The 57,671-nt window shown below is 42.8% G+C and carries 48 protein-coding genes (1 of these 48 only partly in view); 15 read left to right on the top strand and 33 right to left on the bottom strand.

Annotation, left to right across the window (positions count from 1 at the left end; all coding sequences use genetic code 11):
* Positions 1 to 93 precede the first annotated feature (93 nt).
* The 3 genes from F9817_RS06235 (at position 94) to F9817_RS06245 (ending at position 4,987) form a co-directional block, all read left to right on the top strand.
* The gene (locus F9817_RS06235; protein ID WP_161154090.1) at positions 94 to 2,028 is read left to right on the top strand and encodes a PrkA family serine protein kinase; all 1,935 of its coding nucleotides are present in this window, start codon (positions 94 to 96) and stop codon (positions 2,026 to 2,028) included.
* 118 nt (positions 2,029 to 2,146) lie between these two features.
* Positions 2,147 to 3,418, top strand: coding sequence for a YeaH/YhbH family protein (locus tag F9817_RS06240; RefSeq protein ID WP_161154091.1), 1,272 nt, complete (start codon positions 2,147 to 2,149; stop codon positions 3,416 to 3,418).
* Between the two features lie 12 nt (positions 3,419 to 3,430).
* Complete coding sequence (locus F9817_RS06245) at positions 3,431 to 4,987, top strand: SpoVR family protein (RefSeq protein WP_161154092.1); 1,557 nt, start codon at positions 3,431 to 3,433, stop codon at positions 4,985 to 4,987.
* A gap of 101 nt (positions 4,988 to 5,088) precedes the next feature.
* Here F9817_RS06245 and kdsB read toward each other — a convergent pair whose 3' ends face one another.
* The 5 genes from kdsB to F9817_RS06270 are packed head-to-tail and all read right to left on the bottom strand — an operon-like array spanning position 5,089 to position 11,032.
* Positions 5,089 to 5,841: a 3-deoxy-manno-octulosonate cytidylyltransferase gene (gene kdsB / locus F9817_RS06250; RefSeq protein ID WP_161154093.1), complete on the bottom strand. Its 753-nt coding sequence runs from the start codon at positions 5,839 to 5,841 to the stop codon at positions 5,089 to 5,091.
* Position 5,842: 1 nt separating this feature from the next.
* Positions 5,843 to 6,022: a Trm112 family protein gene (locus tag F9817_RS06255; RefSeq protein WP_161154094.1), complete on the bottom strand. Its 180-nt coding sequence runs from the start codon at positions 6,020 to 6,022 to the stop codon at positions 5,843 to 5,845.
* Entirely contained in the window at positions 6,012 to 7,010 is a 999-nt protein-coding gene (lpxK, locus tag F9817_RS06260; protein ID WP_161154095.1) for a tetraacyldisaccharide 4'-kinase, read from the bottom strand. Before lpxK ends, F9817_RS06255 begins: the two co-directional genes overlap by 11 nt.
* Positions 7,007 to 8,761 carry a lipid A ABC transporter ATP-binding protein/permease MsbA gene (gene msbA, locus F9817_RS06265; protein ID WP_161154096.1) on the bottom strand — a complete coding sequence of 585 codons (1,755 nt, stop codon included), beginning with the start codon at positions 8,759 to 8,761 and terminating at the stop codon, positions 7,007 to 7,009. Before msbA ends, lpxK begins: the two co-directional genes overlap by 4 nt.
* A 30-nt stretch (positions 8,762 to 8,791) precedes the next feature.
* Positions 8,792 to 11,032: a DNA internalization-related competence protein ComEC/Rec2 gene (locus F9817_RS06270; RefSeq protein WP_161154097.1), complete on the bottom strand. Its 2,241-nt coding sequence runs from the start codon at positions 11,030 to 11,032 to the stop codon at positions 8,792 to 8,794.
* An 8-nt stretch (positions 11,033 to 11,040) separates the two neighbouring features.
* On the opposite strand from F9817_RS06270, the gene F9817_RS06275 reads away from it, so the two are divergent.
* Positions 11,041 to 11,586 (top strand): DUF2062 domain-containing protein, encoded by a 546-nt coding sequence (locus tag F9817_RS06275; protein WP_161154098.1) that lies wholly within the window; start codon positions 11,041 to 11,043, stop codon positions 11,584 to 11,586.
* Positions 11,587 to 11,743: 157 nt separating this feature from the next.
* Here F9817_RS06275 and lolE read toward each other — a convergent pair whose 3' ends face one another.
* Genes lolE through lolC form a run of 3 tightly spaced genes read right to left on the bottom strand, consistent with a single transcriptional unit; the run spans position 11,744 to position 14,876 of the window.
* Positions 11,744 to 12,988: a lipoprotein-releasing ABC transporter permease subunit LolE gene (gene lolE, locus F9817_RS06280; protein WP_161154099.1), complete on the bottom strand. Its 1,245-nt coding sequence runs from the start codon at positions 12,986 to 12,988 to the stop codon at positions 11,744 to 11,746.
* Positions 12,989 to 13,675: a lipoprotein-releasing ABC transporter ATP-binding protein LolD gene (gene lolD / locus F9817_RS06285; RefSeq protein WP_161154100.1), complete on the bottom strand. Its 687-nt coding sequence runs from the start codon at positions 13,673 to 13,675 to the stop codon at positions 12,989 to 12,991.
* On the bottom strand, positions 13,668 to 14,876 hold the full coding sequence (gene lolC, locus F9817_RS06290; protein WP_161154101.1) for a lipoprotein-releasing ABC transporter permease subunit LolC: 1,209 nt from the start codon (positions 14,874 to 14,876) through the stop codon (positions 13,668 to 13,670). Before lolC ends, lolD begins: the two co-directional genes overlap by 8 nt.
* Positions 14,877 to 15,074: 198 nt before the next feature.
* On the opposite strand from lolC, the gene F9817_RS06295 reads away from it, so the two are divergent.
* The 4 genes from F9817_RS06295 (at position 15,075) to F9817_RS06310 (ending at position 20,606) form a co-directional block, all read left to right on the top strand.
* On the top strand, positions 15,075 to 15,644 hold the full coding sequence (locus tag F9817_RS06295; protein WP_161154102.1) for a PilZ domain-containing protein: 570 nt from the start codon (positions 15,075 to 15,077) through the stop codon (positions 15,642 to 15,644).
* Between the two features lie 10 nt (positions 15,645 to 15,654).
* Entirely contained in the window at positions 15,655 to 19,119 is a 3,465-nt protein-coding gene (gene mfd / locus F9817_RS06300; RefSeq protein ID WP_161154103.1) for a transcription-repair coupling factor, read from the top strand.
* An 84-nt stretch (positions 19,120 to 19,203) separates the two neighbouring features.
* Positions 19,204 to 20,001, top strand: coding sequence for a peptidoglycan binding protein CsiV (locus tag F9817_RS06305; RefSeq protein WP_161154104.1), 798 nt, complete (start codon positions 19,204 to 19,206; stop codon positions 19,999 to 20,001).
* Positions 20,002 to 20,066: 65 nt separating this feature from the next.
* Positions 20,067 to 20,606, top strand: coding sequence for a GNAT family N-acetyltransferase (locus F9817_RS06310; protein WP_161154105.1), 540 nt, complete (start codon positions 20,067 to 20,069; stop codon positions 20,604 to 20,606).
* Positions 20,607 to 20,670: 64 nt separating this feature from the next.
* On the opposite strand, the gene F9817_RS06315 is transcribed toward F9817_RS06310, so the two are convergent.
* From F9817_RS06315 to hinT, 7 genes are all read right to left on the bottom strand, one after another.
* The gene (locus F9817_RS06315) at positions 20,671 to 21,960 is read right to left on the bottom strand and encodes an FAD-dependent oxidoreductase (RefSeq protein WP_161154106.1); all 1,290 of its coding nucleotides are present in this window, start codon (positions 21,958 to 21,960) and stop codon (positions 20,671 to 20,673) included.
* Between the two features lie 486 nt (positions 21,961 to 22,446).
* Positions 22,447 to 22,989, bottom strand: a complete 543-nt coding sequence (gene ycfP, locus F9817_RS06320) for an alpha/beta hydrolase YcfP (protein ID WP_161154107.1) — start codon at positions 22,987 to 22,989, stop codon at positions 22,447 to 22,449.
* 97 nt (positions 22,990 to 23,086) lie between these two features.
* On the bottom strand, positions 23,087 to 23,941 hold the full coding sequence (locus F9817_RS06325; protein WP_161154108.1) for a phosphotransferase: 855 nt from the start codon (positions 23,939 to 23,941) through the stop codon (positions 23,087 to 23,089).
* A 30-nt stretch (positions 23,942 to 23,971) separates the two neighbouring features.
* Positions 23,972 to 24,562: a penicillin-binding protein activator LpoB gene (gene lpoB, locus F9817_RS06330; protein WP_161154109.1), complete on the bottom strand. Its 591-nt coding sequence runs from the start codon at positions 24,560 to 24,562 to the stop codon at positions 23,972 to 23,974.
* A gap of 24 nt (positions 24,563 to 24,586) precedes the next feature.
* Positions 24,587 to 24,976, bottom strand: coding sequence for a YcfL family putative periplasmic lipoprotein (locus tag F9817_RS06335; RefSeq protein WP_161154163.1), 390 nt, complete (start codon positions 24,974 to 24,976; stop codon positions 24,587 to 24,589).
* On the bottom strand, positions 24,976 to 26,367 hold the full coding sequence (locus F9817_RS06340) for a COG3014 family protein (RefSeq protein WP_161154110.1): 1,392 nt from the start codon (positions 26,365 to 26,367) through the stop codon (positions 24,976 to 24,978). The genes F9817_RS06335 and F9817_RS06340 overlap by 1 nt, the downstream gene beginning before the upstream one ends.
* Before the next feature lie 58 nt (positions 26,368 to 26,425).
* Entirely contained in the window at positions 26,426 to 26,776 is a 351-nt protein-coding gene (gene hinT / locus F9817_RS06345; protein ID WP_161154111.1) for a purine nucleoside phosphoramidase, read from the bottom strand.
* A 378-nt stretch (positions 26,777 to 27,154) separates the two neighbouring features.
* On the opposite strand from hinT, the gene F9817_RS06350 reads away from it, so the two are divergent.
* Positions 27,155 to 28,315, top strand: coding sequence for a DUF1887 family protein (locus tag F9817_RS06350; RefSeq protein WP_161154112.1), 1,161 nt, complete (start codon positions 27,155 to 27,157; stop codon positions 28,313 to 28,315).
* A gap of 80 nt (positions 28,316 to 28,395) precedes the next feature.
* On the opposite strand, the gene fadR is transcribed toward F9817_RS06350, so the two are convergent.
* Positions 28,396 to 29,235 (bottom strand): fatty acid metabolism transcriptional regulator FadR, encoded by an 840-nt coding sequence (gene fadR / locus F9817_RS06355; protein WP_161154113.1) that lies wholly within the window; start codon positions 29,233 to 29,235, stop codon positions 28,396 to 28,398.
* Between the two features lie 801 nt (positions 29,236 to 30,036).
* On the opposite strand from fadR, the gene nhaB reads away from it, so the two are divergent.
* Both nhaB and dsbB read left to right on the top strand, forming a co-directional pair.
* Positions 30,037 to 31,629 (top strand): Na(+)/H(+) antiporter NhaB, encoded by a 1,593-nt coding sequence (gene nhaB, locus F9817_RS06360; protein WP_161154114.1) that lies wholly within the window; start codon positions 30,037 to 30,039, stop codon positions 31,627 to 31,629.
* A 78-nt stretch (positions 31,630 to 31,707) separates the two neighbouring features.
* A complete protein-coding gene (dsbB, locus tag F9817_RS06365; RefSeq protein WP_161154115.1) occupies positions 31,708 to 32,238 on the top strand; it encodes a disulfide bond formation protein DsbB in 531 nt (176 codons plus the stop codon).
* Positions 32,239 to 32,332: 94 nt separating this feature from the next.
* Here the strand turns inward: dsbB and F9817_RS06370 are convergent, their stop codons facing one another.
* Both F9817_RS06370 and lrp read right to left on the bottom strand, forming a co-directional pair.
* Positions 32,333 to 35,182 carry a DNA translocase FtsK gene (locus F9817_RS06370; protein ID WP_161154116.1) on the bottom strand — a complete coding sequence of 950 codons (2,850 nt, stop codon included), beginning with the start codon at positions 35,180 to 35,182 and terminating at the stop codon, positions 32,333 to 32,335.
* Between the two features lie 183 nt (positions 35,183 to 35,365).
* A complete protein-coding gene (lrp, locus tag F9817_RS06375) occupies positions 35,366 to 35,860 on the bottom strand; it encodes a leucine-responsive transcriptional regulator Lrp (protein ID WP_068714134.1) in 495 nt (164 codons plus the stop codon).
* A 156-nt stretch (positions 35,861 to 36,016) separates the two neighbouring features.
* Here lrp and ald point away from each other — a divergent pair, with 156 nt between their 5' ends.
* Positions 36,017 to 37,144: an alanine dehydrogenase gene (gene ald / locus F9817_RS06380; protein ID WP_161154117.1), complete on the top strand. Its 1,128-nt coding sequence runs from the start codon at positions 36,017 to 36,019 to the stop codon at positions 37,142 to 37,144.
* A 4-nt stretch (positions 37,145 to 37,148) separates the two neighbouring features.
* Here ald and F9817_RS06385 read toward each other — a convergent pair whose 3' ends face one another.
* Positions 37,149 to 38,363, bottom strand: coding sequence for a methyltransferase (locus tag F9817_RS06385; RefSeq protein WP_161154118.1), 1,215 nt, complete (start codon positions 38,361 to 38,363; stop codon positions 37,149 to 37,151).
* A gap of 74 nt (positions 38,364 to 38,437) precedes the next feature.
* Positions 38,438 to 39,412, bottom strand: a complete 975-nt coding sequence (gene cysB / locus F9817_RS06390; protein ID WP_161154119.1) for an HTH-type transcriptional regulator CysB — start codon at positions 39,410 to 39,412, stop codon at positions 38,438 to 38,440.
* 302 nt (positions 39,413 to 39,714) lie between these two features.
* Here cysB and F9817_RS06395 point away from each other — a divergent pair, with 302 nt between their 5' ends.
* Both F9817_RS06395 and miaE read left to right on the top strand, forming a co-directional pair.
* Entirely contained in the window at positions 39,715 to 40,479 is a 765-nt protein-coding gene (locus F9817_RS06395) for a DNA repair protein (protein ID WP_161154120.1), read from the top strand.
* 97 nt (positions 40,480 to 40,576) lie between these two features.
* Complete coding sequence (gene miaE, locus F9817_RS06400) at positions 40,577 to 41,347, top strand: tRNA isopentenyl-2-thiomethyl-A-37 hydroxylase MiaE (RefSeq protein WP_161154121.1); 771 nt, start codon at positions 40,577 to 40,579, stop codon at positions 41,345 to 41,347.
* An 87-nt stretch (positions 41,348 to 41,434) separates the two neighbouring features.
* Here miaE and pyrF read toward each other — a convergent pair whose 3' ends face one another.
* From pyrF to tig, 13 genes are all read right to left on the bottom strand, one after another.
* The gene (pyrF, locus tag F9817_RS06405; protein WP_161154122.1) at positions 41,435 to 42,130 is read right to left on the bottom strand and encodes an orotidine-5'-phosphate decarboxylase; all 696 of its coding nucleotides are present in this window, start codon (positions 42,128 to 42,130) and stop codon (positions 41,435 to 41,437) included.
* Positions 42,131 to 42,210: 80 nt separating this feature from the next.
* Positions 42,211 to 43,380, bottom strand: coding sequence for a lipopolysaccharide assembly protein LapB (gene lapB / locus F9817_RS06410; RefSeq protein WP_161154123.1), 1,170 nt, complete (start codon positions 43,378 to 43,380; stop codon positions 42,211 to 42,213).
* 24 nt (positions 43,381 to 43,404) lie between these two features.
* Entirely contained in the window at positions 43,405 to 43,677 is a 273-nt protein-coding gene (locus F9817_RS06415; RefSeq protein WP_161154124.1) for a LapA family protein, read from the bottom strand.
* A gap of 138 nt (positions 43,678 to 43,815) precedes the next feature.
* Positions 43,816 to 44,100, bottom strand: a complete 285-nt coding sequence (ihfB, locus tag F9817_RS06420; protein ID WP_161154125.1) for an integration host factor subunit beta — start codon at positions 44,098 to 44,100, stop codon at positions 43,816 to 43,818.
* A gap of 240 nt (positions 44,101 to 44,340) precedes the next feature.
* A complete protein-coding gene (rpsA, locus tag F9817_RS06425; protein ID WP_161154126.1) occupies positions 44,341 to 46,011 on the bottom strand; it encodes a 30S ribosomal protein S1 in 1,671 nt (556 codons plus the stop codon).
* A 106-nt stretch (positions 46,012 to 46,117) separates the two neighbouring features.
* Positions 46,118 to 46,804: a (d)CMP kinase gene (gene cmk, locus F9817_RS06430; protein WP_161154127.1), complete on the bottom strand. Its 687-nt coding sequence runs from the start codon at positions 46,802 to 46,804 to the stop codon at positions 46,118 to 46,120.
* A 179-nt stretch (positions 46,805 to 46,983) separates the two neighbouring features.
* Positions 46,984 to 47,280 carry a ComEA family DNA-binding protein gene (locus F9817_RS06435; RefSeq protein ID WP_161154128.1) on the bottom strand — a complete coding sequence of 99 codons (297 nt, stop codon included), beginning with the start codon at positions 47,278 to 47,280 and terminating at the stop codon, positions 46,984 to 46,986.
* A gap of 142 nt (positions 47,281 to 47,422) precedes the next feature.
* The gene (gene ppiD / locus F9817_RS06440) at positions 47,423 to 49,273 is read right to left on the bottom strand and encodes a peptidylprolyl isomerase (protein WP_161154129.1); all 1,851 of its coding nucleotides are present in this window, start codon (positions 49,271 to 49,273) and stop codon (positions 47,423 to 47,425) included.
* A 148-nt stretch (positions 49,274 to 49,421) separates the two neighbouring features.
* A complete protein-coding gene (locus F9817_RS06445) occupies positions 49,422 to 49,721 on the bottom strand; it encodes an HU family DNA-binding protein (RefSeq protein WP_486679363.1) in 300 nt (99 codons plus the stop codon).
* A gap of 171 nt (positions 49,722 to 49,892) precedes the next feature.
* Positions 49,893 to 52,244 (bottom strand): endopeptidase La, encoded by a 2,352-nt coding sequence (lon, locus tag F9817_RS06450; RefSeq protein ID WP_161154131.1) that lies wholly within the window; start codon positions 52,242 to 52,244, stop codon positions 49,893 to 49,895.
* Between the two features lie 119 nt (positions 52,245 to 52,363).
* Positions 52,364 to 53,644, bottom strand: a complete 1,281-nt coding sequence (clpX, locus tag F9817_RS06455; protein WP_161154132.1) for an ATP-dependent protease ATP-binding subunit ClpX — start codon at positions 53,642 to 53,644, stop codon at positions 52,364 to 52,366.
* A gap of 118 nt (positions 53,645 to 53,762) precedes the next feature.
* Positions 53,763 to 54,389 (bottom strand): ATP-dependent Clp endopeptidase proteolytic subunit ClpP, encoded by a 627-nt coding sequence (gene clpP / locus F9817_RS06460; RefSeq protein ID WP_161154133.1) that lies wholly within the window; start codon positions 54,387 to 54,389, stop codon positions 53,763 to 53,765.
* 105 nt (positions 54,390 to 54,494) lie between these two features.
* On the bottom strand, positions 54,495 to 55,799 hold the full coding sequence (tig, locus tag F9817_RS06465; RefSeq protein WP_161154134.1) for a trigger factor: 1,305 nt from the start codon (positions 55,797 to 55,799) through the stop codon (positions 54,495 to 54,497).
* A 572-nt stretch (positions 55,800 to 56,371) separates the two neighbouring features.
* On the opposite strand from tig, the gene F9817_RS06470 reads away from it, so the two are divergent.
* Positions 56,372 to 57,671, top strand: partial view of a sensor histidine kinase gene (locus F9817_RS06470; RefSeq protein WP_161154135.1) — the 5' portion only. Its footprint extends 527 nt past the window's final position; only the first 1,300 of its 1,827 coding nucleotides appear in the window; the start codon lies at positions 56,372 to 56,374; the stop codon falls past the right edge of the window.

A 57,671-nucleotide genomic window follows, 5' to 3' on the forward strand; every position in this document is an offset into this window, starting at 1 on the left:
AAAATCGTGGTTTAAGAACTAGGCTTTAAGTGTTAGGGATTTGTGTTTTTAAGCGGTTGTATGTCAATAAGACATTTTTAGAGGGGAATCACTATGAGTATTTTTGACCACTTTCAGGCACGCTATGAAGCAGCCAAGGACGAAGAGTTATCAATACAAGAGTTTCTAGCTCTATGTAAAGAAGACAAAAGTGCTTATGTAAACGCTGCAGAGCGTTTATTGTTGGCTATTGGGGAACCAGAGCAAGTCGACACATCTAAGCACCCTCGTCTAAGTCGAATATTTTCGAACCGAGTTATTTCACGTTACGAACCCTTCAAAGAATTCTATGGTATGGAGGAAGCTATAGAACAAATCGTATCGTATCTAAAACATGCTGCTCAAGGCTTGGAAGAACGTAAACAGATTTTATATTTACTTGGCCCAGTTGGGGGCGGTAAATCATCATTGGCTGAAAAATTGAAAGCCTTGATGCAACAATGCCCAATCTACGTATTGTCAGCAAATGGACAACGTAGTCCAGTTAACGACCATCCATTCTGTCTATTTGATGTGAATGAAGATGGCCAACTTCTACACGAAGAATACGGTATTCAAAAACGTTATCTTCGCTCAATCATGTCCCCATGGGCAGCGAAACGACTACACGAATTTGGCGGTGACATAACCAAATTTAAAGTGGTCAAAGTCCGTCCATCAATCCTAGATCAAATTGCAATTGCTAAAACCGAACCAGGGGACGAGAACAACCAAGATATTTCAGCATTGGTTGGTAAAGTCGATATCCGCCAACTTGAACACTTTTCACAAGATGACCCAGATGCTTATAGTTACTCTGGTGCCTTGTGTCGAGCCAACCAAGGTTTGATGGAATTCGTCGAAATGTTTAAAGCGCCAATTAAAGTGCTGCACCCATTGTTGACGGCTACCCAAGAAGGTAACTACAACGGGACCGAAGGTCTATCAGCATTGCCTTTCGACGGTATGATTCTAGCCCACTCAAACGAATCAGAATGGCAAGCATTTAGAAACAACAAGAACAACGAAGCGTTCTTAGACCGTGTATACATTGTCAAAGTGCCTTACTGTTTACGCGTTTCTGAAGAAGTTAAAATTTACCAAAAACTGTTGGATCACAGTGAATTAGCTCATGCACCATGTGCGCCAAGCACCTTAGAGTTACTATCACAATTCAGTGTTCTCTCACGTTTGAAAGCGCCTGAAAACTCCTCCATTTTCTCGAAAATGCGGGTCTATGATGGTGAAACGTTGAAAGATACCGATCCTAAAGCAAAAAGCTATCAAGAGTATCGCGATTACGCCGGCGTCGATGAAGGTATGTCAGGGTTATCAACCCGTTTTGCCTTTAAGATTTTGTCACGCGTATTTAACTTCGATTACTCAGAAGTTGCAGCCAACCCTGTTCACCTGTTCTATGTTATTGAACAACAAATTGAACGTGAGCAGTTCCCACAAGATACGGCTGAGCGTTATCTTGAGTTTGTTAAAGGTTACTTGGTTCCTCGTTATGTGGAATTTATCGGTAAAGAAATTCAGACCGCTTACTTAGAGTCCTACTCTGAATATGGTCAGAACATCTTTGATCGGTATGTCACTTACGCTGATTTCTGGATTCAAGATCAAGAGTATCGTGATCCTGAAACAGGTCAACTATTTGACCGCTCAGCACTAAACAGCGAACTGGAAAAAATCGAAAAAACTGCCGGGATTAGTAATCCAAAAGACTTCCGTAACGAAATCGTTAACTTTGTCTTGCGTGCACGTGCTAATAACAATGGCAAAAATCCGCTTTGGACCAGTTACGAAAAACTACGGACTGTCATCGAGAAGAAAATGTTCTCGAACACCGAAGAGTTGCTGCCAGTTATCTCTTTCAATACCAAAACTTCAAGCGAAGATCAGAAGAAACACGACAACTTTGTCGCTCGTATGATGGAGAAAGGATACACAGAAAAACAAGTTCGCTTGCTTTCTGAATGGTATTTACGTGTACGTAAATCCTCATAACTCTCCAGAGACTTACCTCAACTTGGTCGTGACACTCTAGGTGTCACGACTTAAATACAAAGCTGAGGTTGCCCGAAGCGACACACGGAGTGTATCGCGACGTTAGAAGGGGGAATACATGGCGCAATTTATCGACAGACGATTAAACGGTAAAAACAAAAGCGCAGTCAATAGACAACGCTTTTTACGCCGTTACAAAGAACAGATTAAAGAATCGGTGGCTGATGCAGTTAACCGCCGTTCAATCACAAATACAGAATCAGGCGAAGATGTCTCTATTCCAAATCGGGATATCAAGGAACCCGTTTTCCATCAAGGTAAAGGTGGTGAACGCGAACGCGTCCATCCGGGTAATGACCAATTTATCCGTGGTGACAAAATCGAACGGCCTAAAGGCGGTCAAGGCGGAGGTGGTTCCGGTGAAGGCGACGCGAGTGCTGACGGCGAAGGCGAAGATGATTTTGTATTCCAAATTTCCAAAGATGAATACCTAGATCTTCTATTTGAAGATTTAGAGTTACCTAATTTGGAGAAAAACCAAGTTAACAAAATTACCGAATGGAAGACCCATCGCGCAGGCTATAACACTGCTGGTGTTCCATCGAATATTGCGATTGTTCGTTCGCTGCAACAATCTCTCGCTCGTCGCACAGCAATGACGGCAGGCAAACGCCGCATGATGAACGAACTCGAAGAAGAGCTTGAAAGAATCAAGCATTCAGAACCTGCACAACTCCTTGAAGAAAAACGCTTAAAAGCGGAAATAGACGAGCTTAGGAAAAAAATTCAAGGTGTGCCATTTATTGATACCTTTGATTTAAGGTTCAAAAACTATGAACGTCGCCCTATCCCATCAAGTCAAGCTGTGATGTTTTGTTTGATGGATGTGTCTGGTTCTATGGATCAAGCGACAAAAGACATTGCTAAACGCTTCTATGTATTACTGTATTTATTCCTTACCCGTAAATACGAAAATGTCGAAGTTGTATTTATTCGTCACCATACACAAGCGAAAGAAGTCGATGAACATGAGTTTTTCTATTCGCAAGAGACTGGGGGAACTATCGTATCTAGCGCCTTGAAATTGATGCAAGAAATCATTGAAAAACGCTATCCAGTTAATGAATGGAATATTTATGCAGCACAAGCATCTGACGGGGATAACTGGGCGGATGACTCACCACGTTGTAAAGAATTGTTGAGTGAGAATATTCTGATGTCCTGTCGCTACTATGCATACATAGAAATTACTCGTCGTTCACATCAGACGTTGTGGCATGAGTATGAAAAACTTCAGGAATCTTTTGGGAACTTTGCGATTAAAAACATCCGAGGAGTCGATGATATCTATCCGGTGTTTAGAGAACTGTTCCACAAAGAGACAGCATAAGGAGGCGTGTCTATGGCGACGACAACAAAATCGGCCGAGTCTAAACGGACTCCAAAGAAGAACAGTAAAATGCTGCCGGACGGACCAGATTGGACCTTTGATTTACTTGAAAAATATCATAAAGAAATTAGGCGTGTAGCAGAACACTATCGCTTGGATACTTATACCAACCAAATAGAAGTGATTACATCTGAACAGATGATGGACGCCTACTCAAGTATTGGTATGCCGATCAATTATAACCACTGGTCATTTGGTAAAAAATTCATCCAAACTGAGCAAGGATACAAGCACGGACAGATGGGGCTTGCTTATGAAATCGTCATCAACTCCGACCCATGTATTGCTTACTTAATGGAAGAAAATACCGTCACGATGCAAGCGTTAGTTATGGCGCATGCTTGTTATGGCCATAATTCCTTCTTTAAAGGCAATTATTTATTTCAAACATGGACGGACGCCTCATCGATTATTGATTACTTACTGTTTGCGAAAAATTATATTCGTCGCTGTGAGGAAAAATACGGTGAGCATGAAGTCGAGCAATTATTGGATTCTTGCCATGCATTAATGAACTACGGGGTCGACCGGTATAAACGCCCGGAAAAGATTTCTATTGCTGAGGAAAAAGCTCGTCAAGAAGAGCGTGAAGCGTACTTACAATCACAAGTGAATGCACTGTGGCGTACCGTACCGAAAGAAAACAAACAAGAAGAAGTAGAGCATCGTTTTCCGAGTGAACCACAAGAAAATATTCTTTATTTCATCGAAAAACATGCCCCGCTCCTCGAGTCATGGCAACGGGAAGTAGTACGTATTGTGCGCAAAGTCAGCCAATACTTTTACCCACAAAAGCAAACTCAAGTGATGAACGAAGGGTGGGCAACGTTCTGGCACTACACCATCTTAAACCATCTATACGATGAGGGGTTTGTTTCTGATAAGTTCATTCTAGAGTTTCTACATAGCCATACGAGTGTGGTGGCACAGCCTCCCTATAACAGTCCTTACTACAGTGGTATAAACCCTTATGCATTAGGGTTTGCTATGTTCCAAGATATTAAGCGTATCTGTGAGCACCCAACTGAAGAAGATTATGAATGGTTCCCGAACTTAGCTGGAACCGATTGGTTGGACGCGCTGCATTTTGCAATGCATAACTTTAAAGATGAAAGCTTCATAAGCCAATATTTATCACCTAAGGTGATTCGCGATTTCAAATTATTTGCTATCGATGATGATGATCGGAAAAACTTCATCGAAGTCAGTGCCATTCATGATGACATGGGTTACCGTGCCATTCGTGAAAAGCTCGCTGCCCAATATAATTTGAGCAACATAGAGCCCAATATCCAAATCTACAATGTGGATATACGTGGTGATCGTTCGTTGACACTTCAGTATGTGCCACAAGATCGCATTCCGTTGGACCCTAGCTATGATGAAGTGATGAAACACTTACATCGGCTATGGGGATTTGAAGTGAAATTAGAGGAGGTAAAAGAAACTGGAAGACGTGAAATCCTCACAACCTGCCCTAAGCGTAACGATTACGACACAAGGATCTGATTAGGGCAACTAAAGTAGTACACAATTCTCATAACACTAAAAAGGCTCCGTTCGCGGAGCCTTCCTTGTTATTCAGTGATATTGATAGGTATACCAATTCATTATCTTGCCGCTAATACTGCACGCACCACTTCAAGATCTTCTGCTGTATCCACACCAGCGGGTGGCGCTTCTTTAGCAACATCAACATGAATTTTTTCACCATACCAAAGCACACGGAGTTGCTCTAAGCTTTCAATCTGCTCTAGTTGGCTTGGTTGCCAGTTTACATAAGTGTTGATGAACCCGGCTCTATAGGCATAAATACCAATATGACGTAGTAATGGTCTTACTACCTGACGTGGTGATTGGGCAAAGTTATCACGATCCCAAGGTACAGAAGCCCGTGTGAAGTACAGTGCATACCCATCTTTGTCCGTCACCACTTTGACAGCATTTGGGTTAAACACCTCATCCTCGTCTGTCACTTCAATCGCTAATGTCGCCATAGGTGCATCACAACCAGCTAAATTATCAGCCACTTGTCGAATCACACTAGGCGGAATTAAAGGCTCATCACCTTGTACATTGACTACGATTTGCTCATCGGGAATCTGTTTAAGTTTCACTACTTCAGCTAAGCGTTCAGTACCTGATTGATGATCGGGAGAGGTCATACAAACTTCACCACCAAATCCACGCACCACTTCAGCAATACGCTGATCGTCAGTAGCAACGATCACCTGCTCAGCGCCAGCTTGACATGCTTGTTCATAAACATGCTGAACCATAGGTTTGCCGCAAATGTCAGCTAAAGGTTTACCTGGCAAACGAGACGACTGATAGCGCGACGGAATGACCACAGTAAAAGACATTTTAACGCCCCTCGTCCATAGACATAGTACGAGCCTCTGATTCTAACAAAACAGGAATACCATCTTTAATTGGATAAGCTAGACGGTCTGCTTTACAAATAAGCTCTTGTTTTTCTTTGTCGTATACCAATTTACCTTTGCATACTGGACATGCAACAATTTCAAGTAGTCTATGATCCATAATGTTCCGTTACCTCTTTTATTTTATCCAATATACGTTGTGTCTCGACTGACTCAATGGCGGCCGTTACCGGCAAATACCACCAATTTTCTTGGGCATAATGAGCGCATTTAACCGCATCTTTTTCGGTCATAATGACGTTTTCACCGCGCTCACTCAACGCATAAAGTTCTGACTGAGAAAAATCCTGATGATCCGCAAACGCTGCGGTATGTATAAGCTTTGCCCCTAACTGTTCAAGCGTGGCAAAAAATCTCGGAGGATGGCCGATCCCGGCAAATGCAACTAAGCCATGAAGTTCGTTGGCAGGACGTCGTTCGCCAGTGATTAAGTTTATCGCCATTTGCGGTGCCAATGTCATCGCAATTTCACCTTGCTCCGCGTGCCCACCATTAGTGATGATAAAATCCACTTCAGGTAAACGAGATAAAGGCTCTCGCAGTGGCCCTAAAGGAATCATCTGTTCGTTGCCAAAACGCCTTGCCCCATCGACGACAACAAACTCAATATCTCTTTGTAATGCATAATGCTGCAGGCCATCATCGGTAATGATGATATTCACATCATGCACAAGCAAAGCTTTGACAGCCTCTGAACGAATAGGAGCAACAGCTACAGGGACACCTGTTCTTTGCTGAATCAGCTTAGGCTCATCACCACTATGCGCTGCAGGAGTTTGTGGTGTCAACACCAAGGGATACTGTGGCGCTTTGCCACCATAACCTCGTGAAACAACTCCTGGGCGATAACCTAGCTCAAGTAAGGTTTCCACTAGCCACACCACAACCGGAGTTTTTCCATTACCACCAGCGGTAATATTACCCACGACAACCACTGGAATTGGGGCACGATAACTCTCTTTATTACCTTGCTGATAAGCATGGCGTCGTGACATGCTGATTTGGGCGAATAATTTGCTTAATGGCCACAGTAGTGGCCATAAAACAAAATACCAAACGCTCTTGTGAAACCAAATCTTTTCAATCACGCCCGCTCACCAAACTGGATACTGTGCAGTTGCGCGTATGAACCACCTTTTCCAAGCAATTCACTATGGCTACCACGTTCGATGATTTCACCCTCATCGACAACCAGAATCTCACTTGCATTTTCAATGGTCGATAATCGGTGTGCAATGACAAGGACAGTTTTATTCTTCTGTAACTCTTCCAACGCCGATTGAATGGCTCGCTCTGATTCTGTATCTAGAGCCGAAGTCGCTTCATCAAGAATCAATACAGGTGCATCACGCAGCAGTGCGCGCGCAATGGCAATACGCTGACGTTGTCCACCAGACAAACTCGTGCCGTTTTCACCGATCACTGTATCCAAGCCTTGAGGCATGTTATCGATAAATTCCATCGCATGCGCAAGTCGAGCGGCATTTTCGATCTGTTCGCGACTGAAATCGCCCTCAGCGGCATAAGCAATGTTATTAGCAATTGAATCGTTAAACAGGTGAACATTTTGTGAAACCAGACCAAAATGCTGGCGTAAATTGCTTAACTTAAAGTCACGAATATCATGACCATCAAGCTCGATAGAGCCTGAATCCACATCATAGAAGCGCGTAAATAGATTAGCGATGGTCGATTTACCTGAACCAGAACGCCCCACTAACGCGACAGTTTTACCCGCTGGAATATCGAAGCTAACATTTCTCAGCGCTGGTTTTTCACTGCCTTGATAGGTAAAGGTAATGTCATTGACTTTCACTTCACCCTTAATATCATCCGATTCAAACTTACCGTCATCTTTTTCACGCTCCATATCCATGAAAGCGAATAAGGTTTGACTCGCCGCCATCCCTTTTTGGAACTGAGAAGTTACCCCGGTCAATGCTTTAAGCGGACGCATCAAACCAAACATAGCGGTGAATACCACCGAAAATGTACCAGGTGTCAAGCTTTCACGAATTTCTGGGAAGCTCGCAAGAAACAGAACAGTAACGACTGCAAATGATGCAATAACCTGAATCACTGGGTTAGCAATGGACTGGGCAGACACTAATTTCATGCTTTGTTGGCGCATGCGATTACTGACTTTATCAAAACGTTTTTGTTCTACCTTTTGACCACCATAACTTAACACCACCTTATGACCTTTCAGCATCTGCTCAGCTGATTCGGTCACGTGACCCATTGTGGTCTGCATATTTTTGGAAATTTTTCTAAAACGTTTAGATACGATACTAATCGCAATAGCAACAATTGGCGCAACGACAATCAAAACTAAAGAGAGCTGCCAGCTGTTCCAAAACATCAGCACTAACAAGCCAATAATGCTTGCACCTTCTCGAACGATACTGACCAACGCCTTACTGGTCGCATTAGCGACTTGTTCTGTGTCGTAGGTGATCCGAGATAACAAACTACCAGTGGATTCTTTATCGAAAAAACTCACCGGCATATGCATAAATTGTTTGAAGATCGAACGACGCATTTGCATAACGACGTTACCCGACACCCAACTCAAACAATAAGAAGACACAAACCCACTCGAACCGCGTAATAACATCACCCCCATTACGATAAAAGGCAACGTACGCAGAAATGAGGTATCCGTACTACCAAACCCTTCATCTAGCAAAGGTTTGAGTAGAGACATCATATACGTATCTGAAGCGGCATTAAGAATTAAAGCAATACAGGCAACAACGAGTCCTGCCTTGTAATTACGAATGTAAGTCCAAAGGCGTTTAAAAGTCTGCCAAGTGGTTTCGTCTGTATTTATCGACATAGAGATACATCATCGGTTATAAAATTGCGCTCATTCTACCCCGTTACGTAGCATCTGCCTATACCATGGCTGGTTATCATTCGAGCGTTTCCGCTCGATTCGGGTGTCGTTACCATGAAAAATAACACTAATTTGACCTGAATCACCCGTATCTAACCAATGAGCCCCATGCTGAGTATAGCGTTTAACCACCGCAGATGACGGCAAATGCCAAAGGTTCCCTTTAGCGAGAGAGGCAATTGCCCACGTCGGGCTAACTTTATCAATCAGCTGTGCGGTAGACGATGTACCACTGCCATGATGAGGCACTAACATCACTTCCGCGTTCAAATTGTCTTGCCCTCGTGCAAGTAACCACTCACCGACTGCATTAACGTCTCCCGTCAGCAAGATAGAATGGCGATGATAGATGTCACGAACCATGATCACACATGAATGCTGATTATATGCGCGCTGCACTTGTTTTGGTGGCCATAACACTTCAAAAGAAAGCGATTCCCACCACCAGCTTTCACCGCGAATACAAGGCCGATACCCCGACAAACGCTGACTTGCCCATTGATGCCGGTGAGAGATGATAGGCTCAATATCGTATCGTCCTCCTGCATGATCGTTGTCGGTATGGCTTACTATCATTGCGTCCAGCGTTTCACCGTAATAGGCGACTAACGGTTTAATGACTGAATTAGCCATGCTCCCCGTATCCCATCCGCTGCCAGTATCATAAACAAGCACTTTGTCGTTCTGCCTTATCAGTACAGCTAGGCCATGTCCAACATCTAATACTTCGACACGCCAATCAAAACGAGGCTGACTAGACCATAAATGAGAAAGCACCAACACTGTCATACATGCAGCCCAACGCTTCCTGATCAATAGTGTGCTTATGAAAGCGATTAACACAAAGAGTACGGTCAGTGTCCACTCACGACTAAAATTAATCCAACTCCCTTCACTCCATTGCAACGCATGAAGCAAAGGAGCAAAAGCCCAATCTAAGCATTGCCATACATAATTAGCGCCCCACCCACCGCACACTAACGCCAGTAAAAGCAGAAAACCTAACGGTACAATCACGTAAGAGAACCAAGGGATAAAAACCAAATTAAATAGGACCGAGGTGACACTCACTCCATGGAAGAAGTAGCCGGTAACCGGCACCATAAACAACGTTACACCAATTTGTATTAAGAATAATTTTTGCCAAGTATGGGCATAATGTTGGGTCCAGCTAGCCAAATAAATGACTGCACTAACAGCAAAAAATGACAGCCATAAACTACTGCTATATGCTGCGAATGGGTAAACCAATAGCACCACGGCTAACGTGATATTGAGTCGCCCCAAAGTGCCAACACGCACAGATGTCATTAACAACACCACATTGGTAATACACATGATAACAGCGCGTTGAGTGGGTAAGGTAAACCCAGCTAGCCATGCATAACCGATGGCAACAGCGGCGCCCAATAGCCAAGGAGCCCACAACCATAGCGGCGAAAGACGGCTAAAAACGCTACCAATAAGAAATCCCAAACCAAATGCAATACCAATATGAAGCCCTGAAATTGCAACTAAATGTGACAAACCACTATTGCGTAATTGCTGCCACTGATCTGGTGTTAATCGGCTCCTTTCACCAAATAAAAGCGCGAGAATTAAGCCTTGTTTATCACTTCCTTGCGCTATATGTAGCACCTCTTGATACCACCAATTTCGCAACGTCGTTTTTGTGGTAATAGACCAAGCGCTATCCCTGTAAACACTGGCTTTAGCCACAATTTTTTCGCTTATTGCATAAGTTTCTTTATCAAACCCAACGTCATTCAAATGACCAAACATAGGCTTGACCGAAACATGAAATATTCCACTTTGATTCGGTGTTAATATGATGGGCGAAGTTAGCCTTATTTTGGGCTGAAATAGATAGAATATCGGTTGATGATTAATCTCGGTGACTGTGATATCACCCTGAAAAGCATCGCCAACCGGTTTAAAAAAACTATCGACATGGGCATTTATGGTAATATTCGAACCAAATTGAAAAAGCGTATGTTTTTGTGCACTGAGTAACTGGCTATGTGTTAGTATCAACACAACTGCCAAGGCTATGCCGATGACACTTCGACATCCCAGAATCACCACACAAATCACACCAGTGCCAATCGCAGCCAGAAGAGGCTCCCATCCGGGAATGAAAGGCCAATAAATTGATGAAATGGCTGTTAATGAAAACGAAATTAACACCCAATTATTGAATAAGAGAGTCATGGTTTCCTATGCCAAGAAAATTCATTAAGCGGTTTATGCCTAACCACGATCTGATCAAACGTCAGAAGGCATTAAAAATTTTCGGCAATGTTCTATACAACCCCAATTTATGGTGTCTTAACCGACGTTCTGCTGCAGGTGCTTTTGCTGTCGGCCTTTTTATGGCATTTGTACCTCTGCCTAGTCAGATGATTATGGCAGCCGGTTTGGCCATTTTATTTGGTGTAAACCTGCCTCTATCCATTGCGTTAGTATGGATCACGAATCCGATAACCATGCCTGTCATCTTTTACCTCGCTTATAAGCTAGGTACTGTGGTATTAAATATGCCACCCCAACATTTTCACTTTGAGCTATCGTGGGAATTTCTCCGTGAACAATTTGATACTATTTGCTTACCATTAGTGGTTGGCAGCGGTATCTGTGCTGTCGTTGCTTCTATTATTGGGTACTTTGGTATCTTGGGCTTATGGCGTTATTCTGTCGTGCGCAGTTGGCAAAAACGCCAAGCAAAACTCGCGAAGAATCTCCCCAAAAACGGACACCAAGGGTAAACATTGCCTGCCGCTAAGCTTACGGACTCAATACAAAGAGTGGGAGCTTAGAACAATAAGCGTGCGAGACAAAGGGCAATTATTGGTGTAATACCTGCAATGAAATTCCAACAAAAAAGGACCCGAAGGTCCTTTTTTGTTCATACCAGTACAGTACTTATTTACCACTAAGTACTGTCGCAGGATTTAAGCGACTTGCTCGCTTAGCAGGATACCAAGTGGCGAGTAAGCTCAAAATAATAGCGGTACCTGAGACTAACAGCACATCAAACGATTCAACTTGTGATGGCAGAAAATCAACAAAATAGATATCACCAGACAGGAAATGGTGACCGGTAAGTTTCTCGAGTTGATTGACGATTCCAGTTAAATTCATCGCCACAAGTACTCCAAGAACACTACCTGCAATACTACCAAATACGCCAGAAAACACGCCTTGCCATACAAAAATGCGTTTGACTAATCCATCGGTGGCTCCCATGGTACGCAAAATGGCAATTTCAGCCGCGCGATCTTTCACGGCCATCATTAATGTCGAGACAATATTAAAGCTTGCGACCCCAATCACCAATACCATCACTAAGTACATAATGGTGCGCACCATCTCGATATCTCGATACAAATAACCGTATTTCTGTTTCCAACTACGCAAATAAACGTATTGGTCAAGTTGACTACCCACTTCCCGTACGATCTGAGTTGCCATAAATACATCATTTACTTTAATTGAAACGCCCGTCACTTTATCACCCATGGATGCGTAATTTTGCGCATCTGCCATCGGTAACAAGGCTAAGCTATGATCAATCTGACCATTAAGTACCAATAAGCCCGTCACTTGAACCCGCACCCGTTTAGGGGCTTCAACACGATTCATGTTATTCGACTTTGGTATCATCAACGTGATGTAGTCTCCGACCTTAACATTCAGCTTATCCGCCACCCCTTTGCCTAAAATAACCTGCTTTTGATTAGGCTTAAAATGTTGCCAAGCGGTTTTATCAATAAACTCGGACATCAAAGACACTTGACTTTCTAGCTGCGGATTCACACCCCGGATTTCTAGTGCCTTAAGATGTTTACCCCGTTCTGCCAACGCGGTAAAACGGACATACGGCGCAGCAGCAACAACATTAGGATCACTTTCTGCTTTTTTCACTAAGGCCGGCCAATTCCCCATTGGACCACGAACGCCTTCAAACTCGCCATGTGGTACAACAGATAACACCCGTTCTTTCAACTCTCGCTCAAAACCGTTCATGGCAGAAAGACCGATGATGATGACTGCAACCCCAACGGCAATGCCGATGGTAGAAGAGAGCGAAATAAACGACACCATTTTATTACGCTGCTTAGCACGACTAAAACGGCCACCGATTAATAAGGATAAACCTCCAAACACTTATGCCCCCTTCGCTTCCATAAGAAGCCCATCTTGCATATACATTTGACGGTCCATCTTTTCAGCCAGTTGGCTATCATGAGTCACAACTAAAAAAGCCGTACCGGATTCTTGATTTAATTCACGCATTAGATCGTAAATAGAAAGAGCGGTTTGATGATCAAGGTTTCCTGTTGGCTCATCGGCCAGTACTAAATCAGGTTTATTAACTAACGCTCGAGCGATAGCCACGCGTTGACGTTCACCGCCAGACAATTCTGCAGGCCGGTGTTCGATACGATGCCCTAAACCGACACGCTCAAGTAACGCCTTAGCTTCTTGTTTAGCGATAGAGACCTTTTTACCACCGATCAGTAATGGCATAGCCACATTCTCTAATGCAGTAAAATCGGCCAAAAGATGGTGGAATTGATAAACAAAACCTAGGTGAGTATTGCGAATTTTTGCCTGACGATTAGAGCTCAATGCCATTAAATCATGGCCTAAAAATTCGACCTTACCTTCACTGGTATCATCTAGTGCTCCTAATATATGAAGCAGCGTACTTTTACCTGAACCAGAAGAACCAATAATCGAGACTAATTCGCCTGTTTTTAAATCGAAACTGACGCCTTTTAATACCTGGGTTTTAAACTCGCCTTCCTGATAAGTTTTGCATACATTCTGACAAGACAACAAATTATTCATAACGTAACGCCTCAGCGGGTTTTACAGAAGATGCACGATAAGAAGGGAATAATGTGGCAAGCAAACTGAGCGCCACAGCAAGAATAACCACTACCGTTATTTGCATCGGATTAATGACCACAGGTAAAGAACTACCTAAAGAAAATAGAGCAACGCCCATCATACTCAATACAGAATTGAGGTTATCAGCGAGCAGCACACCTAACACACCACCAACCAGTGCACCAATCACGCCGCTACTCGCACCTTGCACCATAAAGATGGCCAGAATTTGGCGATCCGTCATACCTTGAGTTTTAAGGATGGCGACTTCAGCTTGTTTCTCCATCACAACCATAATCAGTGCAGAGATAATATTAAATGCAGCGACACCAACAATTAGCCCCAGCATAAGCCCCATCATATTCTTCTCCATGCCAACCGCTTGGAAAAGTTCACCGCGCTGATCGCGCCAATCGCTCCAATGCCAACCTTTAGGTAAGGTTTTATGAGAAAGATCACCAACAACAAATGGGTCATCAAAAAACAGACGCCAACCTGAGATGGTGCTATCACTGTAATGCAAAAGACGGCCAGCATCGTCTAGGTGGGTGATCATTAACTGCCCATCCACGTCTGAGCCGGTATTAAAAATGCCAGCCACTTGAAAATTACGTTGACTAGGAATACGCCCAAACGGCGTATACTGACTCGCACTTGTGACCATTAAGCGTACTTTATCACCCACTTTCACATTAAGTTGGCGCGCTAATATTTGTCCCAAGAAAACACGATAACTGCCAGCGGTTAAATCACTCACCCTGCCACCAATTAAGTAATCAGAAATCGGATCATGCAGATCAGGCTCGATCCCAATCATAAGACCGGCGGTCAATTCGGAAGCACTTTGGATCACCGCTTCACTGCGCACAATTGGCTCAGGTGAACGCAATGTCGACATATCACGTATAAATTGAGGTGGGGAATCTGTTTTGCGCGTTTTATCGTGATCTTGTGAAATAACTGCCTGAGGAAGCACACCTAAAATACGGTGCTTTAGCTCAGATTCGAAGCCATTCATCACTGACAAAACCGTTACTAAGGACATAACCCCGATGGTGATTCCGGCGGTAGACATGTAAGACACGAATCGACTGAACCTATCACCGGAACGCCCACGTAAATAACGCAGGCCTATAAAGGTTGAAATCGGATGAAACATAATAAAAACCATACGACTAAGATGGCGCTACTGTAACGGGAATCAGAGCAAGGTTGTAGCTTTTATTTGCTAAAACTGTGTAAGAGAAGCACTATTTGATGTTTATTACCACCCATTTCACGCTTCTAACATGGACATAACTTGATTACTGCGGCTGTATAGCGATAATCAACTCAGGCGTAATAAGGAAAACCGACCATGACTGAGCAAGAGTTTTTTTCAGTGCATCATGCACTTAATATTAATGTTGAACCCCTTGAGGTCGGTTATACACTGCCTTCTGCCGAAGAGTTTGTCAGTGAAATCCCGACCCCTTTTATTGTTGCTAGCGAATTCAGTCAATTAGACATGCTTACCGAACAAGCTAAGTTAGAAATGAAATCCAATGATTTTCGCCATGTCTGCCAACTGTTGGATACCCAGAACGCCAAACTCAATCTTTTATTAACGTTCATGTTATCTCAAGAAGATAGTGCCGCGTTCCGCTACAAAACTGCGACGTTCGGCGCCAGTCAGTTTGCCTATCATTCCGATACACCTCTTGCACTTAATACCCCGGTGCGTGCCAAATTGTTTATTGAGCACCCTTCTGCTGCCATATACTGCTACGGTAGCGTTGTGGCTTGCGAAGTACATGATGATGAACATCACCTTATTACGGTAAAATATGATTTATTACGAGATGCAGACCAAGACTTACTCATCAAAGCCGCTCTGCATCAGCAACAAAAGCTTCTACGCCAACGCTCACTGGATCGAGAAAAATAATTAACGTCCCATGACTAAACAGACACTACTTCCTCTAGCCACCTCAAGCGGTGCTGGAGACAAAAAATTCAATGGTAATTTAACGGGTTCAAGCCTTGCGCTTGCCATCGCTGAGCTGGCTACCCAACATCCTAGTCACACCGTATTAGCCGTTGCTGACCCACAAACAGCATTACGCCTACAAAGCGAGATAGAGCAATTTACTCACACGGAAGTTGCCCTATTCCCCGATTGGGAAACATTACCTTACGATAATTTTTCCCCTCATCAGGAAATCATTTCTGAGCGTATTTCGCGCCTTTATCAGTTGCCACATCTAAAACAAGGCATAACGATTGTGCCAATTAGCACGTTGCTACAACGCCAATCTCCACGTGACTATTTGTTGCAACACACTTTAATGGTAAAACGAGGGGATGAGTTTTCGCTGGACAAATTACGTTTGCAGCTAGACAACTCAGGTTATCGCCATGTTGATCAAGTCTTTGGCCCTGGCGAGTATGCCAGTCGCGGTTCGATTTTGGATCTGTTCCCAATGGGTAGCAATCTACCGTTTCGCTTTGATTTCTTTGACGATGAAATTGATACTATTCGCACCTTCGATCCTGAAACTCAGCGCTCGGTTGATGAAATCGATAACGTTCAATTGCTACCGGCTCATGAATTTCCGACAACAGAAGCGGCAATTGAAGAATTTCGTAGCCGTTGGCGACAACGCTTTGATGCTCGTCGTGAACCAGAATCGGTTTACATGCAAGTCAGCAAAGGAACATGGCCTGCTGGTATAGAATACTGGCAACCTCTGTTTTTTGATCACACTGAAACCTTATTTGATTATCTGCCTGAGAATTCACAAATTGTCGCCGTGGGTAACCTAGAGCCTGCCATTGATCATTTCTTAGCTGATACCGCATATCGCTACGACCAACGTAAAATTGACCCACTGCGTCCATTATTGCCACCGCATGAACTCTGGCTAAAAAAAGATGAACTGTACGCGACACTAAAAACACTGCCTGTCGTACAATTAGAGCGTGAAGCACTGACCGAGAAAGCAGGTCGCGTTAATATCGCGACTCATGCCCTACCCAATTTAGCCGCGAACCATCAGCAAAAAGAACCATTATCAGCACTACGTAAATTTACTGAGCAGTTTCCTGGTAAAATCATTTTTTCAGTAGAATCTCAAGGGCGACGTGAAGCGTTATTGGAATTGCTACAACCGCTAAAATTGCGCCCAACTTCAATCAATAGTTTCCATGAAGCGATTCAAAATGATAGCCGCTATACCATGGTGATGGGCGCAGCTGAACATGGATTTATATACGGTGACGACCAAATAGCCTTTATTTGCGAAAGTGACCTTCTCGGAGATCGAGTATTACAACGACGCCGCAAAGACCGTAAAGTCAACACCAACAGTGATGCGGTTATACGTAATCTGGCGGAACTCAAACCAGGCCAACCTGTGGTGCATATCGACCATGGTATTGGCCGTTATATTGGACTGCAAACGCTTGAAGCAGGTGGAATGACCACCGAGTACGTGACACTCGAATATCAAAATGAAGCGAAACTGTATGTCCCCGTCTCATCATTAAACCTGATTAGTCGCTATTCTGGTGGCGCAGAGGATTCAGCGCCAATTCATAAACTCGGCGGAGAAGCTTGGGCTAAAGCACGCCGAAAAGCCGCTGAGAAAGTTCGCGATGTTGCGGCTGAACTACTGGATGTTTACGCAAAACGAGAACTAAAGCCGGGCCACAAATTTACTCTGGATCGGGAACAGTATGCCAACTTTAAAGCGACCTTCCCATTTGAAGAAACCGACGATCAAGCAATGGCGATTAATGCGGTTCTCTCTGACATGTGCCAAGCCAAAGCAATGGATAGATTGGTATGTGGTGATGTTGGCTTTGGTAAAACAGAAGTCGCTATGCGCGCTGCATTTGTGGCAACAGATAACAGCAAACAAGTCGCAGTATTGGTTCCGACAACCCTGCTTGCTCAGCAGCATTTTGAAAATTTCCGAGACCGCTTTGCTAACTTACCCATTCGCGTTGAAGTCTTGTCGCGCTTCAAATCTGCAAAAGAACAGAAGCAAATCATGCAAGATGTTGAAGACGGTAAAGTTGACATCTTAGTAGGTACACACAAACTTCTATCGAGTGATCTACGGTTCCAAGATTTGGGCTTATTAATTGTCGATGAAGAGCACCGTTTTGGCGTTCGACAAAAAGAAAAAGTCAAAGCTATGCGCGCTGATGTTGATATTTTAACGTTGACCGCAACCCCAATTCCGCGAACCCTCAATATGGCAATGAGTGGTATGCGCGATCTCTCGATAATCGCAACCCCACCAGCACGTCGACGCGCAGTGAAAACGTTCGTACGTCAAGGCGAAGATAGTGTTATTCGTGAAGCGGTATTACGTGAGGTCATGCGTGGAGGTCAAGTTTACTTCTTACATAACCAAGTTGAGACCATCGATAAAGTCGCTGCAGATTTAGAAAAGCTCATTCCCGAGGCACGCATTACTGTTGCCCATGGTCAGATGCGAGAACGAGAGCTCGAACGCATCATGAATGATTTTTATCACCAACGTTATAATTTATTGGTTTGTACCACCATTATTGAGACTGGTATCGATGTACCTACCGCCAATACCATTATCATGGATCGGGCAGATACATTAGGCCTTGCTCAATTGCACCAATTGCGAGGTCGTGTGGGGCGCTCTCACCACCAAGCGTACGCTTACTTACTGACACCGCATCCCAAAGCAATGACCAAAGACGCCGTTAAGCGATTAGAAGCGATTGCCTCTTTAGAAGATTTAGGTGCTGGGTTTACCCTCGCCACTCACGATTTAGAGATTCGTGGCGCTGGCGAGCTCTTGGGTGATGAACAAAGTGGTCAAATTCAATCGGTTGGTTTCACTCTTTACATGGAAATGCTTGAACAAGCGGTGGAAGCATTAAAATCAGGGAAAGAACCATCCCTTGATGAACTGTTAAAAGAGCAGACTGAAGTTGAAATGCGCATCCCTGCTTTATTGCCTGATGATTATATCCCTGATATCAATACTCGCTTATCGATGTACAAACAGATCGCAAGTGTCAACTCAGAAGACGCGCTTGCAGAGCTCAAGGTTGAATTAATTGACCGCTTTGGTCCACTGCCAGACGCAACCAATAATTTATTGGCCATCGCTCGCTTGAAACTAGACGCAGGGACGCTGAAAATACGTAAGATAGAAGCGCACGACAAAGGCGGCTATATTGAGTTCTATCCAAATGCTGACATTAACCCTATGTTTTTGGTTAAACTGTTGCAGGCTCAGCCCAAACAGTTTGCAATGGATGGACCGACTAAGTTTAAATTTACCTTGCCTTTAGTCGACCGCCGAGAGCGCATTGCTTTTGTGACCAATATGCTTGGTGAATTTGAGCAGAATTTACTACCTGCGGCATAACGCCGCATAATACGATGATATAACCAAACCACTGATAGACATTGTTCAGTGGTTATGTGCTTGGCACAACATGACGGAGTCATAATGAAAAAACTGATCCCTTTGCTTCTTTTACTCGTTGCTATGCCGAGCTTGGCACAACGACAATTTGATGTAGAAGTTATCCTTTTTAAACGCGCTGTGGATGCAGAAAAAGTCAGTGAATCTTGGCCAAACGTATTACCACCTATCAACCTTTCTAAAGCGGGTTCGTTTAGTGATGCCAGTTACTTAGAAAAAAAAGGGGTAACGCTCTTACCGCCTAGTGACTATCAATTAGATGCGCAAGCCGAAACGTTACAGGCGCATGCTGGTTTTCAAGTATTACTGCACACTGCATGGCGTCAAGGAGATGAAGGTGAAGCCCGCGCTCCTGTTTTTCATATTCAGGCCGGCGATGATTATTCAAGCCAATTTAATCCCGATGGCACAGAACGCAAGCAACAACAAACGCCGTCAGAAGCTGTTAATGGCGTTAATGGCGTGGTAGAACAAACCGTCGCAAACCCTTTGTATGAATTAGATGGTACGATTCAAGTCTACGTTCAACACTATCTGTATGTAAAAACCGACTTAGATTTGAAATCCCCAAGTACTCGTGAAGTCATATTGAAAGACAAGCAATTACAGCTTGAAATGAGCCCGGATGAACAAGATACAAATGTTCAACTTGGTCATTTAGAAAATGTCTCACCAGACAAAGAAGTTGAGACGTTTTTGAAGAGTTATCGGATGGATCAAAAACGGCGTATGCGTAGTGGCGAAACCCACTACCTCGATCATCCACTGATGGGTATGATCATCCAAGTACGTAAAGCCCCACAATCTGATGATAATCAGTAATAAGTTAGCTTATAAAGGCGCCCTAGGCGCCTTTTATTGATTTCAACGAGCAGATCAAGATTATTATGGTTCCAGACTTTCACATTATTACCCAGCGATTACAGCTCAAACTGATTGTATTAGATGATAATGACCAACTCTGCCAGTGTATCTGCTCGTCGCCCTCACTGCACAAATGGGTAGATTGGTGCCATGCAAAATTCAGTCATGATGAAGCAGAAGGATTCATATTAGCCACACGCCTAAACTGGGTAAAATCCGAAGCCTATGGCTTTGGTGTCTACTTAAGAAAATCCGGTGAATTAATTGGTATGGTCGCTATTAACGAGTTTTACCCTACATTTAATATGGCAAGTTTAGGGTATTGGATTCGTGATGCTTATCAACAGCTAGGGTATGGAAAGGAAGCACTGAATGCCTTGGTAGAGTTTAGTTTCAGCCAACTTAAACTGACACGTCTTGAGATTGTGTGTGATCCAGATAATCTGCCCAGCCAGCTGTTAGCCAAACAGTGTGGGGCTCAATTGGAAACGATCGCGCGCAATCGTTTCATGTACCATGATCAGCCGAAAGACGGAGCGGTTTACTCTATTATTCCAGACTAGTTCAAACTGATTATTAAGCATAAATAAAAAGCAGCTCGAAAGCTGCTTTTTTATACCAAAAATCTTAATGGAGTTTTAAATTAGGTCTTAACACTCGGTTGATGCGTCCGACTAACATCATCAAGCCTGTTTTAATCATGCCGTGCAAGGCCATCTGGTGCATACGGTACAGAGAAATGTACACCATACGAGCAATACGCCCTTCAACCATCATAGAGCCTTTCGTTAGGTTACCCATCAGACTTCCTACGGTAGAGAAACGGCTAAGAGAGACTAATGAACCGTGATCTTTATAGATATAAGGTTTCATTTCTCGACCATTCAGTTTTGCAATGATGTTTTTGAACGCAAGAGATGACATCTGATGCGCAGCTTGCGCACGTGGCGGAACAAATTTACCATTCGGTTGAGTACATTGCGCCAAATCACCAATAACAAAGATATCGTCATCACGAGTCGTTTGTAGCGTTTCTTTAACCACCAGTTGATTGATACGGTTTGTTTCTAATCCAGCAATATCCTTGATGAAATCAGGAGCTTTAATGCCAGCCGCCCATACCATGATTTTTGCGTGGATCTTTTCACCATCTTTCGTCACTAACCCATCCGCTTCCGCTTTAGTCACCATAGTAGCGGTACGAACATTGACACCCAGTTTAGTCAGTTCTTGATGAGCGGCTGCAGAGATGCGTGGTGGTAAAGCGGGAAGAATACGTTCACCCGCTTCTACAAGGTTAACGTTGAGCTTACTAGAATCTAAATCACCAAACCCGTAGTTACGTAACTCAGTGACTGCGTTATGAAGCTCAGCAGAGAGTTCGACCCCAGTTGCCCCACCACCAACAATGGCAATATCAACACTACCTTGCCCATGGCGCGCATGCAATTTAAGGAATTCGTTATTCATTTCGCTACGGAAACGGTGAGCTTGTTCAGGGCTATCAAGGAAAATACAGTGGTCACGAACGCCTTCGGTGTTGAAGTCGTTGGACGTTGAACCGATCGCCATCACAAGAATATCGTATTCCAGCTCACGCTGAGGCATTAATAGCTCACCGGAATCATCTCTTAATTCAGATAACGTAATGGTTTTTTTGTCTCGGTCGATAGACTCTAAACTGCCTAACTGGAAGTCAAAGCTATGATTACGAGCGTGGGCACGATAGCTCAATGCATCGACACCTTCATCTAATGAACCCGTAGCTACTTCATGTAATAGCGGTTTCCACAAGTGGCTAGATTTACGATCTACCAAGGTGATAGTTGCGCGATTTTTACGCCCTAAAGTGCGTCCAAGTTTGGTTACCAATTCTAGGCCACCAGCGCCACCACCTACTACGATAATGCGAGTCACTATAAAAATCCTCAAAATAAACGTTAATAATTGTGGTTCAGCCCGGCACAAACCGAACTGAAAAATTGGGTAATAGAAAAGAAATTATCCACTAATTTGAGGTGTTATCTTGTTTGAGCCACAACTGCCAATAAAAAGAACTTAATTAACATCAAAGTTTAGGTGAGTTTCATACTCACTCTTCGTTTTTTTGATATCTATCAATTTATTTTGATGGGAGTCATTATATAGGGCAAATTTTGTCACGCAACCAAAGAATGTCTCTCTTTTGCCGAATAAACCAGCAAAACCACACTAAGGACATGGAATTAAATAGGTAAAGTTAATGACAAAACTCATATTTATAAATAGAACCGGATAACACCGATTTGTAGGAAGGAAAAGTCACTGAATCAGCGAGCTTACTGCTTAGATTGAATGGCGGGGAAATAACCTATACCCAAGGCTAAATGGGCGCACTTGGGTATAAACTTCATCGACACTTTATTATAACGCGTTTTTAAATGTTTTCATTGTTTGAAGATGATGAGAAATCTTAGGGAACTTATGCGGTTGTGCTTCATCCCAAATCAGAGAGTAATAGGGTGATAGTTCTGCTGCAGAGTTACGGCTATCAAGTACACCGTCATCACGTGATAAAATGACTAAACAGCTATTACGATTGATGTCCCGGTAATCTGAACGACACTTTGTTGCTATATCATCATACTCTTCAGGCCGATCAATGACGCCTTCCATTGTCGCTTGAGGGTGTAAGTTGGGATTAAACAATACCTGCTTAATTCCGCATAAAAATCCAACGCGCTCAGACCAGTAGCCACCTAACCCTACCCCACAGATTAAAGGATTAGGATCATCACTACTTTCAATCGATTTTTGCACTTCATTTAGCAAATGTTGCATGTCATGCTTGGGATGCAGCGTACTGTAACTAATAAAACGAACATCGTCGTCGATAAACTGCAACTGCATTATTTTTTCGTGATTACCCGGACTAGTTGAATCAAAACCGTGTAAATAAAGAATCATAGGTCCCTGCTCCGCTCCATTGGCAAACTGGTTAAAGTCATTTTATCTAGATAAGTATCTGTTTACTCTACCCAAGCTTCATGATGAAACAGTGATCCTAATTACATAAACTCTGTTTTAACTGTGTCGCTTGTTCTAAGTAATACTCTTCTCCACGTAACTGATAAGCGAGCAAGTACCACAACAGCCCCATCACTTCGGTACGCGGTAACCAACTTTTTACACCATCGATCCACTCATCAACTTCCATGATATTCATTAACTGACAGTAACGGGCCACAGATGCGGGGAGGTTTTCGTCAGCGGCAACAATGCTTAACGCCAAATCTAAACAAGGGTCTGCAATTCCGGCATATTCCCAGTCAATAATTTGGATACTGTCGTCATTTTTGACTAAGTTATAACCTCCCAAATCAAAATGGCATAAGCAGGTACGATTTAAATCGACTGCAGGTGGCAAACGCCATGTTTGATACAAGCTCTCCAGCGCTTCATCTTTGAGTTCATCACGCAGTTGAAGCCAGTAATGATCGACACGAGCGGTATAGTTAAAAGGCGCAATTGGAATACGTTGCTTGTCGAGTAAATGAATGCGAGAGAGACATTTTAACACGGTATCAAAATCCGCTTCTTGTTCAAGAGAATGACCATCTCGCCATGCGACTAATAAACCTTGGTCATTAATAAATGCAGCTTGGGGAGCAATATTTTCCTTCTCAATAGCCTTAAGAATTTGATATTCCTGAAAACGTGAAATAGAAAATGCTTGTGTGATAGAAGTGATAGGACGCCATACAAACGCTCCTTTAACGGGACAGACAACCTTCCAACACCGGTTAGTTAGGCCTCCCGTAAGGGTTTGTGCATAATCGGGGACAACATCAAAGAAACGAGTCAATGACTGCAGTGAGGGATCCAGTTGACATGCTTCTGCCCAGCCAATCCTTGCCATTGACCGTCTCCTTTATATTAGCTCGCGCACTTATAAGCCAAATAGGCTACGTTTCTCGTCTTTACGGATTTCAGTTTCATCCGCCCACTCTATCAAGCCTGTGCGAATGTCCATAAGACGCATTGTCATCTTGTAATAAACGTCTTTGTCACTGCCTGAGTTTTTCACAATACTCGAGAGGTTACCGTATAGCATATATTGAGCACCAACCATCTTACCAAATTGAATCGCTGAACTTTGATTGACTAGCTCATCATTATTTTGGAATTTAAGCTGTTTACGAACAGACTCAACTCGTCCCATATCCACAAAGCGGAACTTACCAGAATTAAGCATCTTGGTACTGATGGTATCGGTAATTGATTCCGTATCGATATGTTCACTGGTTTTATTTTTAATCCGTTCTACAAATACGATGGGGCGTTGATTTTGAGTAATCGCCGCCACAGAGCCAGACATCATCATGCTATCAACCATGTCTGAGGCAATTTTTTGCAGGTCAGTCGACCCAAAATCTGCAGTCACAGTTTCTACACCTTGAGCGTCTCCGTAAGAGACCTTATTCGCACACCCACCTAATAAAACGGCTAAGCCAACGACTGCCCAAATACCTTTTTTCATTTTGGATCCTCAAACTCTATAAGGTTATTGATTATACTGTCGAATTTGCACTCTAAATTGAGTTCCCTTCGGTTTAACCGAAACTTCAGATAGTGATACTGTTTCACCACCATGGATCACGACTTGTTTCCACGGAGCGGGATTGATATTCACTTCAAGCCCATCGTCATCATACCAATAGAAACGGTATTGAATAGATTGATCGCCATTGTATTCGCTTATTAATCTCACCACTCCTCGAGCATGACCATTGATTTGCGTGGTCGTGATATCGTCTACCCGAAGTCGACTACCAAGGACATGGTCACCAAACAGCACGCGCTGATTTGCACCATCAACCTGTAATCCAGCAGTGTTGTTAGCACATCCCGCTAATCCTATTACGGCGGCTAACGCCACAAGCCACATTTTCATCATAATCGTCCCAGTTCTTTGTACCAAAGGGTTGAATTTGCTCCCTGGCGAGACAGCCATACCAAGGTTGTTCCTTGTGGAGTCACTTTAAATGTATACGTTTTCGCCCCAACCTGCAGAGTTTGTTCTCCCGCATCAACAACTGTGCTTGATGCATCAACTCTTGCAGGCAGCGTTAACCAACTTCGCGTATCAGGTTGTTCAGTCAGTGCATTCCAAACATTAAACACCAAGTTACCGAGATCATTGCCTTGGGTGGTACTGCGACGTAATACATCTTTAGCGACCACACGTAATACCTGTCTGACAATAATTGTTGGTAAGCGTTCACTTAGGTCCTGACTTGCCATAGTATTTACATCTGCCAACAATCGATTAGATACCGTTACCTGGTTTAATGTGATGGATTCACTCTCTCTATCCGTTTGATGGCGGTAATAAGGTAAAGCAATAGAATACAACGAGGTACCACTGCTTCTGTCAAATAGTGGTAAGGATAACTTCCAACCAGACAATGGTTCCACAACACCTTGCTCATCCAAAATAATGACTCGCCCCTGAGACTTGCTCAATGACTTGGGCTGACCATATTGCTTCTTCAACATCACCAAATCTTGCTGCATGCCAAGCTCCTTCGCTACGCGTAAGGTTCCATCAATCACAGCAGGATTATTCGGTGCCACCGCGAGCGCACGCCGATAATCCACATAGGCATCATTTAAGCTACCATCCGCTTCATACAAAATTGCTGATAAAAGAAATAGGTAGCCATTTTGCACAGCTTTCAATGTGTTTCCTGCATCGGGATAACGAGCAAGCACCGCGCCAATATTAGGAGAGATTCCCTGAGATTTCATCTTATCTTGAGCGCGTTGTAATTCCTGTTCTCTACGTTCCCGCGCCGATTTTTGTACCGCATTGGCACGGCGCATTTCAACCAGCGCATCCTCTAGTTTACCTTGCTTGAGATAGTTAAGTCCCAGATAAAGGTGCAAGAAACCGAGCTCATAGTCAGGTGGAGTATAAGTATTTAAATTATCATTAATGGCCAGAGAACCAAGACTAGTCGCACTTTGAGACAAAGAAATAACCGCTTGCTCCTGCTGCTCTTTCACCGCTTGGTCTGCTTTATCTAAGCTTGCTAAACTTTGAGGATACTGCTGATCTAGAAAATAGACTCGGCCATACTCCATGTTATCGAGTATTGGACCTGCGATACCATCATCTAGTTCATCAGAAGCTTGTGCGTAGTCACCTAATTGCACCGCTTGGTATAGATCTTTGTTTTGAGCGCTGTAATGACTAAATAAGTTACCCGCACTAAAGTTAGCACAACCACTTAATAGTAAACTGACCAGCCCCAACGAGACATATCTGCTATGTGTCGCCACCTACTACTCCAACTCATTACATGAAAAAACACCCGCCGAATGGCAGGCGTCTTGAAAATTAACTCATTAACAATGGTCCTAATGGACGTCCACCTAAGAGGTGCATGTGAATGTGATACACCTCTTGGCCACCATAAGAATTGGTGTTCACGATAAGACGATACCCATCTTCAGCAATCCCCTCTTCTTTGGCAATTTTACGCGCGACAGTAAACATACGCCCAAGAGCAAGTTCATCCTCTTCTTCCACATCATTGACGGTTGGAATCAGTTTATTAGGAATGATTAATATGTGGCTAGGCGCGCGTGGATTAATATCTCGAAACGCAGTGACCAGCTCGTCTTGATACAAAATGTCTGATGGGATTTCTTTACGAATAATTTTGCTAAAAATAGTTTCTTCAGCCATGAATTCACTCCATGAGAATAAAGTAGGTACATAATGACTAACGAGTATGCGCTATGGGGATTTAAAGCTCAATCAAAAAACAAAGACTCTTGATATCGACCGCAGCGCAAATAGTTTGATGAATAAAATCATGAACTAATTCCTATACGAGTGTCTAAACGATAACTAGCGTAGAAAAAGAAGTTACCCGCTTCGTTGGGTTTGTTACCAGTATTGAACATACATGTTAAGCTCGCGTCAAAGATCATTCAATCTCTCGGTTTTCTCGTCATTGAACCTTGTTTTTTTCTCGCTTGGTCGTTATATGATTACTAAGTGCTTGCATCCTATCCTTTTATAAATTCAGACTGTGCAAGCCATACATGAGGATAAGAATTCATGAGCATTCATGTTGGCATTATCGATCAGGATCCCATTCGCCTGATTACTCCGGTTTTTGATAGCCGGATTGAGTGTCGCCACATCATTTTTATTGGGGATGATTCACAACAAATTATGTTTGAACGCCTCAGCAACGTACTTGCTGGTAGAGGCATTCAATCTGAATTCTTCACCATCCCTTCGGTTAGTAATATCAGCGAAATTAAAGCCAGCATTCAAACGTTAGCGAAAGATTTATTGAGCCGCAAAGAAGAAATTCAACTGAATGCGAGTTGTGGGCTTCGCCACCGACTTCTCGCGGTTTATGAAGTATTCCGGTCTTATCATTGGCCAATTTTTGTTGTTGAGCCGAGCAGTGATCAACTTTGTTGGCTTTATCCAGATGAAAATGAAGATACGCAAGTTCAGGACCACATCACTATTGCTGATTATTTAACTATTTTTGGTGCTCGCGGAGAATTTACTGAACACAATGTATCCCCCCAACTGGATTTAAAACTGTATGAGTTAGGAGAACGGTGGGCGAGTAATGCGCTTGAATTAGGACCAGGTTTAGCAACATTAAACTATTTAGCCACCACCTGCCGCAAAGAGCAGAAGCTCGATGTGGAGCTATCCGAAAAGCAGCAAGGCTATCGAGAACTCAATATGCTGTTAGATGACCTCGTAGAAACCCAAATTGCTACGTATGAAAACGGTATCCTTACGTTTGCCAATGAAGATGCGCGTCGTTTTTCCAACGGAGAATGGCTAGAGACTCTCGTTCATAGTACCGTGAAACAGATTCAAGATGATTTACCAACTATTCAAGACCGTTCACTTAACGTTCAGGTTTATCGCCAACTTGGCGACCGTGAAGTACGTAATGAACTTGATGTAGCAACAGTCGTTAACAACAAACTGCATATTATAGAATGTAAGACAAAAGGGATGCGTGACGACGGCGATGACACTTTATATAAATTGGAATCATTGCGCGATTTACTTGGCGGTCTGCAAGCCCGAGCAATGTTAGTTAGCTTTCGACCTCTGAGACATAACGATATCACTCGTGCCGAGGACTTGGGGCTTGCTTTGATTGGTCCAGATGAATTAAAAGATTTAAAACATCATTTAACACTGTGGTTTAATGCTGCAGGTGGGCATGAAGAACTTTAGTCATTAACTTTTGCTATCCTCACTAATACCAAAAATCCCGCCATTTGGCGGGATTTTTGGGTCATCGGCTACAAAAACGATTAACTATCGTCTTCCGTAAAATTAGACGGTAATGTTTTTTTCATCTCATTCCACAGATGTGCACTATCAATACCGTATTGACGAATCACGTTAGGCAACATTTCACTTGATCCACTCTCACAAATAGAAAGGAGCTCTTTGTAAAATTGCAGCGCTAATGCACACGCTTTCGGGTTAGAGAAGTAATAACTCCCCACACGGTCATACAATTTTTTCAATCCATTAAAAATCAAACCATAAATCTGATTGCCAGAATGAAATGCGAGTCGTTGGAACAACATGTAGTCGTAGAAATTAAACGTGCGAGCTTTTAGATCAACCTGACGCTTTTCTTCATCACACTCACCATCAACTTTCACTTCCTGAACGATTTTGTCCGCATAAGGGGACTGCGCCAAGAAATCATCCCATGATTGAGCACCGAGAAGCGCTTCGCAGGACTCAATCACGTTTTGAATAGTGCGCTTTGAAGTATCACGATTGACCTTAAAAGCATAGCGCATAAAGATCGGGCTAATGTTGGTACGCGCTGCGAGTAAATCTTCAACAATGCTGGTTGCGTTATCGGCATCTAACGTCATTAAAGTATCTAGGATATGCAAACCTGACGTTTCCATAAACTGATTGACTTTCGTCGGTTTACCATGCTGGATCGTCAGCCAACCATCACGAGCAAGGCGTTGTAATACTTCACGTAACGTTGTTCTGGTCACGCCTATTAGTTCAGACAATTCACGCTCGGCGGGTAAAATGGAACCAGGAGGGAAACGTCCGTTCCAGATACTTTCAATAATGTATTTTTCAGCAAAACCTGCTGGGCTTTTTGCCTTAATGACCATTAAGTACTTTTCCAGTTTTTCTATTTATGGGTCTAGTGTTACTCATCATACCACTATCTAAACGAGAGCGGAAACAACCATCGATAAAGTTATCAAAATGTCCTTGGGAAGGATCTTTTTTGAGTGTTTTGTTATTAACTTGTTAGTCTATACCATTAAAAACAAAGGCTTTTATGTATCAAATTATTACAAAACGGCGAACCAATCACCACGCAATTGACAGTTTTAATATTACAACGAGACAATAAAAGCGATAAGCCTCTCTTTAAGAACATTTTTCTTGTGACATGCATCAAAGCCTAAATAGTAAATTAGAAGATTCTGTTCTTCTCGAACCTTTTGCTAAGTTTGTGATATGCTCGTAAAGATTTAGCGCACGTTATAAATCAAACCGTAACCTATAAGCTTAATTATTATAAGGCTTATTTTTAATACAACATCTAGCTGCTAACACAGTTCTAGTCTATTTTTTAAAAGATATCATTGATCCGTCAGTGGGATAGATTGAGTTACTAGTTGTAAAAATGACACTATTAACGAATCTTGTGGCTTAATGAGGAATAACTGGACATCAAGGAACGAATCGTAATGTTACTGCACACATTCCTTCACTTTTCGTTTAATTCTCCATAAGCCAAAATTAAATCGATGCGATAAATGTTGTCGATTGAAAGATCAATGGAATAGACAAGTTTCTTTTAGCCGCAGTTTGACAGTCTTACAGTATCCATGCGTTGAGCATATAAAGGCTTGGTCATTCGCAATGTCTAAACATAACTACAAGAGATAAGAGTAATCATCATGCCAATATCGTTAGGAAACGCTTTTATCAAAAATTTCCTTGGCAAAGCACCTGATTGGTACAAAGTTGCCATTATTGCATTCCTCATCATTAACCCGATTGTGTTCTTTTTAATCAACCCGTTTGCAGCCGGTTGGTTACTCGTTGTGGAATTTATTTTCACCCTAGCAATGGCGTTAAAATGTTACCCATTGCAACCTGGGGGACTACTGTCCATAGAAGCTATCATCATAGGTATGACAAGCCCAGAGCAGGTTAAACACGAGCTGGTCAACAATATTGAAGTATTGTTGCTACTGGTCTTTATGGTTGCTGGTATCTATTTTATGAAGCAGTTACTGCTGTTTATCTTTACTAAGATACTGCTCGGAATACGTTCGAAAATCGCTTTGTCTGTCGCCTTTTGTATCTCAGCTGCGTTTTTATCAGCTTTTCTTGATGCATTGACTGTAATAGCTGTCATCATCAGTGTTGCAGTTGGGTTCTATTCTATTTATCACAAAGTCGCGTCCGGTCAGCAATACAACGCTTCGGGACACGATCATACAAAAGACGAACAAATTACCGAAATCACCCGTGACGATTTAGAAGAGTATCGTGGCTTTCTCCGCTCGCTATTAATGCATGCTGGCATTGGTACCGCGCTCGGCGGTGTGACGACGATGGTGGGTGAACCACAGAACCTAATTATTGCGGATCAAGCTGGGTGGCTATTTGGTGAGTTTATCCTACGTATGGCACCAGTAACGGTTCCTGTTTTTGTCTGCGGTATTTTAACTTGTATTCTGGTCGAAAAATTTCACCTATTTGGCTACGGAGCACAGCTACCAACTAATGTACGTCAAATTTTAGTCGACTTTAATCTCGAAGAACAAAAAACCCGTACTAATCAAGATGTCGCAAAATTAATCATCCAAGGCCTCATTGCCGTATGGTTAATCGTCGGGTTAGCCATGCATTTAGCTGCGGTCGGATTGATCGGATTATCTGTGATTATCTTGGCAACTGCTTTTACAGGAGTAGTTGAAGAGCATTCACTAGGTAAAGCCTTTGAAGAAGCATTACCTTTTACTGCGCTATTGGCTGTATTCTTCTCAGTAGTAGCGGTCATCATTGATCAAAACTTATTCACCCCTATCATTGATTGGGTCTTGCATATCGAAGATAAAGGCACGCAGTTAGCTCTGTTTTATGTCGCTAATGGTTTGCTATCTATGGTATCGGATAATGTGTTTGTGGGTACCGTATACATTAATGAAGTGAAAACAGCCCTGATGCACGGTGTTATTTCATCTGATCAATTTGCGTTACTCGCAGTGGCTATCAATACCGGTACCAACTTACCATCGGTTGCTACCCCTAATGGCCAAGCCGCTTTCTTGTTCCTATTGACTTCGGCTTTAGCTCCTCTCATTCGATTATCGTACGGACGAATGGTCATCATGGCTCTGCCTTACACGATTGTACTGGCTGTTGTGGGTTTATTTGGCATTGTATTCTTAGTTGATCCAATAACGAATTACTTCTATGACATGGGCTGGATTGTCCATCACGCATCCAATGCGATAGGAAGTAGTGTGCCAGGGCATTAATATTTGCCTCAGCAATGAAACTAATTCAAGATTAAAGGCTCTGAAATATCAGAGCTTTTATTTTTTAAGGATAGGAATGTGAACACTCTTTACCCTATACGTACTTTTTCTCTTCAACGCAAAGCTTGGATACTACTTTTATTTTGTATCATTTTCTTCGAGTCTTGTGCGCTGTTCTTCCAACATGTCATGAACTTAGCACCTTGTGTCATGTGTATCTATGAACGTATTGCCATGCTGAGTATTGGTATCGCTGCGATTATAGGCGCCATAGCCCCTCAAAACGGCTTTTTCCGGTGGGTAGGTCTTGCTGGTTGGGGAATTGGAGCTATCAAAGGACTCACACTGGCTCTACAGCATGTTGAATTTCAATTGCATCCCTCTCCATTTCACACCTGTGACATTTTTGTCACTTTGCCGAACTGGGTGCCCCTGAATAAATGGATGCCATGGATGTTTAAAGCCTACGGGGATTGTAGTGATATTGTGTGGCAGTTTTTAAGCCTTTCAATGCCTCAATGGCTGGTTGTCGTATTTGCCGCTAACCTTGTTGCTTTGGCCATCGTAATTATCGCTCAATTTAGCCGTAAGCCAAATACGTTGCGGTAATCCAAATCAGAAACGTTGCAGTAGTTCTTAAATACAAAAGAGGCGCTAATTGAATTAGCGCCTCTTTTGTTATCTGTGTTTAACTCATGTACATCTAGTCACGAATTGGAGCCGGGGCTAACACCTCGCGATTACCATTATGTCCAGGTGCACTCACAATACCTTGAGCTTCAAGCTGTTCAATAATCCGAGCAGCTCGGTTATAACCGATTTTAAAACGACGTTGAACACCGGATACGGAACCACGTCGTGATTCAACTACATGCTCGACAACCTGATCGAAGAGAGGATCCACTTCTTCATCAGAATCCATCTTTTCTCCAGGTAATAAGGCTTCAGGTCCTTGGTCACCCGACGTAATTTCATCGATGTAATTCGGTTTTCCTCGTGCCTTCCAGTTATTAACTACCGCATGCACATCTTCATCAGATGCAAACGCACCGTGGACACGTTCTGTATGGCTAGACCCAGCAGGCAAATAAAGCATATCCCCCATTCCCAATAGTGATTCAGCCCCACCTTGGTCAAGAATGGTTCGTGAGTCTGTTTTCGTCGATACTGTAAAGGCAATACGAGCTGGTATGTTAGCTTTAATCAAACCAGTAATCACATCAACTGATGGGCGCTGTGTTGCCAAAATCAAATGGATTCCCGCGGCACGAGCTTTTTGGGCCAGGCGAGCAATCAATTCTTCGACTTTTTTACCTACTACCATCATCAAGTCGGCGAACTCATCAACGATAACGACAATATAAGGTAATTTTTCCAATAATGGAGGTTCAGGATCCATGCTGTCTCCTTCTCGCCATAAAGGGTCATGAATCGGATGCCCTGCTGCTGCCGCTGCTTTCAACTTCTCATTGAAGCCTTTCACGTTACGTACACCAAGCGCCGACATTAACTTATAGCGACGTTCCATTTCACCGACACACCAACGTAATGCGTTTGACGCGTCTTTCATATCGGTCACAACTTCAGCTAACAGATGCGGTATACCTTCGTAAACCGAAAGCTCCAACATTTTCGGGTCAATCATGATAAAACGCACGTCTTCTGGTGTTGATTTATACAACATACTCAAAATCATAACGTTCACACCAACTGATTTACCAGAACCTGTTGTACCTGCGACCAATACGTGTGGCATTTTTTGCAGATCGGCCACAACAGCCTCACCTGCAATATCTTGCCCTAATACCACCGTTGTTGGTGATTTAGATTTGGTGAACTTCTCGCTATTAATCACATCAGATAAATACACCGTTTGACGAGTCATATTCGGCAATTCCAAACCAACATAAGGCTTACCTGGGATCACTTCCACGACACGAACAGCCATCGCCGACAATGAGCGAGCTAAATCCATCGATAAACTAGAGATGCGACTTACTTTAACACCTGGGGCCAAATCGAGCTCAAAACGAGTAATGACCGGACCAGGGAAAATATCAACCACTTTTGCTTTAATTTTGAAATCAGCCAATTTCGCTTCGACTAAACGGGCAATATCTTCTAACGCATCACGATCAATAAAGTCTTCACGCTTTTCTGGATGGTAGAGAAGTTCTAGTGTTGGCATCGGCTCGGTTGGCTTTGGCAACACTTCTTCTTTCTTCATCAAAAATGGATTCTGCTCAGCGGCCATGTTCGCTTGGGCATCAGACACCATTGTTTGGAATGCTGTGACATCCGCATCTTGAGTCTGTTGCTCAGCCACTTCGTCAGCAGCAGGCGCTAAAGTTTCATCGACAACGGTTTGTTGTTCAATCTCTGGTGAAGCAGAGAAGGTAGGCTCATCATCTATAATGTCAAAATTCGATATCTGCGGTGCATTATCTTCGATGTCATCAAACTTACCCAATGTTTGAGCATCTTCTAATGACCCATCGTTTGGTGAATGAGTATCCCATGGTAGCTCTTCATCTGATGCATAATCATTATGCTCACGAGCGTCCATATCGAGCTGTTCAATCGTGGCATTTAACTGCTTACTGCGAGGCTCGTATTCCTCTTCTTCGTCATAGCTATATTGAGGCTCACTTTGTTGAGCAACTGCTTCATTACGGCGTTCTGGGACATGAATGTTAAAACGACGTTCAAGAGGCTGAGCGGCTGGCTTATCATTGTCCTCAGCCGCTTGAGAACTCATAGATGGAGACAAAAGAGCGTCATGCTCATCCGGTTCTTGTTCACTAGCAGTCGTCAATTCCTGACTTACGGCTTCGGGTAGTTCGGTGTCGTCTTGTACTACGTCAAACTGTGGCTCTGTCAGGTTAGGAGTAATCACTTGCTCTCCTTCCCCTCTCATGCGATTAAGCACCCACTGAAAACCCGAAATACACTTTTCACCCAAACGTTCCACAATGCGTAACCAAGAAATACCCGTAAGCAAAGTAAAACCGGCTCCCCACATAAACAACATAACCAAGGTTGTACCTAATACGTTGAGTGTGGGTATGGAGAGGCTGGTAATAACATCACCAATCACACCACCTGATGAGAAATTCCATAGATCATCGAAATTGATATCAGCCAGAGCACAACTGGTAATCATTAAGATTACTACGCCGAGTAAGCGTGTGCCCCACAGCATCAAGTCGACAGGCTCATCTGGCGTTCTTTTACGAAGAACAACCCATGAACCAATCGTGAATAGGAAAGGAATGCAATACGCTAGAGAGCCAAATATGAAAAATAGCGTATCCGCCAGCCAAGAACCAAGCATCCCTCCAGCGTTATGGATATTACTTCCCCAAGCCGTTTGCGACCAGGAAGGATCTGCCGGACTGAAAGTAAATAAAGATACGGCTAATAGTACTGATGCTAAAACCGCTAGTATCAGACCACACTCTTTTAATCGTTCAATACCATTAAGACGGAAAAACGACGATTGTTCGCCCGTTTTTACAATGGTTTGTACTTTTTTCTTGTTCTCTCTGAACATATACCAACTTGATCATGACTTTGCCAAATATGGTAAACACTATACTCATATTCGTGGCGTTAAAACAGTTCGAGCGGCCGGAGCCGCTCGGTTTGTCAGAAGATTTAACCACACCTAGGTCAAAAACCCAATTAGCCAAAGTCAGAATGTGGCAAGAAGTTACACTATTGCGTGTAACTTCAATTAACGAGTTTTAATCACTAGCTGGTTAGTTTGTTTTACTTCTTCCATTACAACGTAAGTACGAGTGTCGTTTACACCAGGTAAACGTAATAGTGTGTCACCTAATAGTTTACGGTATGCACCCATATCCGATACGCGGGTTTTTAAAAGATAGTCAAAATCCCCGGAAACAAGATGACATTCTTGAATATCATCTAATTTTTGTACCGCAGTGTTAAACTGCTCAAACACATCAGGAGCACCGCGGTTCAGAGTAATTTCTACAAACACTAACAATGAAGCATCAAGGTATTGTGGATTAAGTAACGCTGTATAACCTGTAATGTAACCTTGACGCTCTAAACGACGTACACGTTCCAAACATGGAGTCGGTGATAGACCGACTCGTTTAGATAACTCTACGTTTGATATACGACCATCTTTCTGCAACTCATTAAGTATATTGCGATCAATACGGTCTAGATCCTTGGACGGCTTCTTATAGTTGTCTACCATTTTTTTATTCCACCTTTTAACTTCCTTGCAAACATATATGCTACAACTTATTAATATTTAGCATCAAATATAACAACACACTAACTATACTAGTGTTAAATTTGCGCTAGCACCCTATAAATAGTTAATACAACCAAACCATTGCGGGGGTTCAGAATGATCATTGGCGTACCAAAAGAAATCAAGAACCACGAATACCGAGTCGGGATGATTCCTGCAAATGTCAGAGAACTCATCTCTCAAGGTCACCAAGTCATTGTGGAGACAAATGCCGGTATTGGTATTGGCATTTCAGACGATGAGTACATCGCTGTAGGTGCATCCATTCTTCCCACTGCCGCTGACGTTTACACGCAAGCAGAGATGATTGTAAAGGTTAAAGAACCTCAAACTAACGAACGGACAATGCTAAGAGAAGGGCAAATATTATTTACTTATTTGCATCTTGCACCGGATTTTCCACAAACCGAAGCACTCATTAAAAGCAAAGCCATCTGTATAGCCTATGAGACTGTAACAGATAATATGGGACACTTACCACTACTAGCGCCTATGTCCGAAGTCGCCGGGAGAATGTCGATTCAAGCCGGAGCTCAGATACTCGAAAAGTCTCAAGGCGGACAAGGTTTATTACTCGGAGGAGTACCCGGTGTAGCACCTGCCAATATCCTTATACTTGGCGGTGGCGTTGTCGGAGCAAACGCAGCGAGAATCGCAGTAGGTATGCGAGCCCATGTTACAGTCCTTGACCGTAATCTTGACACATTACGCAGGTTAGACCAAGAGTTTCAGGGGCGAATTCAGTTACTTTATTCCACAAAAGAGGCAATTGAGCAACAAATACTCTGTTCGGACTTAGTTATTGGGGCGGTTTTAATCCCAGGAGCGGCTGCCCCTAAATTAATTTCAAAGGAGCATATTCAAGCAATGAAGCCTGGTTCAGCCGTGGTTGATGTGGCAATTGACCAAGGAGGTTGCTTTGCAACGTCATACCCTACCACCCATGATGATCCAACATTTATCGTGAACGATGTCGTGCATTATTGCGTAGCAAATATGCCAGGGGCAGTAGCCAAAACCTCTACATTCGCGCTTAATAACGCAACCTTGCCCTATATTTTGGACATCGCCAGTAAAGGTTATCGCCAAGCGTTACTCGACAATAAAGGACTAAGACAAGGCCTTAACGTGTATTTTGGCCAAATAACGTGTAAAGAAGTCGCCGACAATTTCGGTCTCGATTACATTGATGCTTTAACAGCACTACAGCAATCAAACCAGTGACACATTATCGTTTTAAACGCGCCTGAATGAGAAAATTACGAGGAGTAAGCAAGCGTGAACAAAATTCTGTGATAACAACGTGATACCCAGCATCTTCAAGATATAGTGCTCGGTCGAAGATCAGCCACCACTCAATCATCCGGCGAAAAGCGTGCTGAACTAGGCTCGCTTTTTCCATTTGCTCAAAACGAACGGCTCCTAACTTCTCGTAAAAAACAGCCTGTTCTGCGCTGGGTTGTGGCCACCCTTTTAACTCGCAAGCCCACTGACAAAAAGCATGGAAGCCTTCACTCAACACCGATTTTTTAATACTTGGTACCGAACAATAAACGTCACTTCCCAATACTGACTTAACCCACAGGTCAAGGCCTAAACGAAATGTCATTTCTTGTTGACGATGACGCTTTACCCGCTGTCCTCCTGTAACCGTTTCTTGCAGTGGAATACGTAATTCTTGCCTCGTAAAATTCAATTGAGAATGGCGAGCACTACGTGATAAAGGACGATAAAATTCGTCTTTTGTTAGATGATAACAGCAGGGAGAAAATGAGATACCTTCAGACTTTGCCACCACCGCATGCTCTAGCATGCGCAAATGTAAATCGCCACAAGCATGAAGTGCGACGACATGCTGATGATGAGTAAACCAACGTTTAGCCTCTGGCTTTAATGCATCACCTTGGCAAAAGGTCATATCTAAATGATGCTGATTAGCGAAATCCTGCCCATCATCACACAAAGCCTGCTGTAGTTCGACGCTTGTCACCACACCTTGGTGCTGATTCGCTAGGAAACGTCCTAGATACCCCTTACCAGCACACCACTCTAACCAAGGAAACCCGCGGATACCATCGGTCGATATTTGTTGTGTTAGTGCAGTAATTTGCTTTAGCTTACGCCCTGGAATTCCCACGCTAAGAGGTTTGGTATCAATCGCTAAGGGGGACTCATTATCATGATGAGAAATGCTGTCTTCTAAAGCAAAGTAGTGTTCTGATATGCCTGGAATCCAACATTCTAACGATTGCAGCAAACTGACGAAATTAGACTGATACTGTTCAAGGTCAGCAAAAGTCAAAGCATCTAACCATTCATTCAGTTCAGGGTGACTTAGTGCCCAAGGGTAAGTGGTCTTATCTTGGCAAAAAAATGGCTCAAAACGCCAAAAAAGTTGGTGTTGGGTAAGAAATTGATCTAATGCTGAAAATTTTTGCTTCATACCGCACCTTTCGAAGTTGGTGCGGCATTGTAAAATCCTACTGCAAAAGATCAATCAAATTTTACGCTCAATATTTAGCGTGTCGGTAATACGATATCTTTAAACATTTCATTAATTTCAGAGTTGGACTTCAAAGATATGGCTTGTTCTACAACAGGTCTTGTCAAATGGGGAGCGAACAGTTCCATAAAGTCGTACATATAAGAGCGCATAAATGTTCCACGCCGAAAACCAATACTGGTAGTACTCGCGCCGAATATATGTCGTGCATCTATTGCGACCAAATCGTCATCTAACGTTTTATCCACGGCCATACTCGCAATGACCCCGACACCGATTCCCATACGTACATAGGTTTTAATGACATCCGCATCTGTAGCGGTAAACACCACTTTTGGCGTCAACCCTTCGCGATGAAAAGCGTTATCCAGTTCAGAGCGCCCTACAAACCCAAACACATATGTCACCAAAGGATAAGCCGCCAAATCGGCAATGCTTACCGTCTCTTTTCGAGTCAGTGGATGGCCTTTAGGAACCACTATCGAACGGTTCCAATGATAGCAAGGCAGCATCACAGCATCTTCATAGAGATGCATCGATTCTGTCGCGATAGCTAGGTTTGCATCGCCTTTGGAGATCGCATCTGACATCTGGCTGGGTGTTCCTTGGTGCATGTGTAACGACACCTTAGGGTATTGTGAGGTAAATTGCTTGATTGAATGAGGAAGTGCGTAACGAGCTTGGGTATGGGTGGTTGCGATATGGAGGGACCCCATTTCAGGGTGTGTATGTTCGCCGGCGACCGACTTAATACTATCGACCCTCGATAATATTTCCGTCGCTATCCTGACGATTTCATCTCCTGCTTGCGTGACCTGCGTTAGATGCTTACCACTACGCTCGAAGATTTGAATCCCTAATTCATCTTCCAGCATCCTAACTTGCTTACTTATTCCCGGTTGAGAGGTATATAAACTTTCAGCAGTTGCTGATACATTTAAGTTATGATTGACCACTTCAACAATGTATTTTAACTGTTGTAACTTCATGAACTATCCCGCTTTTCCCTAAAATGGACACAACGCTTATGACACATTGTTTATATTAAAGAGTTATAACGCGTTAAGCGCATAAATCAAAGGGTAAAGCACAATTTGTCACGATAAATGCTAATCTTTTTACTGTTCTTATGGAAAATTTGCCAAGTGTCGCCCAAACTCAACATTCAAGAGCAGTTTTCTTATGATAAAACAGTAATAATAAAAATTGTAAATTTGTGGGTGTAGTGACTGGCAGGGATAGTGTATCCTTACTAGTTGTTGGTCATTCAAACGATGAAGACTTGGAATTTATGAATATTGGTTTAATTATCGCCCTTGTCGCTGTTTTACTTATTTTAGTGCTTGGGTATAACATCATGCTGCAGTATAAGGTTCGCTTAGAGTCGACAAAGAAGCAAGAAGCGGCAAAGTATATTGCTATTATTGATGCCACTGAAGATCTTATCGGTAATGCTCATCATATGCCGTTTAGCAAAGATTTGTTAGTTTGCTTAAACACGAGAATACTCGATGCTCTTGAAGCAATGCATGAACTTGATCCAAAAGATAAGAATTTAATGGGTCGCATTGAAAATATGCGTTCTCAAGTGGAAAACTTGAAAAACAATCACCCTGGAACTGAAAGTACCTCATTTAAAGTACCAAGTAGTGATAAACAAGCTCTACTGATGCTTAAATTGGTGAAGCGGCTACGTGATACTATTCGCAGTGAACATAACAAAGGCCGTATCGATACTCAGGCTTTTGTGACTGAAAATGCGCGCTTAGAGAACATTCAGATTCGTATCAACATTGAAAACGTGATTAAACGCGCTAATGATTCGATTGTTCGCGGTCAACCTGGTACTGCTTTACAGTTGTTACGTAAAGGTATTGATGTTTTAAGTTCAAAAAATGATAGCTATTCTAACCAAGCACGTGAAAAGCTACAGGGAATGTATGACGAGTTAGAACAGCGTCGCCAATCAAAAAGTGAGCAAGAGCTCCATCAGATTGAAGCAAATGAACATGACAGCGATATGGAAGCGCTGTTTGGTGAGAAGAAAAAGTGGTAGGATTCATCGCCTGCTCAATTCTTTGATAGCAATTGATTTAAATTTTAAATTCCCACAAGAAAGAGGCCGTTAACGGCCTCTTTTATTATTCGCGACTATGATTACTCAAGATAATATCCAACAGCTCCTAACCCCTATCAGCCACTTTTTACAATGTGAAACGCCAGATAGTTGGATTACACAAGCCAAAAAACCAGAAAACTTACGAGTCTTGCTACTCGATCACCTACTTTGCGAATTAAAAGCCGGCCAATCTGCCATGTACTTAATTCGTAAATATGCCGTTGATCAAGCGAGTCAGCATTCATTATTGGATTGGTTTAAGCCCTATGAAGATTTCGCCTATCGAGGTATTGGCTCGTTAGAAACATTAAAGGGAAAGAGTCAGATTTCAAAATCAATTATGGCAAAGTCAAACTCGCCGTATAGCCAAGATTTGATTGATAAAATGGTGCTGCTGATAAAAGAAGAATTACATCATTTCTATCAAGTGCTAGAGATTATGGATACGCGTAATATCGCTTATGAGTCTATCCCTGCCAGTCGTTACGCTAAGGGCATGTTATCACACATGAAAACCTACGAGCCGGCTACCTTAATCGATAAACTCATCGTTGGCGCCTACATTGAAGCTCGCTCCTGTGAGCGGTTTGCCAAGTTAGCCCCTCACCTTGACGACGATATCGCTAAATTCTATGTTTCATTACTACGCTCTGAAGCCCGCCACTATCAGGATTATCTTAGCCTAGCTCAGCAGATTTCTCCTGACGATATTAGCGATAGGGTCGCCTACTTTGGCCGTGTTGAAGCAGATTTAATCACCACCCCAGATAGTGAATTTAAATTCCATAGTGGTGTTCCAGCCTAACACCTCCTTTTTTACGCATAAAAAAAGCCAGTGTACGACAACACTGGCTGTTTACTTAAACTTCTGCTTCTATAAAGGGTAATTTACCTAGACCAACGTGCCATTAATATCTATTAGTACTTGAGCTGGATTTTCAGCTTGGGTGATTGGTCGACCAATCACAAGATAATCAGACCCGGCTTGAACCGCATCATACGGTGTCATAACTCGGCGTTGGTCACCTTTCGCCGCACCAGCAGGTCGAATGCCTGGAGTAACCAATTTAAATTCTTGCCCTAAGTTAGACTTGAGTACAGAGGCTTCTTGAGCTGAACATACAACCCCATCTAAACCTGAGTTTTGACTTAATGTCGCTAATTTAAGCACTTGTTCTTGTGGTGCAACGCCAATACCAATACCTTGCAGGTCTGACTGTTCCATACTCGTTAATACCGTAACACCAATCAGTAACGGACGATCTTTCCCATAAGGTTCGAGTATTTCACGAGATGCCGACATCATACGTTCGCCGCCACTTGCATGCACATTTACCATCCAAACACCCAGCTCAGCAGCAGCACGAACCGCTTTAGAACAGGTGTTAGGAATATCATGAAATTTAAGATCCAAGAATACAGAGAATCCACGGCGGTGAAGTTCTTTCACAAATTCAGGCCCAAATAGCGTGAACATTTCCTTGCCCACTTTTAGACGACATGTTGCCGGGTCAATTTTATCGACAAATGCCAGAGCATCGTTCTGATTTTCATAATCTAGGGCTACGATTACTTTTGGGTCGTTCATTTGCACTCCTAACTTAATGCGCTCAAAAAATGCAGCACAAAGGCTGCATAAATCTCAGACCGACTGAGATAATAAATTACTTACTCACCATCAAGACCACGAATAGGCTTGATGCTTCCCCAACTTTTACAAGATGGGCAATGCCAGTACAAAGAGTGAGTGGAAAAGCCGCAATGACTACAACGGTAGTGCGGTTTAGTTTTCATCTGCTCACCAACGAGCTTCTGTAGTGTCATCAAGCTCTCTTTTGCTCGGCCTTCTTCAGCTTCTGCTATATGGTAATCAATTAAACGATAAAACCCTTTCATGGTTGGGTTTTTTACTAACTGTCTTGTTAATAAATCTTGGGCTGACGCTGTACCTTCATGTTTGGCAACTAGATGTGCCAACATCAATTCAGCCGATACCCCCGCATTATCAGCTATGCATTCACGTAAGAATACAACCAACTCATGCTCTTGCCCTAGGTGGTGATAACATTCCGCTACAATAGGCAGAACTTCACCAACAAAATCGATATCCTGCTCCAAAACTTGGCGCATATATTCAGCAGTGCGTTTGTAATCTTCATTTTCTAAGTACAATTTGCCAAGAGAAATGGTTGCGCGCACACATTTAGAATCCGTCTGCAACGCCCGTTTGAACAACTGGACCGCTTTATCATGGTGACCGTCTGACTTTTCTTGCATGGCTAACTCACACAGGAAATGAGCAATAGTAGACTTCATCTTAATCTTGCCCATTTTGACTAATGCCTGCGCACACTCAATCGCTTTATTCCATTCACGTGTTTGCTGATAAATAGCGGTTAACTGCTGCAGAGCAGATTCGCGATGTTCAGGCTCATCCACCAATTGTTCAAAAATACGCTCAGCGCGATCTAGGAAGCCTGACACCATGTAGTCTTTAGCAAGTTGTTGCAGCGCCAAATTTTTCTGGTCAATAGTCAAACCTGTACGTGAAATTAGATTCTGGTGGATACGAATAGCACGGTCTACTTCGCCTCGAGAACGAAATAAATTACCTAACGCGAGGTGGGTATCGATCGTATCGTTATCCACTTGCAAAAGTTCAATAAAGTGATCAACCGCTTTATCTGATTGATCAGACAAAAGCAAGTTCAGTCCCGTCACATACTGGCGAGATATTTGGTGAGATTGTTTCTGTTTATCTTGCTGAGCACTACGATTACCCATATACCACCCGTAGGCAGCGGCAATCGGCAGCAACAAGAACAGTATTTCTAACATTAAAAAACAGCCTTATCCTATATTTCAGTTCTCATCAGAGACTTGGTTCTTGGCGGTCTGCTTTTTTAATTGCTTGTTCAATTTACGAATTCTAAATTTTGACTTGAGATGAACACCTACAAAGAGAATCCATGCCAACACAAACCCGACAACAAAAACGCTTCCCAATAAAGTTGAAAGATGGAACTGTCCCTGAGCCAACAAATAGTTGAAGGTTACTACTTCTTGGTTTTGTGAACCTAACGCCAAGGCGATAAGAAACAGAGCCAAAATGAGTACAATTTTTATAATTTTCATTACGCGACACCTATTCAGGAATTAGCCCCCCTGATTATGCAGGAAAACGGCGTTACAAACCACGTCTAATCGGCATTCATATTATAAAAAAGCGGCACACTGTAACAGTATGCCGCTTTCATAAATGCGTCTTGGTAATCAGAGACTTTCGTTTACACGCTCACGTAATTCCTTGCCTGGTTTGAAATGAGGTACATATTTACCCTCTAATTCAACTTTTTCACCAGTTTTTGGGTTACGGCCTACGCGCGGCTCTCGATAATGCAAAGAGAAACTACCGAAACCACGAATTTCGATGCGTTCTCCATCTTCCAACGTAGATGCCATGTATTCAAGAATGTCTTTCACCGCATCTTCGATCTCTTTTGCAGACAAATGGGTTTGCTCAGCGCAGAGTCTTTCGATCAATTCAGACTTAGTCATAGTTTCCCTCTTCGAGTTATTCAAACTCATTATAGTAAGTAATACCAATTCCAACAAACACTTGAGAGCTATTGTCGAAAAACTTTGCGCTCAGTTGATGGTTCTTTGATCCAGTTTACACAAAATTTACAACTTGTTGTGCAAAAAATACGCAAAAAGACTGTAAGAATAGGAATTACATCTAAATTCTACACAAAAAAAAGGAGCCAGTCATACTGGCTCCTCCTTTACTAAAGTCGATTACTCGCCTTTAGCTGCTTTGAATGCGTCAGCCATAGCATTACCGAACGCGCCTTCATCTTGCTTGTTCAGTGAAGCCATTGCTTCTTGCTCTTCAGCTTCGTCTTTCGCTTTGATAGACAGGTTGATTACGCGGTTTTTACGGTCTACACCAGTAAATTTCGCTTCAACTTTGTCGCCAGCGTTAAGAATTAGAGAAGCATCTTCAACACGGTCACGTGCGATTTCAGAAACGCGGATGTAACCTTCTACGCCTTCTTCAAGTTCGATAGTTGCACCTTTAGCGTCTACTGCAGTAACAGTACCGTTAACTAGTGCACCTTTCTTGTTGTCAGCAACGTAAGCGTTGAATGGGTCATTTTCCATTTGCTTAACGCCTAGAGAAATGCGTTCACGATCTGCATCTACAGCTAGAACAACTGCAGAGATTTCGTCGCCTTTCTTGTATTCACGTACTGCTTCTTCTCCAGGAACGTTCCAAGAGATGTCAGATAGGTGAACTAGACCGTCGATGCCGCCTTCAAGACCGATGAAGATACCGAAGTCAGTGATAGACTTGATCTTACCAGTAACTTTGTCGCCTTTAGCTTGAGCTTCAGCGAAGTCTTGCCAAGGGTTAGTTTTACACTGTTTAAGACCTAGAGAGATACGACGACGTTCTTCGTCGATATCAAGAACCATAACCTCAACTTCGTCGCCAACATTAACAACTTTAGATGGGTGGATGTTCTTGTTAGTCCAATCCATTTCTGAAACGTGTACTAGACCTTCAACGCCTTCTTCGATTTCAACGAAGCAGCCGTAATCAGTTAGGTTAGTTACACGACCAGTTAGTTTGTGACCTTCTGGGTAACGAGCAGCGATTGCTACCCATGGATCTTCACCAAGCTGTTTCAGACCTAGTGATACGCGAGTACGTTCACGGTCGAATTTAAGAACTTTAACTGTGATTTCGTCACCAACGTTAACGATCTCTGATGGGTGTTTAACACGTTTCCAAGCCATGTCAGTGATGTGTAGTAGACCATCAACACCGCCAAGGTCAACGAATGCACCGTAATCAGTAAGGTTCTTAACGATACCTTTAACTTCAGTACCTTCTTGTAGAGTTTCAAGAAGTTCGTCACGCTCAACACTGTTTTCAGATTCGATAACAGCACGACGAGAAACAACAACGTTGTTACGTTTCTGGTCAAGCTTGATAACTTTGAACTCTAGCTCTTTGTTTTCTAGGTGAGTAGTGTCACGGATTGGACGAACGTCTACTAGAGAACCTGGAAGGAATGCACGGATACCGTTAAGTTCAACAGTGAAACCGCCTTTAACTTTACCGTTGATGATACCAACAACAGTTTCAGCTTCTTCGTAAGCTTTCTCAAGAACGATCCAAGCTTCGTGACGTTTCGCTTTCTCACGAGAAAGTTGAGTTTCACCGAAACCGTCTTCTACAGCGTCTAGAGCAACATCTACTTCAGAACCTACTTCTACTTCTAGTTCGCCAGCAGCGTTTTTGAACTGTTCAGCTGGGATAGCAGATTCAGATTTCAGACCTGCGTCAACAAGAACGTAGCCGTTTTCGATCGCTACTACAGTACCTTTAACGATAGTACCTTGTTGGAATTCAGTCTCGTTTAGAAACTCTTCAAAGAGTTGAGCAAAAGATTCAGTCATTTAAATAATCTTCAATTTGAGTAAACTTCCACGGGTATCCTACCTCGTGGGGTTATTAAATTCGCCAGTCATCATCCGTGCGACCAACGCTCTATCTGCCCCGATACTACTCAGTTCGTGACAGCTTAGATTCTACATATTTTATTGCTTTCTCAACCACTTCATCGATAGACATTGTGGTTGAATCTAGCAGCAGCGCATCCTCTGCTGGGCGCAACGGCGCCACAGGGCGATTACGATCTCTATCGTCACGCTCTTGGATTTCGCTTAAAAGGGCGTCAAATTTAACATCTAAGCCCTTCAGTTGCAACTGCTTAAAGCGACGACGGGCGCGTTCTTCAGCACTTGCATCAAGAAAGATTTTAGCTTCTGCAGCAGGGAATACAACTGTGCCCATGTCACGACCATCAGCGACTAAGCCTGCACCATCAGCAAAGGCTCTTTGGCGACGCAGTAATGCTTCGCGAACACGAGGTAATGCCGCAACTTTTGACGCTGCCATTCCCGTTTGCTCTTTGCGTAATTCACCGGATACGTCTTCCCCTTCCAAAATCACTTTCACTAGATCACCTTCAGCAATAAACTGAACGTCTAGATGAGTTGCTAATGGAACGAGCGCTTCTTCAGACTCTGTATCAACACCATGATGAATAGCGGCCAAAGCCAACACACGATAAATGGCGCCAGAATCGAGAAGGTGAAAACCGAGTTTTTTAGCCAGTAACATGCAAAGTGTTCCTTTGCCTGCTCCGCTTGGCCCATCTACAGTTACCACCGGTGTTTGAGAGGACATGTTTTACTCCACTTTGTTTTGTACGTAGCCATGATTAACTACGTTTTACCGGCGAGAAATTATAATAAGAATCTTGATTTCACGCTAGTTTAGAATGGTCTAACTCATAAATTTAACACGATTTTAAAAATAAAAAACTCAGATCTGGGATCTGAGTTTTTTATTTTAGTAATTGGTTATTAAAGTAAAATTCTCTCTTCGTTCTTTTTCACTGTTGATTTCCCAATACCTTTCACTTTCGTTAAGTCATCTTTGCTTTTAAAAGGGCCGTTCGCTTGGCGATACATTACAATCGCCTTAGCTTTAGTCAGTCCAACACCGTTGAGCAGTGTTGATAACTCTTCAGCACTGGCGGTGTTTATATTGACGGTGATTTTAATCTCATCAGCCTTAGTACTGCTATTCGACGCCCATACCACTTGGCTCGGTGTATAAAAGGCAAAAATCAAACTCAAGAGTAACAAAATTTTTTTCATTGCTGTTTTCCTAGTCTTTACTTTGGGGAACTAGAAAAATAAATTCAACGCCAAACGATGCCCACTGATCTCCTAAAAAAATAAGACGGACTTCTAATGAAGTCCGTCTTATTGTGCAGTGTGCTAACAGCGCTATTGCGAGTTATTTCACGTAATACTTGATATCCGTCTGCGCACGCAGAACTGAGATAACACCAGCGATATCTTGCTGTGTGGATAAGCGAGTTAACTGCTGACCAATTTGATCATGGTACTTACTGTCTTTATTAGTCGCGACTTTAGTCAACTTAACAACAATAGTATTACCATTCGCATCTTGGGTACGAGTATAAGTTGCTTTTCCATCATGTGGCTTCGCCATCGCAAATACTTCTTCTGCTAGCGGGTCTTGACGGTCGATTGATTTTTCGGCAGAGAAACTTAACTTATTCTCTTTCAATACGCTTTGGTCGCCTTTGGCTAAGCTATCAACGAGTTGATCCGCTAAGGTTGCAGCATTTTCTGTTGCTTTCATTGCTGTTAGTTGTTTCACCACTTTCGCTTTTACCTCTTCAAGTGGTAATACTTTTTCTGGGCGAGAATCATCAACGTGAACCACAATGACGTGCTCAGGGGCAAGTTGAACGACTTTTGAATTCAAACGGTCTTCGCTGACTTCTGGTGTTGCCAACTCATCTTGTACATCTGAATTTTGCAATACTTTCGGTGCATCAGCCTGAGAAACAAAATCGGTTTTTTGTACTTTACCATTAACCGCTTTTGCTGCTGCATCTAATGAATCTGGTGATTCAAATGCCACTTTTTCTAGCTTATCTTGTAAGTCATAGAATTTATCAACTGCTTTCTGGTCTTTGAGATCAGAACGAATCTGTTCAGCCACTTCTTTAAACGGCTTAGCTTGCGGAGCTTTAATCGCATCAAGCTTAATAATGTGGTAACCGAATGAGGATTTGACGACATCAGAAATGTCACCTGCTTTTTTCAGAGCAAATGCAGCTTGTTCAAAAGCTGGGTCCATCGTGCCCTTTTCAACCCAACCAAGTGAGCCACCTTGCTTGGCACTACCGACATCTTGCGAATCTTTTTTCGCTAATGTAGCAAAATCAGCGCCCGCCTTAAGCTGTTTAAGGATTGCTTCTGCTTTTTGCTTATCACCTTTAATTAAAATATGGCTAACTTCACGCTGAGCAGAAGTGGAGTATTTGCTGATGTTGTCTTGGTAGTATTTCTTCACGTCTGCATCAGAAATGGTAATTTGATCTTTAAGGTCATCAGCAGACACTTCAAGATAAGAAATTTTCTTCTGTGCCGGACGAGTAAATGCCTGCGGATGCTCTTTGTAGTACTGTTGAATTTCTTCATCAGTCAATTTTACTTTTTTTGCAAACGTACTGGTTGCAAGTTCAATTGTTTGAATGCTACGAGTTTGATTAATCAGTTCGGCTTGGTGGTCAATTTCACCTTTTAAAGCGAATTCGCTGCTTTGTAAGGCATTCACTAATTGATCACGTAGAAGTTCTTTACGTAGATATTCTGCAAAAGCATCAGCAGTGAAGCCCGCTCTGCGCAATGCTGCTTGATATAGCTCTTTGTCGAACTTACCATCTTTTTGAAAAGCGGGAATACTCAATAATTGTTGACGCACTTGGCTGTCGCTTACTGTCAAGCCGAGTGATTGAGCGTGCTGTTGAATCAACTCATCATTGATCATGCGGTCTAAAACAGATTTACGGAAAGAAGCCACATAAGATGGGTCACTTAGCAAATTGGAAAAGTAATCACCCAATTGCTGTTGCATGCGGTTGCGTTCATTTTGGTAAGCCTGCTCAAAATCTTGACGGCTGATTTTGCTGTCGCCTACTTTCGCTGCTGCGTTGTTGCTACCACTAACAAGATAGCTTCCAATGCCAGCAAAAACGAAGGATAGGATGATGAGTCCTAAGATAACTTTAATCGCGATGCTATTAGCGCCCTCGCGTAGTCGATCCATCATAGTGTTACTGCTCTCCGGATAGTGAAGTTGTTTACTTCGTACAAAATTGAATAGCGCGATAATAACAGAAAAAGAAATGCGCATCAGTAGGATGCGCATAATTTAAAAAGGTTCGATTTATTTACCAGTCAAACTGATAGAAGTCGAATTAGTTACAAGCGTCTTTCAATGCTTTACCAGCTTTAAATGCTGGAACTTTTGCTTCTGCAATTTGGATCTCTTCACCCGTTTTTGGGTTACGGCCAGTACGAGCAGCACGAGTACGTACTTGGAATGTACCAAAGCCAACTAGCGCAACTTGGTCACCAGATTGAAGAGTATCAGACACAGCTTCAATAAATGCGTCAAGGGCACGTCCTGCAGATGCTTTTGAGATATCCGCGTTAGATGCGATTTTTTCTACTAATTGTGTTTTATTCACTGTAATTCCCCTTTGGCCACCAGTTATTATTTTGTTAGGCGCCGGTTCGTTCCATTTAATTTCCAAAAAATAGCAGCGAAAGCCTTGTCAATACAGGGCTTAACGCTACCGAACTTAACGTTAGCTTCCAAAAAAAATGCTGACAAGCGTTTTTTCCACTTATCAGCATAATCTTTTACTTATTTTTGCTACACATCACTATTTTACAGGCTCTAACTCAACACCTGTTGGGTCTTTAACCAATGCAACCTTCAAAACTTCATCAATCCATTGCACAGGTTTGACATCAAGATCAGCGATAACATTGGCTGGAATATCTTCCAAATCGCGTTCGTTATCTTTTGGAATAAGCACTGTTTTAATACCACCACGGTGTGCCGCAAGTAATTTTTCCTTAAGGCCACCAATCGGAAGTACTTCACCACGTAGGGTAATTTCACCCGTCATAGCAACATCAGCTTTTACAGAATTACCAGTTAAGCTAGACACCAATGCAGTACACATCGCAATACCTGCGCTTGGACCATCTTTTGGTGTCGCACCTTCAGGAACGTGAACATGAATGTCGCGTTTTTCGTAAAAATCTTGGTTGATTCCTAGCTTATCTGCACGAGAGCGTACAACAGTCATCGCGGCCTGAATGGATTCTTGCATCACATCCCCTAGCGAACCAGTCTGGGTCATTTTCCCCTTACCTGGCATTGACTGCGCTTCAATAGTCAGCAAATCACCACCAACTTCAGTCCACGCTAAGCCGACCACTTGACCGATGCGGTTATGCTCGTCAGCTTTACCGTAATCGAAACGCTGTACACCAAGATAATCTTTTAGATTATCCATTGTTACCGTCACATGAGTGATCTCTTTATCAAGGAGAATTTTCTTCACTGCTTTACGGCAGATTTTTGAAATCTCACGCTCTAGACCACGAACACCCGCTTCACGTGTATAGTAACGGATCACACCAATAATCGCAGAGTCATCAATCGTAATTTCTTTTTGTTTCAATCCATTACGTTCGATCTGTTTATTTACTAAGTGGCGTTTTGCAATGTTAAGTTTTTCATCTTCGGTATAACCAGACAGACGAATCACTTCCATACGGTCAAGCAATGGTCCCGGAATGTTCATCGAGTTCGATGTAGCAACAAACATCACATCAGACAAATCGTAGTCCACTTCTAAGTAGTGGTCATTAAACGAATTGTTCTGTTCAGGATCGAGCACTTCTAGTAACGCTGATGCTGGGTCACCACGCATATCTGCTGACATTTTGTCGATTTCGTCGAGTAAGAACAGTGGGTTTTTAACACCAACTTTCGACATTTTTTGAATCAACTTGCCAGGTAATGAACCGATATAGGTACGACGGTGTCCACGAATTTCCGCTTCATCACGCACGCCACCCAGTGCCATGCGGGTATATTTACGCCCCGTTGCCGCTGCGATTGAGCGACCTAATGACGTTTTACCAACACCTGGAGGCCCTACTAGACACAAAATCGGACCTTTCAATTTATTAATACGACTTTGTACCGCTAGGTATTCTAAAATGCGTTCTTTAACACGTTCTAATCCGTAGTGATCTGAGTTTAGAATTTCTTCTGCTTTAGATAGATCACGTTTTACTTTTGAACGCTTATGCCAAGGTACATTAACCATCCAGTCAATGTAACTACGAACTACTGTAGCTTCAGCCGACATTGGCGACATCATCTTCAGCTTTTGTAGCTCTTGCTCGGTTTTTTCACGAGCTTCTTTTGGCATTTTTGACTCTTCAATTTTCTTCTTCAGAGTCTCAAATTCATCTGGCGCATCGTCCATCTCACCCAGTTCTTTCTGAATCGCTTTCATTTGCTCATTCAGATAGTACTCACGTTGAGATTTTTCCATCTGTTTCTTCACGCGACCACGAATACGTTTTTCAACTTGCAGCAAGTCGATTTCCGATTCCATTTGGCCCATCAAGAACTCTAGACGTTCAGTCACATCAAGAATTTCTAGAACTTGCTGTTTATCTTCAAGTTTTAGCGGCATGTGAGCAGCGATAGTGTCAGCTAAACGAGCTGCCTCATCGATACCATTTAGTGACGTCAACACTTCAGGTGGGATTTTTTTGTTCAGCTTGATAAAGCCTTCGAACTGATTGATCGCACTACGAACAATCACTTCTTGCTCTTTTTCATCAAGCTCAGGCGTTATTAAAAACTCTGCATCAGCAGAGAAATATTCACCTTCAATAAATTCTTTAATACGGGCACGCTGCTGACCTTCAACCAACACTTTCACTGTACCATCTGGCAGTTTAAGTAGTTGTAGGATCGTTGCTACCGTACCTACTTCAAATAGGTCTGATACTGTAGGCTCATCAGTCTCCGCCTGCTTTTGTGCGACAAGGAGAACTTGTTTGTTGTTATCCATTGCAGCTTCAAGACACTGAATAGATTTTTCACGGCCAACAAACAAAGGGATAACCATGTGTGGATAAACCACTACATCGCGCAGAGGTAGTACGGGGATCTCGATACGCTCGGAACGTTCCAAGTTCATATTTTTCTCTCTTCCGCTTTCATTCATATGGAAGTATATGGGGGCTAACTTACTGGAATCAATAACAGAACATAAAAAAAGGAGGTATTTCTACCTCCTTTTTTAATTTTGTACCGAACTTACTCAGCTCCGGCCGCTTGATTGTCATTGGTTGAGTAAATCATCAATGGTTCAGATTCACCATTAATCACTGACTCGTCAATCACAACTTTGCTGACATCCGTCATTGAAGGAAGGTCATACATGGTCTCGAGTAACACGTTCTCAAGAATTGAACGTAGGCCACGTGCTCCCGTTTTGCGCTGCATTGCTTTAGCAGCAATCGCACGTAATGCATCTTCACGGAACTCTAGCTCAACATTTTCTAAATCAAACAGTGCTGAGTATTGTTTCGTAAGTGCGTTTTTCGGTTCGTTAAGAATCTGGATTAACGCATCTTCATCCAATTCAGTAAGCGTTGCCGTGACTGGCAAACGACCAATGAATTCTGGAATGAGACCGTATTTCACTAAATCTTGTGGCTCAACTTGAGTGAATAACTCACTCACTGATTGGCTTTCATCTTTAGAGTGAACTTCGGCAGCAAATCCGATCCCTGTACCTTTAGCGACACGCTGTTCAATCACTTTATCTAGGCCAGCAAATGCACCGCCACAGATAAATAGGATTTTAGACGTATCAACTTGAAGGAACTCTTGTTGTGGGTGTTTACGGCCACCTTGTGGTGGAACAGAAGCTACCGTGCCTTCAACCAGTTTTAGAAGCGCTTGTTGAACCCCTTCACCGGAAACATCTCGAGTGATAGATGGATTTTCTGCTTTACGAGAAATCTTATCGATTTCATCAATATACACGATACCACGCTCTGCTTTCGCTACGTCGTAATCGCATTTCTGCAGCAGTTTTTGGATGATGTTTTCAACGTCTTCACCCACATAACCCGCTTCAGTCAACGTTGTCGCATCGGCCATCGTAAACGGAACATCAAGGAAACGCGCTAACGTTTCTGCGAGAAGGGTTTTACCGCTACCAGTTGGACCGATCAGCAAGATGTTACTCTTACCTAGCTCAACGCCTTCACTTGTTGTGTCACCGTTACGTAAACGCTTGTAGTGGTTATAAACCGCAACCGCAAGCACTTTCTTAGCCTGTTCTTGGCCAATCACATAGTCATCTAGGTGTTCACGAATTTGACGTGGCGTTGGTAATGCCGACGACTCTTTCTTAGGAAGAACATCTTTAATTTCTTCGCGAATAATGTCGTTACAGAGATCGACACACTCGTCACAGATGTACACCGAAGGACCTGCGATTAGCTTGCGAACTTCGTGCTGGCTTTTGCCACAGAAAGAGCAGTAAAGCAGTTTACTACTACCACCCTCTTTGCTTTTATCTGTCATTCGCTAACCTCTTAGCCTTTACACATATAGGTTTGAGTGTATAACAATTTCGTTTAAATTGCGTGAACCAATTTCAGAAACTGTTACACAGCAGTCATCAAGTTTATCACTTGAATTGTTACTCACCGCGGTGAGTAAGAACCGAGTCAACTAAACCATATTCTACTGCCTGATCAGCAGACATAAAGTTGTCACGGTCAGTATCTCGTTCAATTACTTCTAGCGGTTGGCCAGTATGATCGGCCAACAGGCGGTTTAATTTCTGTTTAATTGACAGAATTTCTTGCGCGTGAATCTGAATGTCTGAAGCCTGACCTTGGAAACCACCCAATGGTTGGTGAATCATCACGCGTGAGTTTGGCAGTGCATAGCGTTTGCCTTGAGCACCACCAGCAAGTAGGAATGCGCCCATAGAAGCAGCTTGGCCCATACATACTGTACTTACATCTGGTTTGATGAACTTCATGGTGTCATAAATAGACATCCCTGCAGTTACACTACCACCAGGAGAGTTAATGTATAGGAAAATATCTTTATCAGGGTTTTCAGATTCTAAGAAAAGCAGCTGAGCCACAACCAGATTCGCCATCTGATCTTCTACTTGACCCGTTAAAAAGATAACACGCTCTTTTAGCAGGCGAGAATAAATGTCATAAGAACGTTCGCCGCGAGACGTTTGTTCGACGACCATCGGCACTAGCGCATCCATAATTGATGGCATTGAGTTTTTTTCTTGGTTGCTCATAGTCTTATATCCCTAAAATAAATGGCCCGGATGATGGATATCATACGGACCATTGTTAGCAGAAGAGTCAACGTTCCGTCAACCTTCTACGCTATATATTGCTTATTAAGCAGCAGTTTGAGCGTTCATTAGCTCGCTAAAGCCAACTTTTTTCTCAGATACTTTTGCATCAGCAATGATCGCGTCGATAGCCTGTTCTTCTAGAGCCAGGTTACGCATGTTGTCCATCATTTGTTCGTTTTGCTCGTAGTAAGCAATCACTTCAGATGGGTCTTCGTATGCAGTCGCCATCTCTTCGATTAGCGCTTTTACTTTTTCTTCGTCAGCTTTAAGCTCTTTCGCTTTAATCACTTCACCTAATAATAGACCAACAACAACGCGACGTTTTGCTTGTTCTTCAAATAGTTCACGTGGAAGTTGTGCTGCAGCTTCAACGTTGCCACCGAAGCGTTGTGCCGCTTGACGACGTAGAACTTCAACTTCTTGATCGATTAGTGGAGAAGGAACATCGATTTCGTTTTCTTTTACAAGACCTTCAATCGCTTGTTCTTTGATGTTTGCTTTAATCGCTTGTTTAAGTTCGCGTTCCATGTTTTTACGAACTTCAGCTTTAAGAGCTTCAACACCGCCTTCTTGAACACCAAATTTAGCAACAAATTCGTCAGTCAGTTCTGGAAGCTCTTGAGCTTCTACTTTATGAACTTTGATAGCGAATTTCGCTGCTTTACCTTTTAGGTTTTCAGCGTGGTAATCTTCTGGGAAGTTTACTTCGATGTCGAATTCCATTCCTTTAGTTTTGCCAGCAATGCCGTCTTCAAAACCAGGAATCATACGACCAGAACCCATTTCTAGAGGGAAGTTTTCAGCTTTACCGCCTTCAAACTCTTCACCGTCAATAGAGCCTAGGAAATCGATAGTTACGCGTTTGCCTTCGCCAGCAGCTTCATCAACTTCAGTCCAAGTTGCTTGCTGTTTACGAAGAGTTTCTAGCATTTCTTCAACGTCAGCATCTGTCACGTCTGCTGTTGGTTTTTCTACAGCAATGTTTTCTAAACCTTTTAGCTCAACTTCAGGGTAAACTTCGAAAGTTGCTGTAAATACAACGTCTTTACCTTCTTCAGTTTCAACAGGTGCGAAAGTTGGTGCGCCAGCTGGATTGATTTTTTCTTTAACAATCGCTTCGATGAAATGACGTTGCATTACTTCGCCTAGAACGTCTTGACGAACGGATTGGCCGTACATTTTAGCAACCATTTTCAAAGGCACTTTGCCTTTACGGAAACCATCGAAACGACGGTTTTTCGCGATGTTGCGGAGTTCAGCTGTCACTGCATCTTCAACGTTTGCAGCAGGAACAGTAATGTTAAGACGGCGTTGTAGGCCTTCTAGCGTTTCAACAGTAACTTGCATTATATTTAAACCTCAAAACTTGCTCAGTTTGCTGAGCATCATGAGCCAAAATTCTCTTTTGACTGCATCCATGTTATGTGCCCAATGTGAGCACTTAATGTATAAATTGAGCGTAGATGTACGATTTTTGAAAAAACATACATCGGACTAATGAGTGATATCTTTACGTGCTACATTCAAATAGAACGTAACAAAGGTATCTCCGATTAGTCTCAGGACAAAAATTATAGACGCGACATTCTAACGACCTCAGCTTTTCCTGTCGAGCATCTGCCGACATTGAGCCTTGTTATGTCCTAAAAACCCAACCAAGTGCTAAAAAAAGCACCAACGTCACATGGCATGGTTTCAAAAATGGGGTCTACAAAACGATTTTCAAGGGATTTGGTGCTTTTTTTTACCAGAATGAACAAAAAGCGATCTCCTTCAAGAGTGTGAACACCAAATGTCGCTTTCTTCTCTCACTCACCACTAATTTCTTATAAGATTGTTCCTAAGAGTAAATACATTCTCACTGAAACAGCAGCTTGACGTTACTTGGGTATCTATCCGTGTTTATTATTGAGTAAACTATGCAGCCACTTCGTCGTTTCCATCTTTGGTTTATCCTTCTCTACCTTTTAGTATTAACGTTAGGGTGTCATTGGGTCTGGCAATATAGCTATCACTCATTACTCAACGAACATCAAGCCCAGTTAGAGCGATTTTCCGGGCATATTGCTGCCAAACTCGATAAATATGCCAACATTCCTCGATTGCTATCAAAAGATCGAGAATTGATTGATGCACTGAAAACCCCGCGAAATACCGCACAAATTGAAGTCACTAACCGCTATCTCGCTCAAGTTAATGAGGTGATTCAAGCATCAGACACCTATTTACTGAATGTATCAGGTACGACTATTGCCGCCAGTAACTGGGCATCTGAACACAGTTTTATCGGGCGTAACTTCGCCTGGCGTCCTTACTTTAAACAAGCGATTCAAGGAAAACGCAGCCAATACTTCGCATTAGGTTCTACGTCTGGTCAACGTGGTTACTATTACGCTTATCCTGTTATTTATGCTGCAGAAACCATCGGGGCTGTGGTAGTAAAAATGGATCTCAACAGTATTGAGGAAAATTGGCAAAGCCAAGACAGTTACTTTGTAGCTACCGATGATAACAATGTCATTTTTATGTCGAGCCAACCCCAGTGGTTATTTCGCAGTGTGAGCCATTTAAATGAGACTGAATTGGATCGCATTCGCCGCAGCAGGCAGTATTTAGATAAAGACATCCCATCACTTGGTTTTAAGACCAATACCATTCACTCACCAGCTGAATGGGAGAACCCACAGCAAGGTTGGTTACAAGGTGATATGATTGTCACGACTAGACCCATCCCAGAACTTGACCTTAATATCCGCGTTCTTTCCCCCAAAATAGATGTGTTTTGGAATACCTTTGGCTTTGGGTTAGTTCTTACAATGCTTTTTGCCATTATCTATCTAGCCACGCTACTCGTGAGAAACCGTAGCGCTAAACAGCGCCAAATCGAACATATCCAGCAGGAAGCGAAACAAAAATTGGAATTTTTAGTCATGGAACGAACGGCAGAGCTGCATAGTGAAATCGACGAAAGAATTAAAACCGAGCAGGCGTTACGCCAGGCTCAAGATGAACTAATTCAAACAGCTAAGTTGGCGATGCTTGGTCAGATGTCTGCCAGTATTAGCCACGAGCTGAATAACCCCCTTGCAGCCATTCGCAGTTTCGCTGATAACGCACGGCGATTTTTGCATAGGGGCTCCACCGACCGAGTGGATGACAACTTAACTCGAATTTCCTCCTTAACTGAACGAATGGCGAAAATCAGTGAGCAGCTAAAAT

This window comes from Vibrio eleionomae (assembly GCF_009874545.1).
GTDB lineage: Bacteria > Pseudomonadota > Gammaproteobacteria > Enterobacterales > Vibrionaceae > Vibrio > Vibrio nitrifigilis.

What these genes read in the sequence shown, in the direction of transcription:
- lon (WP_161154131.1), bottom strand. Translation starts at nt 52,244, where the DNA reads ATGAACTTGGAACGTTCCGAGCGTATCGAGATCCCCGTACTACCTCTG.
- cmk (WP_161154127.1), bottom strand. Translation starts at nt 46,804, where the DNA reads ATGTCCTCTCAAACACCGGTGGTAACTGTAGATGGGCCAAGCGGAGCA.
- F9817_RS06370 (WP_161154116.1), bottom strand. Translation starts at nt 35,182, where the DNA reads ATGTTCAGAGAGAACAAGAAAAAAGTACAAACCATTGTAAAAACGGGC.
- clpX (WP_161154132.1), bottom strand. Translation starts at nt 53,644, where the DNA reads ATGACAGATAAAAGCAAAGAGGGTGGTAGTAGTAAACTGCTTTACTGC.
- ihfB (WP_161154125.1), bottom strand. Translation starts at nt 44,100, where the DNA reads ATGACTAAGTCTGAATTGATCGAAAGACTCTGCGCTGAGCAAACCCAT.
- miaE (WP_161154121.1), top strand. Translation starts at nt 40,577, where the DNA reads ATGATTACTCAAGATAATATCCAACAGCTCCTAACCCCTATCAGCCAC.
- ycfP (WP_161154107.1), bottom strand. Translation starts at nt 22,989, where the DNA reads ATGATTCTTTATTTACACGGTTTTGATTCAACTAGTCCGGGTAATCAC.
- F9817_RS06270 (WP_161154097.1), bottom strand. Translation starts at nt 11,032, where the DNA reads ATGACTCTCTTATTCAATAATTGGGTGTTAATTTCGTTTTCATTAACA.
- pyrF (WP_161154122.1), bottom strand. Translation starts at nt 42,130, where the DNA reads ATGAACGACCCAAAAGTAATCGTAGCCCTAGATTATGAAAATCAGAAC.
- F9817_RS06385 (WP_161154118.1), bottom strand. Translation starts at nt 38,363, where the DNA reads ATGAAGCAAAAATTTTCAGCATTAGATCAATTTCTTACCCAACACCAA.
- mfd (WP_161154103.1), top strand. Translation starts at nt 15,655, where the DNA reads ATGACTAAACAGACACTACTTCCTCTAGCCACCTCAAGCGGTGCTGGA.
- F9817_RS06395 (WP_161154120.1), top strand. Translation starts at nt 39,715, where the DNA reads ATGAATATTGGTTTAATTATCGCCCTTGTCGCTGTTTTACTTATTTTA.
- F9817_RS06325 (WP_161154108.1), bottom strand. Translation starts at nt 23,941, where the DNA reads ATGGCAAGGATTGGCTGGGCAGAAGCATGTCAACTGGATCCCTCACTG.
- lapB (WP_161154123.1), bottom strand. Translation starts at nt 43,380, where the DNA reads ATGTTAGAAATACTGTTCTTGTTGCTGCCGATTGCCGCTGCCTACGGG.
- tig (WP_161154134.1), bottom strand. Translation starts at nt 55,799, where the DNA reads ATGCAAGTTACTGTTGAAACGCTAGAAGGCCTACAACGCCGTCTTAAC.
- fadR (WP_161154113.1), bottom strand. Translation starts at nt 29,235, where the DNA reads ATGGTCATTAAGGCAAAAAGCCCAGCAGGTTTTGCTGAAAAATACATT.
- F9817_RS06245 (WP_161154092.1), top strand. Translation starts at nt 3,431, where the DNA reads ATGGCGACGACAACAAAATCGGCCGAGTCTAAACGGACTCCAAAGAAG.
- lolC (WP_161154101.1), bottom strand. Translation starts at nt 14,876, where the DNA reads ATGTTTCATCCGATTTCAACCTTTATAGGCCTGCGTTATTTACGTGGG.
- F9817_RS06275 (WP_161154098.1), top strand. Translation starts at nt 11,041, where the DNA reads ATGCCAAGAAAATTCATTAAGCGGTTTATGCCTAACCACGATCTGATC.
- F9817_RS06435 (WP_161154128.1), bottom strand. Translation starts at nt 47,280, where the DNA reads ATGAAAAAAATTTTGTTACTCTTGAGTTTGATTTTTGCCTTTTATACA.
- F9817_RS06235 (WP_161154090.1), top strand. Translation starts at nt 94, where the DNA reads ATGAGTATTTTTGACCACTTTCAGGCACGCTATGAAGCAGCCAAGGAC.
- F9817_RS06415 (WP_161154124.1), bottom strand. Translation starts at nt 43,677, where the DNA reads ATGAAAATTATAAAAATTGTACTCATTTTGGCTCTGTTTCTTATCGCC.
- F9817_RS06240 (WP_161154091.1), top strand. Translation starts at nt 2,147, where the DNA reads ATGGCGCAATTTATCGACAGACGATTAAACGGTAAAAACAAAAGCGCA.
- lrp (WP_068714134.1), bottom strand. Translation starts at nt 35,860, where the DNA reads ATGGTAGACAACTATAAGAAGCCGTCCAAGGATCTAGACCGTATTGAT.
- clpP (WP_161154133.1), bottom strand. Translation starts at nt 54,389, where the DNA reads ATGAGCAACCAAGAAAAAAACTCAATGCCATCAATTATGGATGCGCTA.
- F9817_RS06295 (WP_161154102.1), top strand. Translation starts at nt 15,075, where the DNA reads ATGACTGAGCAAGAGTTTTTTTCAGTGCATCATGCACTTAATATTAAT.
- ppiD (WP_161154129.1), bottom strand. Translation starts at nt 49,273, where the DNA reads ATGATGGATCGACTACGCGAGGGCGCTAATAGCATCGCGATTAAAGTT.
- lpoB (WP_161154109.1), bottom strand. Translation starts at nt 24,562, where the DNA reads ATGAAAAAAGGTATTTGGGCAGTCGTTGGCTTAGCCGTTTTATTAGGT.
- cysB (WP_161154119.1), bottom strand. Translation starts at nt 39,412, where the DNA reads ATGAAGTTACAACAGTTAAAATACATTGTTGAAGTGGTCAATCATAAC.
- F9817_RS06305 (WP_161154104.1), top strand. Translation starts at nt 19,204, where the DNA reads ATGAAAAAACTGATCCCTTTGCTTCTTTTACTCGTTGCTATGCCGAGC.
- rpsA (WP_161154126.1), bottom strand. Translation starts at nt 46,011, where the DNA reads ATGACTGAATCTTTTGCTCAACTCTTTGAAGAGTTTCTAAACGAGACT.
- F9817_RS06335 (WP_161154163.1), bottom strand. Translation starts at nt 24,976, where the DNA reads ATGAAAATGTGGCTTGTGGCGTTAGCCGCCGTAATAGGATTAGCGGGA.
- F9817_RS06255 (WP_161154094.1), bottom strand. Translation starts at nt 6,022, where the DNA reads ATGGATCATAGACTACTTGAAATTGTTGCATGTCCAGTATGCAAAGGT.
- F9817_RS06350 (WP_161154112.1), top strand. Translation starts at nt 27,155, where the DNA reads ATGAGCATTCATGTTGGCATTATCGATCAGGATCCCATTCGCCTGATT.
- nhaB (WP_161154114.1), top strand. Translation starts at nt 30,037, where the DNA reads ATGCCAATATCGTTAGGAAACGCTTTTATCAAAAATTTCCTTGGCAAA.
- lolD (WP_161154100.1), bottom strand. Translation starts at nt 13,675, where the DNA reads ATGAATAATTTGTTGTCTTGTCAGAATGTATGCAAAACTTATCAGGAA.
- kdsB (WP_161154093.1), bottom strand. Translation starts at nt 5,841, where the DNA reads ATGTCTTTTACTGTGGTCATTCCGTCGCGCTATCAGTCGTCTCGTTTG.
- ald (WP_161154117.1), top strand. Translation starts at nt 36,017, where the DNA reads ATGATCATTGGCGTACCAAAAGAAATCAAGAACCACGAATACCGAGTC.
- F9817_RS06310 (WP_161154105.1), top strand. Translation starts at nt 20,067, where the DNA reads ATGGTTCCAGACTTTCACATTATTACCCAGCGATTACAGCTCAAACTG.
- msbA (WP_161154096.1), bottom strand. Translation starts at nt 8,761, where the DNA reads ATGTCGATAAATACAGACGAAACCACTTGGCAGACTTTTAAACGCCTT.
- hinT (WP_161154111.1), bottom strand. Translation starts at nt 26,776, where the DNA reads ATGGCTGAAGAAACTATTTTTAGCAAAATTATTCGTAAAGAAATCCCA.